General features: G+C 70.7%; 54 protein-coding genes and 1 pseudogene (1 of these 55 only partly in view). 22 read left to right on the forward strand and 33 right to left on the reverse strand.

Annotation, left to right across the window (positions count from 1 at the left end; translation table 11 throughout):
• Positions 1-107: 107 nt before the first annotated feature.
• The 4 genes and pseudogenes from ACFY1H_RS18770 to ACFY1H_RS18785 form a co-directional block, all read right to left on the reverse strand.
• Entirely contained in the window at positions 108-2,714 is a 2,607-nt protein-coding gene (locus ACFY1H_RS18770; RefSeq protein ID WP_386947784.1) for a hypothetical protein, read from the reverse strand.
• Positions 2,715-2,913: 199 nt separating this feature from the next.
• Positions 2,914-3,048 carry a hypothetical protein gene (locus ACFY1H_RS18775; protein WP_386947786.1) on the reverse strand — a complete coding sequence of 45 codons (135 nt, stop codon included), beginning with the start codon at positions 3,046-3,048 and terminating at the stop codon, positions 2,914-2,916.
• Between the two features lie 597 nt (positions 3,049-3,645).
• A complete protein-coding gene (locus ACFY1H_RS18780; RefSeq protein WP_386947787.1) occupies positions 3,646-4,962 on the reverse strand; it encodes a hypothetical protein in 1,317 nt (438 codons plus the stop codon).
• A gap of 272 nt (positions 4,963-5,234) precedes the next feature.
• Positions 5,235-5,384: pseudogene (locus ACFY1H_RS18785) on the reverse strand (dienelactone hydrolase family protein); the annotation flags it as partial.
• Positions 5,385-5,486: 102 nt separating this feature from the next.
• Between ACFY1H_RS18785 and ACFY1H_RS18790 the strand changes: the two are divergent.
• Entirely contained in the window at positions 5,487-6,614 is a 1,128-nt protein-coding gene (locus ACFY1H_RS18790; RefSeq protein WP_386947789.1) for a DUF6461 domain-containing protein, read from the forward strand.
• Between the two features lie 112 nt (positions 6,615-6,726).
• Here the strand turns inward: ACFY1H_RS18790 and ACFY1H_RS18795 are convergent, their stop codons facing one another.
• On the reverse strand, positions 6,727-7,419 hold the full coding sequence (locus ACFY1H_RS18795; protein ID WP_386947791.1) for a dienelactone hydrolase family protein: 693 nt from the start codon (positions 7,417-7,419) through the stop codon (positions 6,727-6,729).
• 93 nt (positions 7,420-7,512) lie between these two features.
• Between ACFY1H_RS18795 and ACFY1H_RS18800 the strand changes: the two genes are divergently transcribed.
• The gene (locus ACFY1H_RS18800) at positions 7,513-8,865 is read left to right on the forward strand and encodes a TrpB-like pyridoxal phosphate-dependent enzyme (RefSeq protein WP_386947792.1); all 1,353 of its coding nucleotides are present in this window, start codon (positions 7,513-7,515) and stop codon (positions 8,863-8,865) included.
• Between the two features lie 33 nt (positions 8,866-8,898).
• On the opposite strand, the gene ACFY1H_RS18805 is transcribed toward ACFY1H_RS18800, so the two are convergent.
• Together ACFY1H_RS18805 and ACFY1H_RS18810 are read right to left on the reverse strand one after the other, a co-directional pair.
• Positions 8,899-10,491: a hypothetical protein gene (locus tag ACFY1H_RS18805; protein ID WP_386947794.1), complete on the reverse strand. Its 1,593-nt coding sequence runs from the start codon at positions 10,489-10,491 to the stop codon at positions 8,899-8,901.
• Positions 10,467-11,219, reverse strand: coding sequence for an ABC transporter ATP-binding protein (locus ACFY1H_RS18810; RefSeq protein WP_366587305.1), 753 nt, complete (start codon positions 11,217-11,219; stop codon positions 10,467-10,469). Before ACFY1H_RS18810 ends, ACFY1H_RS18805 begins: the two co-directional genes overlap by 25 nt.
• A gap of 242 nt (positions 11,220-11,461) precedes the next feature.
• Here ACFY1H_RS18810 and ACFY1H_RS18815 point away from each other — a divergent pair, with 242 nt between their 5' ends.
• On the forward strand, positions 11,462-11,923 hold the full coding sequence (locus ACFY1H_RS18815) for a hypothetical protein (RefSeq protein WP_386947796.1): 462 nt from the start codon (positions 11,462-11,464) through the stop codon (positions 11,921-11,923).
• Between the two features lie 23 nt (positions 11,924-11,946).
• Here the strand turns inward: ACFY1H_RS18815 and ACFY1H_RS18820 are convergent, their stop codons facing one another.
• The 4 genes from ACFY1H_RS18820 to araD form a co-directional block, all read right to left on the reverse strand.
• Positions 11,947-12,768: a DJ-1/PfpI family protein gene (locus ACFY1H_RS18820; RefSeq protein ID WP_386947947.1), complete on the reverse strand. Its 822-nt coding sequence runs from the start codon at positions 12,766-12,768 to the stop codon at positions 11,947-11,949.
• Positions 12,769-12,837: 69 nt separating this feature from the next.
• Positions 12,838-13,062, reverse strand: coding sequence for a hypothetical protein (locus ACFY1H_RS18825; protein WP_366587145.1), 225 nt, complete (start codon positions 13,060-13,062; stop codon positions 12,838-12,840).
• A gap of 15 nt (positions 13,063-13,077) precedes the next feature.
• The gene (locus tag ACFY1H_RS18830; RefSeq protein WP_386947798.1) at positions 13,078-14,850 is read right to left on the reverse strand and encodes a VanW family protein; all 1,773 of its coding nucleotides are present in this window, start codon (positions 14,848-14,850) and stop codon (positions 13,078-13,080) included.
• Between the two features lie 90 nt (positions 14,851-14,940).
• Complete coding sequence (araD, locus tag ACFY1H_RS18835) at positions 14,941-16,659, reverse strand: L-arabinonate dehydratase (RefSeq protein WP_366587150.1); 1,719 nt, start codon at positions 16,657-16,659, stop codon at positions 14,941-14,943.
• A gap of 146 nt (positions 16,660-16,805) precedes the next feature.
• Between araD and ACFY1H_RS18840 the strand changes: the two genes are divergently transcribed.
• Genes ACFY1H_RS18840 through ACFY1H_RS18850 form a run of 3 tightly spaced genes read left to right on the forward strand, consistent with a single transcriptional unit; the run spans position 16,806 to position 18,974 of the window.
• The gene (locus tag ACFY1H_RS18840) at positions 16,806-17,465 is read left to right on the forward strand and encodes a GntR family transcriptional regulator (RefSeq protein ID WP_366587152.1); all 660 of its coding nucleotides are present in this window, start codon (positions 16,806-16,808) and stop codon (positions 17,463-17,465) included.
• Between the two features lie 4 nt (positions 17,466-17,469).
• Positions 17,470-17,973: a metallophosphoesterase family protein gene (locus tag ACFY1H_RS18845; protein ID WP_386947800.1), complete on the forward strand. Its 504-nt coding sequence runs from the start codon at positions 17,470-17,472 to the stop codon at positions 17,971-17,973.
• Between the two features lie 17 nt (positions 17,974-17,990).
• Positions 17,991-18,974 (forward strand): PHP domain-containing protein, encoded by a 984-nt coding sequence (locus ACFY1H_RS18850; protein WP_366587157.1) that lies wholly within the window; start codon positions 17,991-17,993, stop codon positions 18,972-18,974.
• Position 18,975: 1 nt separating this feature from the next.
• Here ACFY1H_RS18850 and ACFY1H_RS18855 read toward each other — a convergent pair whose 3' ends face one another.
• From ACFY1H_RS18855 to ACFY1H_RS18865, 3 genes are all read right to left on the reverse strand, one after another.
• The gene (locus ACFY1H_RS18855) at positions 18,976-19,659 is read right to left on the reverse strand and encodes a L,D-transpeptidase (protein WP_386947802.1); all 684 of its coding nucleotides are present in this window, start codon (positions 19,657-19,659) and stop codon (positions 18,976-18,978) included.
• Between the two features lie 63 nt (positions 19,660-19,722).
• Positions 19,723-20,574, reverse strand: a complete 852-nt coding sequence (locus ACFY1H_RS18860) for a chitosanase (RefSeq protein WP_366587162.1) — start codon at positions 20,572-20,574, stop codon at positions 19,723-19,725.
• A gap of 311 nt (positions 20,575-20,885) precedes the next feature.
• Entirely contained in the window at positions 20,886-22,046 is a 1,161-nt protein-coding gene (locus ACFY1H_RS18865; protein ID WP_386947803.1) for a saccharopine dehydrogenase family protein, read from the reverse strand.
• Positions 22,047-22,136: 90 nt separating this feature from the next.
• Between ACFY1H_RS18865 and ACFY1H_RS18870 the strand changes: the two genes are divergently transcribed.
• Entirely contained in the window at positions 22,137-22,973 is an 837-nt protein-coding gene (locus tag ACFY1H_RS18870) for an LLM class flavin-dependent oxidoreductase (RefSeq protein WP_386947805.1), read from the forward strand.
• A gap of 7 nt (positions 22,974-22,980) precedes the next feature.
• Here ACFY1H_RS18870 and ACFY1H_RS18875 read toward each other — a convergent pair whose 3' ends face one another.
• The gene (locus tag ACFY1H_RS18875) at positions 22,981-23,304 is read right to left on the reverse strand and encodes a DUF4262 domain-containing protein (RefSeq protein WP_386947807.1); all 324 of its coding nucleotides are present in this window, start codon (positions 23,302-23,304) and stop codon (positions 22,981-22,983) included.
• Complete coding sequence (locus ACFY1H_RS18880) at positions 23,286-23,528, reverse strand: DUF4262 domain-containing protein (RefSeq protein ID WP_386947809.1); 243 nt, start codon at positions 23,526-23,528, stop codon at positions 23,286-23,288. Before ACFY1H_RS18880 ends, ACFY1H_RS18875 begins: the two co-directional genes overlap by 19 nt.
• Positions 23,529-23,616: 88 nt before the next feature.
• Here ACFY1H_RS18880 and ACFY1H_RS18885 point away from each other — a divergent pair, with 88 nt between their 5' ends.
• From ACFY1H_RS18885 to hrpA, 3 genes are all read left to right on the forward strand, one after another.
• Positions 23,617-23,928, forward strand: coding sequence for a hypothetical protein (locus tag ACFY1H_RS18885; RefSeq protein ID WP_386947811.1), 312 nt, complete (start codon positions 23,617-23,619; stop codon positions 23,926-23,928).
• Positions 23,929-23,970: 42 nt separating this feature from the next.
• Entirely contained in the window at positions 23,971-25,152 is a 1,182-nt protein-coding gene (locus tag ACFY1H_RS18890) for a cation:proton antiporter (protein WP_366587172.1), read from the forward strand.
• Between the two features lie 62 nt (positions 25,153-25,214).
• Positions 25,215-29,096, forward strand: coding sequence for an ATP-dependent RNA helicase HrpA (gene hrpA / locus ACFY1H_RS18895; protein ID WP_366587174.1), 3,882 nt, complete (start codon positions 25,215-25,217; stop codon positions 29,094-29,096).
• On the opposite strand, the gene ACFY1H_RS18900 is transcribed toward hrpA, so the two are convergent.
• Both ACFY1H_RS18900 and ACFY1H_RS18905 read right to left on the reverse strand, forming a co-directional pair.
• Positions 29,059-29,298, reverse strand: a complete 240-nt coding sequence (locus tag ACFY1H_RS18900; protein WP_386947813.1) for a hypothetical protein — start codon at positions 29,296-29,298, stop codon at positions 29,059-29,061. The genes hrpA and ACFY1H_RS18900 overlap by 38 nt on opposite strands.
• A 196-nt stretch (positions 29,299-29,494) precedes the next feature.
• A complete protein-coding gene (locus tag ACFY1H_RS18905) occupies positions 29,495-30,367 on the reverse strand; it encodes an AraC family transcriptional regulator N-terminal domain-containing protein (RefSeq protein WP_386947815.1) in 873 nt (290 codons plus the stop codon).
• Between the two features lie 152 nt (positions 30,368-30,519).
• Here ACFY1H_RS18905 and ACFY1H_RS18910 point away from each other — a divergent pair, with 152 nt between their 5' ends.
• Complete coding sequence (locus ACFY1H_RS18910; RefSeq protein ID WP_386947817.1) at positions 30,520-31,602, forward strand: aldo/keto reductase; 1,083 nt, start codon at positions 30,520-30,522, stop codon at positions 31,600-31,602.
• A 3-nt stretch (positions 31,603-31,605) separates the two neighbouring features.
• Here ACFY1H_RS18910 and ACFY1H_RS18915 read toward each other — a convergent pair whose 3' ends face one another.
• The 3 genes from ACFY1H_RS18915 to ACFY1H_RS18925 form a co-directional block, all read right to left on the reverse strand.
• Positions 31,606-32,037 (reverse strand): hypothetical protein, encoded by a 432-nt coding sequence (locus ACFY1H_RS18915; protein WP_366587182.1) that lies wholly within the window; start codon positions 32,035-32,037, stop codon positions 31,606-31,608.
• Between the two features lie 70 nt (positions 32,038-32,107).
• On the reverse strand, positions 32,108-32,575 hold the full coding sequence (locus ACFY1H_RS18920; RefSeq protein ID WP_386947819.1) for a hypothetical protein: 468 nt from the start codon (positions 32,573-32,575) through the stop codon (positions 32,108-32,110).
• An 18-nt stretch (positions 32,576-32,593) separates the two neighbouring features.
• Positions 32,594-34,285 carry a bifunctional 3'-5' exonuclease/DNA polymerase gene (locus tag ACFY1H_RS18925; protein WP_386947821.1) on the reverse strand — a complete coding sequence of 564 codons (1,692 nt, stop codon included), beginning with the start codon at positions 34,283-34,285 and terminating at the stop codon, positions 32,594-32,596.
• Between the two features lie 154 nt (positions 34,286-34,439).
• Here ACFY1H_RS18925 and ACFY1H_RS18930 point away from each other — a divergent pair, with 154 nt between their 5' ends.
• Positions 34,440-36,077: an acyl-CoA synthetase gene (locus ACFY1H_RS18930; protein ID WP_386947823.1), complete on the forward strand. Its 1,638-nt coding sequence runs from the start codon at positions 34,440-34,442 to the stop codon at positions 36,075-36,077.
• A gap of 170 nt (positions 36,078-36,247) precedes the next feature.
• Here ACFY1H_RS18930 and ACFY1H_RS18935 read toward each other — a convergent pair whose 3' ends face one another.
• Entirely contained in the window at positions 36,248-36,514 is a 267-nt protein-coding gene (locus tag ACFY1H_RS18935; protein ID WP_366587191.1) for a hypothetical protein, read from the reverse strand.
• An 85-nt stretch (positions 36,515-36,599) separates the two neighbouring features.
• Complete coding sequence (locus ACFY1H_RS18940; protein WP_366587193.1) at positions 36,600-37,523, reverse strand: hypothetical protein; 924 nt, start codon at positions 37,521-37,523, stop codon at positions 36,600-36,602.
• Positions 37,524-37,952: 429 nt separating this feature from the next.
• Between ACFY1H_RS18940 and ACFY1H_RS18945 the strand changes: the two genes are divergently transcribed.
• Genes ACFY1H_RS18945 through ACFY1H_RS18960 form a run of 4 tightly spaced genes read left to right on the forward strand, consistent with a single transcriptional unit; the run spans position 37,953 to position 41,109 of the window.
• Positions 37,953-38,705: an SDR family oxidoreductase gene (locus tag ACFY1H_RS18945; protein ID WP_386947826.1), complete on the forward strand. Its 753-nt coding sequence runs from the start codon at positions 37,953-37,955 to the stop codon at positions 38,703-38,705.
• A 21-nt stretch (positions 38,706-38,726) separates the two neighbouring features.
• A complete protein-coding gene (locus ACFY1H_RS18950; protein ID WP_366587197.1) occupies positions 38,727-39,383 on the forward strand; it encodes a histidine phosphatase family protein in 657 nt (218 codons plus the stop codon).
• A 10-nt stretch (positions 39,384-39,393) separates the two neighbouring features.
• Positions 39,394-40,311, forward strand: a complete 918-nt coding sequence (locus ACFY1H_RS18955) for an SMP-30/gluconolactonase/LRE family protein (protein WP_386947828.1) — start codon at positions 39,394-39,396, stop codon at positions 40,309-40,311.
• A 42-nt stretch (positions 40,312-40,353) separates the two neighbouring features.
• Entirely contained in the window at positions 40,354-41,109 is a 756-nt protein-coding gene (locus ACFY1H_RS18960; protein WP_386947830.1) for a 2-keto-4-pentenoate hydratase, read from the forward strand.
• Positions 41,110-41,169: 60 nt separating this feature from the next.
• On the opposite strand, the gene ACFY1H_RS18965 is transcribed toward ACFY1H_RS18960, so the two are convergent.
• Complete coding sequence (locus tag ACFY1H_RS18965) at positions 41,170-41,997, reverse strand: enoyl-CoA hydratase family protein (RefSeq protein ID WP_386947832.1); 828 nt, start codon at positions 41,995-41,997, stop codon at positions 41,170-41,172.
• A complete protein-coding gene (locus ACFY1H_RS18970; protein WP_386947834.1) occupies positions 41,994-42,686 on the reverse strand; it encodes an SDR family NAD(P)-dependent oxidoreductase in 693 nt (230 codons plus the stop codon). The genes ACFY1H_RS18965 and ACFY1H_RS18970 overlap by 4 nt, the downstream gene beginning before the upstream one ends.
• A 68-nt stretch (positions 42,687-42,754) precedes the next feature.
• On the opposite strand from ACFY1H_RS18970, the gene ACFY1H_RS18975 reads away from it, so the two are divergent.
• The 4 genes from ACFY1H_RS18975 to ACFY1H_RS18990 all read left to right on the forward strand — a co-directional run bounded on the left by ACFY1H_RS18975 (position 42,755) and on the right by ACFY1H_RS18990 (position 46,789).
• Entirely contained in the window at positions 42,755-43,600 is an 846-nt protein-coding gene (locus tag ACFY1H_RS18975) for a PaaX family transcriptional regulator C-terminal domain-containing protein (RefSeq protein WP_386947835.1), read from the forward strand.
• Positions 43,597-44,388, forward strand: coding sequence for a tryptophan 2,3-dioxygenase family protein (locus ACFY1H_RS18980; RefSeq protein WP_366587209.1), 792 nt, complete (start codon positions 43,597-43,599; stop codon positions 44,386-44,388). The genes ACFY1H_RS18975 and ACFY1H_RS18980 overlap by 4 nt, the downstream gene beginning before the upstream one ends.
• On the forward strand, positions 44,385-45,578 hold the full coding sequence (locus tag ACFY1H_RS18985) for a kynureninase (RefSeq protein WP_386947837.1): 1,194 nt from the start codon (positions 44,385-44,387) through the stop codon (positions 45,576-45,578). The genes ACFY1H_RS18980 and ACFY1H_RS18985 overlap by 4 nt, the downstream gene beginning before the upstream one ends.
• Positions 45,579-45,715: 137 nt before the next feature.
• Positions 45,716-46,789, forward strand: coding sequence for a Glu/Leu/Phe/Val dehydrogenase dimerization domain-containing protein (locus ACFY1H_RS18990; protein WP_366587215.1), 1,074 nt, complete (start codon positions 45,716-45,718; stop codon positions 46,787-46,789).
• 66 nt (positions 46,790-46,855) lie between these two features.
• Here ACFY1H_RS18990 and ACFY1H_RS18995 read toward each other — a convergent pair whose 3' ends face one another.
• Positions 46,856-47,383: a DUF6790 family protein gene (locus tag ACFY1H_RS18995; protein ID WP_386947839.1), complete on the reverse strand. Its 528-nt coding sequence runs from the start codon at positions 47,381-47,383 to the stop codon at positions 46,856-46,858.
• A 57-nt stretch (positions 47,384-47,440) separates the two neighbouring features.
• On the opposite strand from ACFY1H_RS18995, the gene ACFY1H_RS19000 reads away from it, so the two are divergent.
• Positions 47,441-47,866 carry a MarR family transcriptional regulator gene (locus ACFY1H_RS19000; protein ID WP_366587219.1) on the forward strand — a complete coding sequence of 142 codons (426 nt, stop codon included), beginning with the start codon at positions 47,441-47,443 and terminating at the stop codon, positions 47,864-47,866.
• 70 nt (positions 47,867-47,936) lie between these two features.
• Here the strand turns inward: ACFY1H_RS19000 and ACFY1H_RS19005 are convergent, their stop codons facing one another.
• The 3 genes from ACFY1H_RS19005 to ACFY1H_RS19015 form a co-directional block, all read right to left on the reverse strand.
• Positions 47,937-48,122: a DUF5302 domain-containing protein gene (locus tag ACFY1H_RS19005; RefSeq protein ID WP_285973648.1), complete on the reverse strand. Its 186-nt coding sequence runs from the start codon at positions 48,120-48,122 to the stop codon at positions 47,937-47,939.
• Between the two features lie 203 nt (positions 48,123-48,325).
• Positions 48,326-48,754 carry a hypothetical protein gene (locus ACFY1H_RS19010; RefSeq protein ID WP_386947841.1) on the reverse strand — a complete coding sequence of 143 codons (429 nt, stop codon included), beginning with the start codon at positions 48,752-48,754 and terminating at the stop codon, positions 48,326-48,328.
• Positions 48,755-48,924: 170 nt separating this feature from the next.
• Positions 48,925-49,809: an alpha/beta fold hydrolase gene (locus ACFY1H_RS19015; RefSeq protein WP_386947843.1), complete on the reverse strand. Its 885-nt coding sequence runs from the start codon at positions 49,807-49,809 to the stop codon at positions 48,925-48,927.
• Positions 49,810-49,876: 67 nt separating this feature from the next.
• Here ACFY1H_RS19015 and ACFY1H_RS19020 point away from each other — a divergent pair, with 67 nt between their 5' ends.
• Entirely contained in the window at positions 49,877-50,605 is a 729-nt protein-coding gene (locus ACFY1H_RS19020; protein ID WP_366587226.1) for a TetR family transcriptional regulator, read from the forward strand.
• A gap of 178 nt (positions 50,606-50,783) precedes the next feature.
• Here ACFY1H_RS19020 and ACFY1H_RS19025 read toward each other — a convergent pair whose 3' ends face one another.
• From ACFY1H_RS19025 to ACFY1H_RS19040, 4 genes are all read right to left on the reverse strand, one after another.
• Positions 50,784-51,416 carry a TetR/AcrR family transcriptional regulator gene (locus tag ACFY1H_RS19025; protein ID WP_366587228.1) on the reverse strand — a complete coding sequence of 211 codons (633 nt, stop codon included), beginning with the start codon at positions 51,414-51,416 and terminating at the stop codon, positions 50,784-50,786.
• 113 nt (positions 51,417-51,529) lie between these two features.
• The gene (locus tag ACFY1H_RS19030) at positions 51,530-53,224 is read right to left on the reverse strand and encodes a flavin monoamine oxidase family protein (protein WP_386947846.1); all 1,695 of its coding nucleotides are present in this window, start codon (positions 53,222-53,224) and stop codon (positions 51,530-51,532) included.
• A complete protein-coding gene (locus ACFY1H_RS19035; protein WP_386947848.1) occupies positions 53,221-53,994 on the reverse strand; it encodes a carbon-nitrogen hydrolase family protein in 774 nt (257 codons plus the stop codon). The genes ACFY1H_RS19030 and ACFY1H_RS19035 overlap by 4 nt, the downstream gene beginning before the upstream one ends.
• Positions 53,991-55,378 carry the 3' portion of an amino acid permease gene (locus ACFY1H_RS19040; RefSeq protein ID WP_366587235.1) on the reverse strand. 34 nt of this gene lie beyond the right edge of the window, so only the last 1,388 of its 1,422 coding nucleotides appear in the window; its start codon lies beyond the right edge, outside the window; the stop codon is at positions 53,991-53,993. Before ACFY1H_RS19040 ends, ACFY1H_RS19035 begins: the two co-directional genes overlap by 4 nt.

Genomic DNA, 55,378 nt, shown 5'->3' on the forward strand with positions numbered 1-55,378 from the left:
CGCCCCGCCCCCCCCCCCACCCCCCCCCCCCCCCCCCCCCCCCCCCCCGCCCCCCGCGCCGCGGGGGCCCCCCCCCCCCCCCGGGGGGGGGGCCCCCCCCACGGCGGTTAGTCGACGTACACCGAGTAGCCGATGTCACCCGACCTGGTGCCGTCGGCCGTGTTGCCCCACACGGTGACCGAGTAGATGCCTCGGTCCGCTGGGGTCCACGTCATCGTCCCCGCACCCGAACTGTCCGCCGGCACGGTGAACTCCTCTGTCACGGCACCCCGGTCGTTCCGGACGGAGTAGGTGTACGAGACGATGCCCGGCATACCCGGCGTGAAGGTGAACGTCCCCGGCACACCAGGACCGCCCGACCACTCGTTTTCCGGGTATTCCTTGGACGACACGTACGGCGCGCTCGAGATGCTGAACCCGTACATGTTCTCCTGCGAGGAGACCTTGTCGGCCGTCACCGTACGCACCCGCAGGTTGTGGGAGGCCCAGCCTTCCGGTGGCAGCGGGGGAGTCCATGCCAGCACAGCGCGGCCGTTCTGAGCGGCCACCTGCTGGAACGGACCCCAGTCGAACGAGTACTCGAACGCCACCGCGCCCGGCTGGCGGGCTTCCAACGTGAAGGTGCCGGGGAACGCCCGCCCGTTCGCCTGGAACTCCTTCGAGGTCACCGTTGGATCGTTCGTCACTGTCCACGTGATGTTGTCCGTTGACGACCACACGCCCGCCGTGTTCCTCGCGCGCACCACCATCTCGTAGTCGCCGATCCTTGGTGGGGTGTAGCTCACCGTCGCGGTGTTCCCGCTGACGGGCACGGTCCACCTGGTCGCCGGGTCCGCCGTCAGCCAGTACTCGAACTCCACGGCGTTCGGCATCGGGGTGGTGAACGTGAACGTGGCGGCTCTGCCCTCCGTCGCGATGTCGCCCTCGTAGCCGATCGTCGGTCGCCAGGTGTTGAGCGACAACCGTTTCTCCGTTACCGGGGACAGCCCGCCGGACGCGTCGCGGGCCTGGACCCGCAGCAGGCTCTGGTCAGCCGAGGTGAACTCGATCGGCAGCGTGGCGGTTCCGTCGGCGTTCGCCTTGACCGTCCACTTCGTACTCTCGGCACTCGCGAACCAGTAGTCGTACTCGACGACGTCCGGCATTCTCGGGGTTGCCGTGTACGTGGCCGAGGTGCCCAGGTCGACGTTCGCGGGCCCGCTTACCACCGGTGACGCATCGACGAGGAATCGGTACTCCCGTTCCGGCGTCGTTACGCCCGAGGTGTCGGTGCTGCGCACGAACAGCACGTGATCACCACCGGTGGCCGGCGTGATCGTCACCTCGGCGACGCCGTCCTGGCCGGCCGTGACCGTGGCCGACGCGCCGTCGTCCAGCCGGTAGTCATACGTCACGACGTTCGGCATCCCCGGCGCGAACCGGAACACGCCCGGCACGCCGATGCCGCCGTCCGGGCCGCCTTGCGGCGGGTAGCGGTCGGACGTGACCGTCGGCCGCGTCTCCTTGACGAGGAATGAGTAGTAGGTGCTGCCCGAGAGGTTGCCCGCCCGGTCCCACGCCCGCACGATCACCGACTGCCAGCCGTTGGCCGTTGGCGTGAAGCTGACGGTGGCCGTGCCGTCGGGGCCTGCGGCGATCTCACGCGTGTTCGCGCCGAAGCTGTAGTCGTACCGCACGACGTCGGTGGAACCGTTGGGGGAGAAGGTGAACTCGCCGGCCACACCGACCCCGCCGCCCTCGACGCCCGCCGGGTACGTCGCGGAGACGACGGCAGGCGCGTTCGGATCCGTGCGGTCGACGGTGAACCGGCACGGGCCCACCGTGGACGACTTCGCACCCCAGCTGTCCTGTGCGTACACCTCCCACGCGTAGGTGCCGTCGGCGAGGTCCGAGGTGTCCGGGTACGCCGCGGCGGGGTTGCCCGACCCGGCACCCGTGTGCCGTTGCGACGGGTCCGCCACCGGCCACCACGTGAACTGCCCGGACGTGAAGTCGCCGTCCGGGTCGGATACCTGTGCGCTCAGCTCCAGCTGGCCGCTCACCAGTGCCCCGGTGCCGTCCTTGGCACAGGGTTCGTCGTTGGTGCGGAGGTCGGTCGGCGCCGCGGGCGGCGCGTTGTTGACCACCCGCAGCGTTGCCGGGGCCTCGATCAGCCGATAGAACGCCGGGTCCGCCTCGTGGGCTTCGGCGACGCGGAAGCCCAGCGTGAGGTGACGGTCCTTGTGGTCGACCGCGTCCCGCACCGCAGAGGTGACGTCGAACGTGGCGTCGTTGTCGATGCAGGTGCCGTCGGCGCCCCTGGCGGCTACCCGTGTCCGCTCCGCCGGGCGGTTCTGCCAGGTCGACTGCTTGGTGTAGGCGGAGGTCCGCCACACCTCGGTGGCGCGGCTGTCGCAGTCGACGTAGTGCGTCTCGCCGGCCGAAAGCAGCACTGTCGTGAACGGAACACCTCGCAACGAACTCAGGTCGAAATTCACGTACGAGCGTTGAAGGTGCGGTGTGGCGTCCCAGGTGCCGATCGGCAAGTTGCCGGACGGCTTGAAATTGGCGGTGGTCGGTGTCGCTGAGTCGACGTAACCCCAGGACGTCGCGGACAGCGTCACCTCGGAACGCTGTTGACCAGTGGTTTCCGCTGCCGCCATCGCGCCATCGGTGACGGTGAGCCCGATCGTGAGCGCGACGGCGAGCAACGTCAGTGATCTTCGTAAGGTCATGCTGGCCCTTCCCCTGTTGCAGGCATGCACGACCTACACGCCTGAAGGGGAGGATTGGTTGCACCACGCGAAGCCGAGTCGCGGTACGGGATCCGGTACGCGGCGCCGTTCTGCACCTGCCTGGACTCCGGCGTGTACATCCACGAGTGCCAGGACGGGAACAACAACCAGAAGTGGGACAACTACACCCGCGGCAAGGTCAGGAACCAGGCGATCGGCTGTGCCTGGCCGCCGGGACGTCGTCGGTGTTCACAACTTCCTGTTCCTGCGCGGTCAACGCCACCGACTGGACCATCTCGTCCGCGACCAACAAATACATCCAGAACGTGTCCACCGGACTCTGCCTGAACAACGGGGAGGCCGTCGGACTGCGGATCTGCCGGGCGGGGCCCGCGCGGTGGACCGTGATAAGCCGATGCGCTGAACGGGCGGTGAGCCCGCGCAGGTCGCCGCGGCGGCCGGTCCTGCCGGCATAGGCGCATTTGGCGGCGGAGTGACGATTCGACGCGCGCCACGCTCGTTGACGTGACGCTTTGGCCCCGGCTCGCCCCAAGGGGAATCTTGCGGTCCTGGCTGCGCAGGCGGACGTATACCCGAGCTTCGCCTTCCGGGTCCGCGACACCCCGCTCGAGCTCGAGCCGGTGCTGCTGTCCGGACGCCTGATCCCGCCGCGTTCACCGCGCGGCAGCGGCACAACCGCGCCGTGCTGGCCGAGGCGAAGTGAGTTTTGTTTACATATCGTGACTCGTCAGACTGCAAGGCTGATCCGCGGCCGGTGAAAGCCGCGAGCTTTCACGACGTGGTCCACACGGGCGACTGCGGGTAACTCGCTGACACGCGGCGTACGTCAGGGCTGGTGAGCGGGCCGAGTCCTTGCTCACCCGATACACAGCCTGCCACTCGGACGCCCTGTGCCGGGAACTGCCATCACTCAGCTTGAGGTGCCGGCGCCGCGGTCTCTGCTCTTGGTTTCGTCGATCGTGCCGCTGTTGGCTTGTCTTATCTCCTCACCGCGCGCGCGGGACTCGGCTTCCTCGATCGCCAGGTAGCGGTCGTGCATGTCGGAATCCCCAACGTGTGTGATGGCGGTGATGGCGGCGTCGAGGACGCCGTCCATCCATAGTCGCGTGACGCCGCGCATCTGCCGGTCTCCCTCGTCCAAGAGCGTTCGGGCGGTTGCCTGATCGCGCGCCAGGGGGACGAGCAGGAAGTGCTCTTTGACGAAGTAGCGCCAGAGTCCTGCGTTCTTCCAGGACAGATCGGAAGGCATGGCGCCGGCGCATTCACGCAGCGTCGCCCAGGCGCCTTCGAAGTCGCCCGACGTCCGCTGGAGCTTGATGAGGGCGAGTAGCTTGCTGGCCTTGGTCCAGCCTGGTTCTGACGCGGCGACAGCTTCTTTCTGGATCTCGACGGCTTCGGCGAGAAACCCGAGTCGGGCGAGGTGGAACTGGAGGGTGTTGAGCGTGTCTCCGGTGCGGGGTTGCTGGTCAGCCCAGGCCAGGAGGAACCGGCGGGACATTTCCCGTTCGCCGAGGCGGGCGGCGTGGTCGGCCCAGGTACGCAAGCTCTCGGCTGCGGGGTCTGCCGGGAATCGCTTTCGCCGGTCGTCCAGCCATTCCTGGACGACGGCATCGGTGAAATGGGGTGTGCCGTCCGGGTTGCGGGCATCGGTGATCCTGTGGAGGACGCGTGCACGATCAGGGTGGGAGCTGGACCGCACGGCCTGCAGCGTCACCTCGACGCCGGCGGTCAGTAGATGGTGGGTGCGATAGCCGAGCGCGGTGTCGAAATTGATCTCTTTGGCCTGCCAGTGCAGCCAGACGTCCTCGAGTTGGCCGTGCTCGGCGACGAGGAAACCGGCCAGCTCCAGGTCAGGGGCCAGTCCCCACGACACGGTCTCCCGATAGCGGGTGATCTCCTGGCGGAGCAAGAACCTCAGCAACGGCAGGTCCTGCGGCCTTCGGTCGTATTGCAGTGCCCACAGAACGCCGAACCGCTCCGCACGGTTGCTGTCGTATGCCCGTCCCTGCTCGTCTCGCGCCGGCGCGAATGCCAGCCCTGCCCAGGTCGAGTCATCCTGCCGGACGTGAGCGAGGTTGCGGCGTTGAGCCTCCAGCAGCCGTTGTTGATCACCATGGGGGGACAACGGTGGTCCTCTCTCCGGTGGTCGCGATCGCCGGGTCGCGGCCGAGGACGCGAGCGAGTTGATCGCCGCCATGCCGATTCTCTTCGGCATGGCGGCGGGCATGCAGGTTAGCGGCCTCCAGTCGTTGTCGGAGGGAGGCGTGGACCTCCGCCGGGCGGCCGCCGGCGTCGCGGGTGCCCGTCCTCAGCGGTGCGAAGGCGGTCAATCTCTGCACCACCAGGCAGTGCCGACCAGGGAGGCGCCCGCCCGCCGGCCCGCGACGTGACGCACGCGGCCCCGGGCACGGTCTTCGTGTGTTCCGCGCCTGGCACAGAGCGCGTAGATCCAGGTCATGGCTGCATCGTAGGGATTCCCCATGTCGTCGACGAGTGATTTCAGCGGCCGGCCGGCAGAGTCCGGCGCAGGAATCCCACCGTCAGGTCCCACGCTCGAGCCGCCGCCTCAGGTCGGTAGAACATCGGCGCCACCCGGTTGTGGAAGGCGTGCCCAGCGTCGTCCTGCACGTGGATCTCCGCGCCCTGATGCTGCCATTCGTTTACGTAAGAGAGACCCTCGTGACGCGCTTGCCCAGAACACGGCGACAGACCAGTCCCTCGCCGGCCGCAACAATGTGGAAGTGTGGTGTCGTGCAATTCCCGTTCCCCACCGTCCGCCCCGACGCGGTGGAGTATTACGTGGCTCTGTTGGGCGCTCAGGCATTGCCGGCCGAGGCATTGTGTCTCACCGCAGTGCGCGGGTTGTCCGTCGACGAGGCATTGCACCGCTTCGACGCGTTCCCGGCGAGCCGGGAAGTCACTCTCGCGGTCGCCGGCCAGACCAGTGTCAATGCCTTCCCGGACCAACTCCCCCTCGTCGTTGCCGGCCAGCGGGACGGCTGGACACTGCTGGTCGAAGACAACGGTGTGCACGGCTCTAGGCCCGGTGTCCTGGCGCGGTTGTCATCCGGCACGGTGGCCGCGAGCGTGTACTGGAACGTCAACCTCGTCAGCCGAATCAGCCTCGCGCAAGACGTCAGAGTCTTGGCTGTGTTCGACTTCGTCACCGGCGGTACTCCAACGGGGGAAGAGCCGGAGGCGATCGGCCCCTTCCTCGGCGATCTCGACTTCGACGACCCGTATCGGAAATGCGCCTCGGCGCTCGCCTTTCTGGAGCGGGTGACTGGCATACGCGTGACTGCGGACTGGTCCGGCCAGAGCCATGCTGCCTCGGTGATCGTCGATCCCACCAGATTCGAACAGCCCAGCTCCTGGCTCAAGATCAACGCGCCTGATGTCGTTGCGGCCATACCCGAGACGAACCGGCGGGAACTGCGGACGCTGGCCACCTTGGCGGCGACCCGCGCCTGCGAAGCGACCGGCGTCGACGATCCCGCCGTACTGGCCAGTCTGGCCGACAACGCAGACGCCCTGCCCGAGCTCGAGCGCACCCGGCGCCGTGATCAGATCGCCGTTCGGGCGCACCAGGACTACCGCGACGGCCTCGAGCTGCGCTGGAACCGCTGTCAACCGCCGGACCCGAGGCTCGACGCCCGTGCAAGACTCCGCGCCGCCGCCAGATGCCGAAACGCCGACACCAGTGTCGAGCGCGCCTTGTGTGCCCGCGCTCATGCACTCGCCGCCGTATACACACACCTGTCAGCCGATCCCGTCGACGCACTGGCTACGGCCATGTTCAACGCCTGCCAGGCCAACCGGGACAACTGGCCGGCCCTGCTCGGCGAGCTCACAACCCGCCTGCGCGCTGACGGAGCCTGAGCTCACGCACCGTGACCGGCCAGAAGGGATCGTCAACGACGATTCCCCGCTCTGAACGACTTTCAGCAGCACGGGCTCGCTCATCGGCCCGAGCGAGGGCGTTCTGCCGTCCTCATACGGGCAGAGTCCGGTGCAGAAATCCCACCGTCAGCTCCCAAGCCCGAGCGGCCGCTTCCGGCCGGTAGAACATCGGCGCCACCCGGTTGTGGAAGGCGTGCCCGGCGTCTTCCTGCACGTGGATCTCCGCTCCCGGGTGCGAAGCCACCGCTTCCTCGACCACAGCGACATCCGACCGCGGAATGAACGGATCCTGCCCCCCGAAATGGAACTGGATCGGGCAAGTCACCTCACCCAGCGAGGCAATCTCGCCCGCCACCGTCGAGCCGTAGAACGACACCGCCGTGTCCGGGGTGCCCGCGGCTGCGGCGGCGAACGCGAGGGACCCGCCCAGGCAGAAGCCGAGCACTCCGGCCCGAGAGGTCAAGCCGCGCAGGTGCGCGAGGGCCGCCAACACGTCCGACAGAGCCAGCGCCGGATCCAGCTGGCCCGCGACCTCCATCGACCGGGCTACCCCGGCTTCGTCGTGCGTGGACGACCAACCCGGCGCGAAGCGGTGGAACAGCTCGGGCACGGCGACCACGTAACCCAGCGAGGCGAGGTCCGCGGCCACGCCCGACAGGTAGTCGTCCAGGCCGAAGATCTCCTGGATCAGCACGAGACCGGGGCCGTGGCCGTCGGCGGGAAGCCACACGGGCAGGTCGACGGGACCGTCGGTGAGCTGCAGGTGATCGACGCGAGTGGGCAAGTTTCCTCCCAAGTAGATCCACTGTGGACAATCAGGCTGGCCCACCGGGCCTCCGGCGATCTATGTTGAGTTTTCCAGACCGGAGGAGTCGTGATGGCGGAGCGCACCAAGTACATCCTGGACGAAGCCGATCTCCCGACGCAGTGGTACAACGTGGTGCCCGATCTGCCGGAGCCGCCGCCCCCGCCGTTGCACCCGGGGACGCGTGAGCCGGTGGGGCCGGAGGATCTCGCGCCGCTGTTTCCGCAGGCGTTGATCGCGCAGGAGGTGTCCACCGAGCGGTACGTGGACATTCCCGAGGAGGTCCGCGAGGTCTACCGCCTGTGGCGCCCCTCGCCGCTGTACCGCGCGAGAAGGCTGGAAAAAGCGCTGGGCACCCCGGCCCGCCTCTACTACAAGTATGAGGGCGTGAGCCCGGTCGGGTCGCACAAGCCGAACACTGCGGTGCCTCAGGCGTTCTACAACGCCGCGGAGGGCGTCACGCGCCTGACGACCGAGACGGGCGCCGGGCAGTGGGGCAGTGCGCTGGCGTTCGCGTGTGCGCAGTACGGGCTCGAGTGCGAGGTGTGGCAGGTCCGCGCCTCCTACGACCAGAAGCCCTACCGCAAGCTGATGATGGAGACGTTCGGCGCGACCGTGCACCCGAGCCCGTCGGCGCTGACCGAGTCCGGGCGGAAGATCCTCGCCGACGACCCGGATTCCCCGGGCAGCCTCGGCATCGCGATCAGCGAGGCCGTGGAGCAGGCCGCGGCCGACCCGAACGCCCGCTACGCGCTCGGCAGCGTGCTCAACCACGTGCTGATGCATCAGACGGTGATCGGCGAGGAAGCGCTCAAGCAGTTCGAGCTCGCGGGCGACACGCCGGACCTCCTTGTCGGCTGCACCGGCGGCGGCTCCAACTTCGGCGGGCTCGCGTTCCCGTTCCTGCGCGAGAAGCTGGCGGGCCGGATGAACCCGGTGATCCGCGCCGTCGAGCCGGCGGCGTGCCCGACCCTCACGCGCGGCACGTACGCGTACGACTTCGGCGACACGGCCGGTCTCACCCCGCTGCTGAAGATGCACACGCTCGGCCACGGCTTCATCCCCGACCCGATCCACGCGGGCGGCCTGCGCTACCACGGGATGTCGCCGCTCATCTCGCACATCTACGAGCTGGGCCTCATCGAGGCGCTCGCCGTCGGGCAGCAGGAGTGCTTCGCCGCGGGTGTGCGCTTCGCCCGGGCGGAGGGCATCATCCCGGCGCCCGAGCCGACGCACGCGCTGGCCGCGTGCATCCAGGAAGCGTTGCGCTGCAAGGAAACCGGGGAAGAGAAGGTGATCCTCACGGCGCTGTGCGGGCACGCGCACCTCGACCTGCCCGCGTACGGCGCGTACCTCTCCGGCGAGATGGTGGACAACGAGCTGTCCGACGACGTGCTCGCCGCTTCCCTGGCCGAGTTGCCGTGAAACGGCGGGCCGCCCGGACCCGCGGCCCGTCGTTCACCGCTCCTTGGACACGGTCGCCAGCAACTCGGGACCTTGCGCGGCGAGCCGTCGCTGCGCAAGGCCGCCCCACCACCGCGCCAGCACGGCGCCGACCACGATCCCGACCGGCACGCCGAGCCACTGCAGCACCGGCGAGCCGAGCACCGCGCCCGCGACGCACAGCGCGAGCACCGGCAGCGCCCCGGCGGCGACCAGCAGCATCGTCGCGAACATCTGCAGCAGCCGCGCACAGCCCGGGCGGCCGCCGGACGACCACGGGCTCGAGCTCTTGCGCTGGTCGGGCAGCGGGTAGGCGAGGAACACCGACTGCAGCATCAGCACGCCCGCCCCGCCACCCAGCAGCGCCGGCACCAGGCCGAACACCCACGGATACGCGCCGGTCTCGCCGACCGCACCCGGCAGGACGGCGGCCAGCAGCAACGCCACCGGCGCCACGATCAACGCCCACGCCAGCTGCCGGCCCCGGACGTCGGCGCGTTCGGCACCGGGCACGGTGAGCGTGTGCCACAGCGCGCTGCCGTCGAAGCCGTAGAGGTTGCCCGACTGCATGCACGCGAAGAACACCACCGCGACGCCGAGATAGGGCACGATCGCCGGCCGCCCGCCGCCGGACAGCGCCGGCAGGACCGTGACCACGACCCCGACGATCAGCGTCGACAGCAGGGCGACGCGCCGGCGGGCGTCGCGCCACCACGTGAACAGCTCCTTGCGCGCCACGGCACCCACAGGAGTCGCGGGCAGCAGGCTGCGGCGCACGCGCGCACCCTCGGCCCGCACCTTCGTGCGCGACGCGCCGCGGAACGACGGGCTGGTCACCTGCCGCGAGAGCAGTGCACCCCACGCCGCGAGCAGCACGGCGATCAGCGCGAGCATCGCGACCAGCAGCCCGAGCGCCGTGCCCCACTCGCCGGTGCCGGCCGCCTGCACGGCGACCGTGCCCCAGCCGGACGGAAGCACGTGCATCACGTTCACGAAGCCCGGCACGCGGCCGTTGATGATCGCGGGGCCGAGGCTGTTGATCGCCAGGTTCACGCCGACCCCGGAAAGACCGGTCAGCGCGACCAGGATGATGCCCAGCTCCTTGCCCTTGCGCGACGTCAGCAGCGCGCCGAGCGCCGCCATCACCACGCGGTAGAGCAGCACCACGAACGCCAGCTGCAGCACCGTGAACACGAGCCCGACCAGCGCCGCGCCCGCGCCGAGGCGCAGGCCGTAGAAGAACAGGCCGAGGAACGCGACCAGGCTGACCAGCGTCGTCACGCCGACGAAGCTCGCGGCCAGCAGCCCGACGGCGAGCTTGCGCCGGCCGATCGGCAGCAGTGCGAAGTGCTCGGGGCGCAGCGTGTCGTCCCCGCCGCCGGTGGCGATGGGCGCGAGCACCCAGCCGGCTGCCCACCCCGCGTAGATCGTGGTCAGCAGGTCGACGGTGATGCCACCGCCGCCGCGGATCGGCACGAGGGCCAGCACGATCGTCAGCACGGCGGCCGTCAGCCCGATCACCCCGCCGACGACCATGCCCGCGACGCGGCTGCCGCGCAGGGAATTGCGCAGGACGCGCAGCTTCAGTCGGACGAGGACGCCAACCACGACAGTCCTTCCGCTCCGCCGGTGCGCCCGCCCACGATGTGCACGAACGCGTCTTCCAGGCTCCCGCCGCCCCGCACGTCGTCGACGGCGCCCGCCGCGACCACCCGCCCTCGCGTGATCACCGCGACGTGGCTGCACAGCTGCTCGACCAGCGCCATCACGTGGCTCGAGAGCACCACCGCGCCACCCGAGCCGACGAACCGCTGCAGGATCGTCCGGATCGTCGACGCCGACACCGGGTCCACCGCCTCGAACGGCTCGTCCAGCACCAGCAGCCGCGGCCCGTGCAGCAGCGCCATCGCGAGCCCGATCTTCTTGCGCATGCCCGCGGAGTAGTCGATCACGAGCGTGCGCTCGGCCTCCAGCAGCTCCAGCACGCCCAGCAGCTCCTGCGCCCGCGCCGCCACCGTGTCGGGCGGCAGGCCCCGCAGAAGTCCCATGTACGTCAACAGCTCGCGGCCCGTGAGGCGCTCCGGAATGGACAGTCCGTCCGGAAGCACCCCGATGAGGCTTTTCGCCCGCTCCGGCTCCCGCCACACGTCCACGCCGAACACGTTCGCCTGCCCCTGGTCCGGCCGCAGCAACCCCACCGCCATCGACAGCGACGTCGTCTTGCCCGCACCGTTCGGCCCCACGAGCCCGAAGAACGAGCCCCGCGGAACCTCCAGGGTGACGCTGTCGACGGCGAGCGTGGTGCCGAACCGTTTGGTGAGCCCGTACAGGCCCATTGCGGCGTCCGCGCCGTTCTCGGCCACGAGTGCCCCCTTCCGTGGTCTGGAAGGGGAGATTACGCGGATTGGGGGAGGTGTGCGCGGTGTTTGCGGGGTGTTGGTGAGTTGCGGAAGGCGCGGGGTTGGGGTGGGTTGCGGGGTGGTTACGGTCGGTGACGTTCGGGGTGTTCCGCGTTCATCCCGCGCCCGGTGGGCGATACGTTGACCTTGTCATCAGGCGGCACGACTCGGAGGTTCGCTTGCCGGACAAGCGCCCCGTCGGCGACGCGCTCGCCATCGCTCACGGTCTGGTTGCCGGTGCCGGGCCGGCCGGCCCGCCGGTGCCGGCTCTTGTCGAGCTGGCCCGCAGGTTCTTCGCGACGCAGTTCGATGTCCCCGCCGGCCAGGACGCGGACGGACTTCTCTTCCAGTACGGGAAAGCCGGCTGGCTGTCATCGCCCACGCTGGTCGTCGGCATGGTGCGGCAGTTGGAGGTTCTCGACGCGGCCGGGGCGCACGAGGCTTGTTCGCAGGTGCAGTTCGAGTACAGATATGACCTGGATCGCGACCTCGAGTCCGCTGGGGGATTTTCGGAATGGTGGTTTCCCGATGATGGGACGCCCCTCGAAAGCTGGCTGGACACCGTCTCGAGGTCACCCATCGGTGATCTTCTCGCGAGCAGGGAGCCAAGAGAATTCGTGGTCTGGCTCGATCGCGTGTGATGAGTGATCTTCGGCCGCCTGAGTCAGAGCCGTGTGGCGAACGTCTTCGCGAACGTGTGCACATCACCGGGCCAGCGAGCGGACACGTAGTTCCCGTCCTCGACCACGAACGCCGGGCGTGAGTCCTCCATCGAGTCGCGGGCGCGGCCGCTCGCCTGGACCCGGTCCGTCGTGTCGCGGAAGTGCTCCGGGCGCGCGAGGGCGCGGGTGACCTCCTGCTGCACCGACATGTACCCCGCGGGCTGCCCGGGCTCCTCGCGGTAGGTGCGGTAGTAGTCCGGGTCCCAGAACCGGGTCCGGCGTGCCAGCTGCCAGGCCGTGCGTTCCAGTTGCCAGGTCAGGGCGGTGGTCGTGCGGCCGTGCAGGACCGAGCGGCCGGTGGCCGGGTCGACGCTGCGGGCGGCGAGCAGCACGCCGTGGCAGATGGCGCCGACCGGGAGGTCGCGCTGGAACGCGGAGACGACCACGTCCTGAAGCACGCGGCTTTCGAGATAGGAACGCATCCCGCGCGCGCGGTGCCCGCCCGGGAGCAGGAGGCCGTCGAAGTCGTCGAGGTTGATGTCGGCCCAGCGGATCGGGGTGCGCCACGCCGGGTCGGCGAGCAACGCGGCGTGCGCCGAGCGCGCGGCCGAATCGGCGCGCAGCACGCGGCCGACGGCGGTGAGCTTCCGCAGGCCCCGCACGCGGCTCCACAGGTCGAGGCCCTCGCCGGTGACCATGAGCTCGTCGCAGGTCGCCTGCGCGCCCTCGGGAGTCGCGAAGACCACCGTGTGCCCGTCGAGCATCGCCCGGCTGACGGCCACTTCGGACGGGTCCGAGTCCTGCGCCGGGACGGGGATCAGCACTGTCGCCAAGTCATCCTCCTGAAGCTCAGTCAGAAGGATGCCAGCCTGCGATCTTCAGGTCGAAACGCGTCAGTCGACCTGCGCCGAGCTGACGTACCAGGAGCCCGACTCGACGTCGATGGGCTCGTCGACCCAAGGCTGCACGATGTCGGCGATCTCCGCCGTCATCCGCCACATGTGCATGATCCAGCCGTCGGGCGTCATGTCGACCTGTCCGCGCAACGGCTCGACGACCTCCGCCGGCAGATCCCACTCCCGTTCGAGGAGTTCGTCCGCGCCGAACTTCTCCACCATGTTGACCACAAGCACCTAAGCCCCGCAGGTGATCTTCGGCTGCGGGTTGTACCGCACCGTCCGCGTGTGGCGCGAGACTTCCCGCCCCGTGGCCGCGTCCTTCAGCACGCGCGTATCCGTAGTCGTGAACCCAGGGGCCCCATTGGACGCGTGGCAGTTCTCCGCCGGACCCGGCTTGGTCGGCTGCGGAGTCGGATTGGTCCGCTCCCCGGGGATCGACTCCACCGAGTACCGCTTCGTGCCCCACAGCTTCACCGTCAACGACGAAGGCGACCAAATCGTCTGAACGGCGATCCCCGTCGACGAGTCGTTGGTGAACTTCAGATCGATCACGCTCGACCCGTTGGGGTTCTGGAACACCGTCGCCTCACGAGCCGCCGGGTAGCGGCTGATGTAGTAGCTGTGCTCCTTGTGCCCCGCGTCCTTCATGCCCGCGAAGTACGCCGCGTTGTACAGGGTCGTCGCGAACTGCGAGATGCCACCGCCGACCTCGCGGGCCGGGGCGCCGTTTTCGATGACGCCGGCCTCGACGTAACCCTGGGGTTTGCCGCGGGGGCCGGTGAAGCCGTTGAGGCTGAAGGTCTCGCCGGGCTTCACGATGGCGCCGTTCACTTTCTGGGCGACGACGCGGATGTTGACGCCCGAGTCGGGCGCGAAGCCGCCGGTGGTGAACTCGCCGACGACCTCTTTCACGCCCAGCGCGTTGGCCTGCTCGGTCGTCACCTTGGCCGGGCTGTTCTTGTACACGGCCTTCAGCGAACGACCGTCGGCGCGCTTCAGCACGTCCGGTAGCGGCTTCAGGCTCGGCTCCCAGTCGACGGTCTTCCCGTCCACCGAAGGCTCGACGGTCGGCTTCCCGCCGCTGAACCCGATGGTCGCCTCCTTGCCCTCCTTCTCGGTGGACTTCAGCTGCGGGCCGGCGACCGAGACGAGCTTCTTCTGGTCCACCACCGGCACCAGCCCGCCGCCGTCGGCGGGCGCGAAAGTCAGCGCCGCGGCGATGTCACGCGGCTCCAGCACAGCCGAGGCGCCCTCACCCTCGATCGTCACCGGCGCAGCCACCGCGGGACGTGCGAACTGCTCCAGCGCCGCCTGCACCCCGGCGGCAGTGGTCCGCACCGGCGCCGGCACCACAGGCAAAGCCAGTTCGGACCCGGACGCCCACTGGCTCAGCACCGCGGCCTTCGCCGCGGCGACATCGAGCTTCTGCCCCGGCTGCGGCGCCACGGCGACCGGTGTGGTGCCGTCGAACCGCACCGTGCCCTCCACCGCGGCCCGATCCACCCGCCCGCGCAGGTCCTCCAGCGCCGGGTCCAGCCGGTCGCCCTCGGCGTGCGAGACGACGCCGATCTCGTGCGTCGAGAAGAACGACGCCAGCCGCGTGAACGGGTTCAGCGGCTGGTCACCGGCCTGGTCCAGCGTTGCGGACCAGTCGAGGCGCAGGCCCGCCAGCGTCGGCGACAAGGTGGTCCGGGCCGCACCCGCGGTCACCGTCAGCGGCCGCGTCAGCCGCGGCTCGATGAGGCCCCGCAGCTCCCGCTCGGCCACCGGCCGGTCGAGGCCGCCGACGTCGACGCCCGCGACCGTGGTCCCGCGTGGCACGCTGCCCTGGCTGGTGAGCAGGTCGATCAGGTACACGACCAGCAGCGCGGCGAGCACGCCGCCGGAGATCCACAGGGTCCTGCGCAGCCGAGGGCGCGATTCGGGCTCGGCATCCGACGAGCCGACCGCCGGCAGCACGACCGTCTGCTCGTCCTCGGACTCCGGCCAGCGCGGTTCGTACGGCACCTGTTCGACCCTCCGTTTGCTGCGTCCCGCGCCACAGCGTACGGCCTGAGCCGGACATGCCGGACTAGTGCCCCTTGCGGAACAAACCGGTCAGCGTGCGTCGGGCTCCGGGTTGGCGCCGGCACGCGCGAGGAAGTCGAAGTCGCAGCCTTCGTCGGCCTGGGTGATGTGCTCGGCGTACAGGGCACCGTAACCGCGTTCGAAGCGCGGCGCAGGCTCGAGCCAATCCGCCCGCCGGCGCGCCAGCTCGTCGTCGGGCACCTCCAGCCGCAACGCGCGGGCGGGCACGTCGAGCGTGATCAGGTCGCCGTCGCGGACCAGGGCGAGCGGGCCGCCGACGTGCGATTCCGGGGCGACGTGCAGCACGCAGGCGCCGTAGGAGGTGCCGCTCATGCGCGCGTCGGAGATCCGCACCATATCGCGCACGCCCTGAGCGAGCAGGTGGTCGGGGATCGGCAGCATGCCGTACTCGGGCATGCCCGGGCCGCCGAGCGGGCCGGAGCCGCGCAGCACCAGCACGGAGTCGGCCGTGATGCCGAGCGCCGGGTCGTTGATGCGCTTCTTGAGGTCGGCGTAGTCGTCGAACACGACGGCGGGGCCGGTGTGGGTGAGCAGCTCCGGAGTGGCGGCGATGTGCTTGATCACCGCGCCCGACGGCGCCAGGTTGCCGTGCAGCACGGCGACGCCGCCTTCGGCCGCCAGCGGGTTGTCGCGCGGGCGGATCACGTCGTCGTTGTGCACGCGCGCGGTCGTCAGCGTCTCGCCCAGGGTGCGGCCGGACACGGTGAGCCGGTCGGTGTGCAGCAGGTCCGTCAGCCGCGACAGCAGCCCGGGCAGGCCGCCCGCGTAGTAGAAGTCCTCCATCAGCCACGCGCCGCCCGGGCGGATGTTGGCCAGCACGGGCACGCGGCGCGCGATCTCGTCGAAGTCGGCCAGGCTCAGCGACAGGCCGCTGCGCCCGGCCATCGCGATCAGGTGGATCACGGCGTTGGTCGAGCCGCCGAGCGCCAGCACGGTGGTGATGGCGTCGGCGTACGCGCGCTCGTCGAGGACCTTCGTGATCGTGAGGTCCTCCCACACCATGTCCACGATCCGCGCGCCGCTGGCCGCCGCCATCCGGTGGTGCGCCGAGTCCACGGCCGGGATCGACGCCGCCCCCGGCAGCGTCACGCCGAGGACCTCCGCGGCCGAGGTCATGGTCGAGGCCGTGCCCATCGTCATGCAGTGGCCGGGGGAGCGGGCCAGACCGCGTTCCAGCTCTGACAGCTCCTCGTCACCGATGGTGCCGGCGCGGCGCTCGTCCCAGTACTTCCACATGTCCGTGCCGCTGCCCAGCACCTCGTTGCGCCAGTGGCCCCGCAGCATCGGGCCGGCCGGCACGAAGATCGCCGGCAACCCGGCGCTCGCCGCGCCCATCAGCAACGCGGGCGTGGTCTTGTCGCAGCCGCCCATCAGCACCGCGCCGTCGACGGGGTAGGAGCGCAGGATCTCCTCGGTCTCCATCGCCAGCAGGTTGCGGTACAGCATGGGCGTGGGCTTCTGGTACGTCTCCGACAGCGTCGCCACCGGGAACTCCAGCGGGAATCCGCCCGCCTGCCACACGCCGCGCTTCACCTGTTCGGCGCGTTCGCGCAGGTGCATGTGGCACGGGTTGATGTCGCTCCACGTGTTGAGCACGGCGATCACCGGCTTGCCCTGGTGTTCCCCGGGCTCGTAACCGAGCTGGCGGGCCCGCGCACGGTGGCTGAAGTTGCGCAGCTCGTCGCCCCCGAACCAGCGGTGGCTGCGCAGGTCCTCCGGTGTTTTCATGGCCGGGCCGCCTTTCGTCGCTACGGGCAGTATGGCATCTGATATATGATCACAGTCCGCCACGCGGGTCGCGGGCACCGTCCGCGCCCGCCTGGTTGAATGTCGGTCTGTTCACCGCGGCAGACCGCGCGAGCCTGGAGTGTCCGATGCCACCGACGTTCAGCCTGCCCGCCTCCCGGACCGAAGTGGTCCTGGAGGAGATCCGGCGCGGCATCCTGACCCGCGAGCTGCTCCCGGGCCAGCCGCTGGTGGAGGCGGAGCTGGCACAGCGGCTCGGGGTGTCGAAGACGCCGGTGCGCGAGGCGCTGAAGGTGCTGTCGAACTCCGGGCTGGTCACGTTCAGCCCGTACCGCGGCGCTTCGGTGTGTGTGGTCGACGCGGAGCTCGCGCGTTCGGTGTACGACGTGCGCATGGTGCTCGAACCCGAGGCGCTGCGCCGTTCGGTGGCGGCCGGGGCGTCGTTCGACGACGCCGCCGAAGCGCTGAAGGAGGCGCAGGCGGCGCTCGCGGACAAGGACCACACCGCGCTCAGCCTGCTCAACCGCCGGTTCCACGGCGCGCTCTACGCCGGGTGCGGCAACCCGCTGATGGTCTCGATGCTCGACGACCTCAAGGACCGCGCCGCGCTCATCACCGTGGTCGGCTGGGACACGAACCCCAGCTGGCGCAAGGAGTGGAGCGAGCACAAGGCCGTGCTCGCCGCCGCGAAGAAGGGCGACGCCGAGGGTGCGGCCGAGTTGCTGCGCAAGCACATCGGCGCGTTCCTCGATCGGGTGCTGGCCGCGATCCCCGAAGAGGGGGCGTAACACCGTGCGGCTGCTGCTCGTCGCGGACACCCACCTGCCCAAGCGCGCCAAGGAGCTGCCCGACGAGGTCTGGGCCGAGGTGGAGCGGGCCGACGTCGTGGTGCACGCCGGTGACTGGGTGGATCTCGACGCGTTCGACGAGCTCGCCGTGGCCAGCAAACGGCTCATCGCGGTCTACGGCAACAACGACGGCCCCGAGCTGCGCGAGTGGCTGCCGGAGGTCGCCCGCGTCACGCTCGGTGGCGTGCGCCTGGCCGTGATCCACGAAACGGGCGACGCGAAGGGCCGCGAAGCGCGTTGCGACGCGCAGTTCCCCGACACCGACGTGCTCGTGTTCGGCCACAGCCACATCCCGTGGGACACCGTGACGCCCGGCGGCCTGCGCCTGCTCAACCCCGGCTCGCCCACCGACCGGCGCCGGCAGGAGTTCTGCACCTACACCACCGCCGAGATCCACGCCGGGAAACTCACCGACGTCGAGCTCCACGAGCTGCCCCGGCGCTCCTGAGCGGGTAAACAGGACGCATGGACCCGGCACGCGCACTGCGCGACATCGCGTTCCAGCTCGAACGCGCGGCTGAGCCGACCTACCGCGTCCGCGCCTTCCGGCAGGCCGCGGCGGTCGTCGACCACCTGTCGCAGGAAGAGCTCGAGAGCCGCGTGCGCTCGGGCACGCTGCAGGCGCTCAAGGGCATCGGCAAGGCGACGGCCGGGGTCATCGAGGACGCGTGGCTCGGCCGCGTGCCTGCGTACGCCGCGAAGGTCGCCGAAGCCGATCTGCCCGACGGCGGCGAACTGCGCGCCGCGCTGCGCGGCGACTGCCACACGCACTCCGACTGGTCCGACGGCGGCAGCCCCATCCAGGAGATGGCCGAGGCCGCGCGCGACCTCGGCCACGAGTGGATCGTGCTCACCGACCACTCGCCGCGCCTGACCGTGGCCAACGGCCTTTCGCCCGAGCGGCTGCGCAAGCAGATGGACGAGGTCGCGCGCGTCAACGAAGAGCTCGCCCCGTTCCGGCTGCTGCACGGCATCGAGGTCGACATCCTCGACGACGGCGCGCTCGACCAGCGTCCGGACTTGCTGGAGCGGCTGGATTTCGTGGTCGCCAGCGTGCACTCCAAGCTGCGCATGCCCTCGCGGGAGCTGACGCCGCGGCTGCTGGCGGCCGTCGCGAACCCGCACGTGCGCGTGCTGGGCCACTGCACCGGCCGGCTCGTGCGCGGACCGCGGGCGCGGCCGCCGTCGACGTTCGACGCCGAGAAGGTGTTCACCGCCTGCCGGGAAAACGGCGTGGCGGTGGAGATCAACTCGCGCCCGGAGCGGCTCGACCCGCCCATGCCGTTGCTGCGGATGGCCGTGGAGCTGGGCTGCGAGTTCGCCATCGACAGCGACGCGCACGCCCCCGGCCAGCTCGACTGGCAGGTCTACGGGTGCGCGCGCGCCGAAAAGGTCGGTCTCACGGCGGACCGCGTGATCAACACCCGGCCCGCCGACGAGCTCGTCTAGTCTACTGTGGACTGATCCCGATGTTGATCACCGGGTGGCCGGCCGGGTCGAGCCAGCGCATCACGGCGTCGAGGTCAGCGCCCGGGATGGACACGCAGCCCGCCGTCGGTTTGCCCGCCGAGACGTGCAGGAAGAACGCCGAACCCTTGCCCGGCACCGCGGGCGAGCGGTTGTAGTCGATCACGGTGGCGTGGTCGTAGACGGGGCCGGCCTTGCCGAGGTCCTCGCCGGCCGCCTCGTCGAACGGGCAGGTGCCGGGCGCGCACGAGTAGTGCGTGTTGTAGTAGGGCGACTTGACGTCGGAGACCCACCAGTCGTGGTCGGTGACCTGGCGGTAGGGCAGCCGGGTGCCGTTGGTGGGCTGGATGCCGAACGCTTGGGTGAGGGTCCAGACGCCGGCAGGAGTGTGCGACGTCGTTTCGCTCGCTTCGCCGATGCCTTGCGTGCCGACGAACGCCGGGAACGGCCCGAGGGCCCGGACCCAGTGGGAACCCTTGCGCTGCCACGCGATCAGCGTCGCGGTGGTCGACGACGGGTCCGGCGCGGTGACCGTGACCATCTGTCCGGCGGAACCGTGGTAGGCCAGCGGGGGATCCTGCGCCGGATTCTGCTCGGGTGAAGCCGGTGCGACGGTGGCGAGCGTACCCAGCGCGACGCAGACGAGCGTCCCCAGAACGGTTCTCATGGGGCGCGAGCTTACGGCAAGAACCCGGGCCGCCGCAGGGAAATCGGCGACCCGGGTTCTTGCTCAGTTGATCTGGTAGGAGTCGCCGTAGACCTTCCACTTCAGGGGCGTGTGGAGGTCGAGGTTGCCCGCGTTGAGGAACACGAGCTGTTCGGTGTCCACGCGCGAGGTGTCGGCGTGGGCTTCTTCCTGCTTCATGATCACCTTGCGGGCGTCGAGGAACGCCTTGAGGTAGGTGGTCTCGTTGCCGCCCTGGGACGGCGGCTTGGCCTTCTTGATGGCGGAGTTGCGGATGCCGCCGAAGCTGTCGGAGCTGTTGCCCGGGCCGTGCATCACGATGGCGTCGTAGTAGATGAACTGGCCCAGTGCGCCGAGACCGTCGGACTTCGCCTGGTTCACCGACGGGTTGAAGTACACGCGGTCACGCTCGCTGTTCTGCGCGGCCTGGAACTGCGACGTCTTCGCCGCGGCCTTCCACGCGTCCACGAACGCCTGGCCGAGGCCGGAGTGGGAGTCGGAGCCGTTGACGTTCCGCAGCGCCGGCAGGTACTTCGCGAGCGGGTTGTTCGGTACGGAGTTGGTGTAGGCCTGCACGAGCTCGAGCATGTCGCCGGTGCCCGAGCAGAAGCCGATGATGCCGGCGGTGTAGCCGCGGCCGTCGCCGATGTCCTCGATGTAGCTGTACTGAGCCTTCCAGTCGAGGCTCGAGTTCTCCGCACTGGACACCAGCTGCATCGCGATGTCCTTCTTCTCCGGTGAGGCGAGGTCGCCGCCGGAGGCGAGGATGGAGGCTGCACTGCTGAGGGACGCGGGGTTCGCGGCGGCCGTGGAGAGGGCGGGGGTGGCCAGGACGACGGTGAGGGCCGACGCCACGGTGAGACCGGCAACCAGGGCAGGCCGCATCGTCTTGCGCATGGGGGGAATTCCCTTTCCGCAGAATTGCCAGGGCACGGCCCTGGCAGGTGGGCAAGGCGGACGAAGCCGCGTTTTCCCTGACACGCCAGGGAAAACCCGACTCCGGTGCTGCTGCGGCGTAGCGCAACGATAACCGCGCGTGACCCCAGCGGCAAGGGGTAGATCGAGTTTTCGCCGACGGCGGGAGTTGTTGCCCGGAGGGCGGTACAGGGTTCCGGTGACCGGGAAACCGTTGTGCCCGGCGTAAAATAGGTGTCGGCGCGCTGTGGTGAATCCTTTGTCGACCCCAGTGAGTCCACAAAGGACTTAGGCTACAAAGTCTTGAACGACATCCCTGCCCGCATCAGGCGTTCGATCAAAGCATCACCCATCGCCGTCGCCGTGGTGACCTGGCCAGCGGTCGCGGGAAGGTCGTCGAAAGCCAGGCACAGGGCGGATTCCGCGAGCATCTTCGCGGTCTCGTCATAGCCGGGGTCGCCGCCCGAGACTTCGGTGGTCACGTGCCGGCCGCCGCCTGAGCCGGTGAAGCGGACGGAGAACCAGGACTTCGCGCGGCGCGCCGGGCTCGGTCCCTGGCCCGGGGTGAGGAGCTTCGACAGCGCGTCGCGCGCGGGGGCGAGCTGGGCGGCGGCGAACAGTGCGCCGGCGCCCGCTGTCGCGGCCGCCACCGAAGGCAGGCCGGCGAAGGCCGCGAAGTGGCGGTAGCGGAAGTCCGGGCCGTAGCGGGCGGAGGCCCGCGCCGAGTGGGCCACGACCTGCGGGTCGATCGTCGGCAGCGGGACGGCCCACTGGCCGGTGCCGGGCACGCGGTGCGGGCTGCCGATCGGAACCCGGACCCGCCGGCCGGGCGGCTGCGGCTCAGCCGCGGCGCGCACCTTGGCCACGCGGTTGGCGGCGGCCTGGCGGGAGAACGCCGTCATCGCCGTGAGGAAGGTGCCACCCGAGGGCAGGGCGCCGACGCGGACGTAGCCGTCGACCTGCAGCGGGACGTCCTCCGGCAGCTGCCGGACGGTGTACCAGGCGCCGAGGTCGTGGGGGATCGAGTCGAAGCCGCAGCTGTGCACGAGCCGGGCGCCCGTCTCGGCGGCCTTCGCGTGGTGGGCGAGGTACATGCGGTCGACGAACTCCGGCTCGCCGGTGAGGTCGACGTAGTCCGTACCCTCGGCGGCGCACGCGGCGACCAGCGGCTCGCCGTAGTGCAGGTACGGGCCGACGGTCGTGGCGACGACCTTGGCCGACACGGCGACCGCCCGCAGCGAGTCGGGGTCCGCGATGTCGGCGCTGAGCAGCGGCAACGTGCCCAGCCGCTCGTCGACGGCCGTCAGCCGGGTGCGCAGGTCCTCGAGCTTGGCGCGGTTGCGGCCCGCGAGCGCCCAGCGGCAGCCGGGCGGGGCGGAGCGCGCGAGGTACTCCGCCGTGAGCGTGCCGGTGAAGCCGGTGGCGCCGAACAGCACCAGGTCGTAGTCGGCCATGCGCGTGCCTCCCGAAGGTCCGGGTCCGAGGTTACCGCCGGGTCACTTCGGGGCCGGAATCTCCGCCCGTCCGGCGTGGTTGAGCCCGGTGTGACGGACTTCGGGCGGGACATCTCGACGGGTTACTTCCTGGTGCCGAACGCGGCCGACCCCCTGGTCGAGCGCGCGCGCGAGCTGGAGCGGATGGGGTTCGAGCACCTCGCCGTGCAGGACCACCCGTACCAGCGCCGGTACGTGGAGACGTTCTCCCTCATGGGCGTGCTGCTCGGCGCGACGACGAAGATCCGGGTGTTCCCCGACGTCGCCAACCTGCCGCTGCGCAACCCCGCTGTGCTCGCGAAGGCCGCCGCCAGCCTCGACCTGCTCTCGGGCGGCCGCTTCGACCTCGCCGTGGGCGCCGGCGCGTTCTGGGACGCGATCGTCGCCTACGGCGGCCCGCGCCGCACCCCGGGTGACGCGCTCGCCGCCGAGGAGGAAGCGATCACCGTCATCCGCAAGATCTGGAGCGGCGACCACAACCTCCGCTTCGACGGCCGCTTCCACTCCCTGGCCGGCGCGCACTCCGGCCCCGTGCCGGCGCGTCCGATCGGCCTGTGGCTCGGCTCGTACGGCCCCCGCGCGCTGCGCCTCACCGGCCGCCTGGCCGACGGCTGGGTCGTCAGCCTCCGCGACGACCCCGCCGAAGCCCTCCGCATGGCCGCGGCCGTCGACGCGGCCGCCGTCGACGCCGGCCGCGAGCCGGCCTCGATCCGCCGTGTCCTCAACGTCGGCGCCACCCCGACCGCCCCGGAACTCGCCGACTTCGCCCTCGCCGGCGGCTTCGACACCTTCGTCCTCTCCGGCGCCGACGACCGGGCGTCACGCGTGTTCATCGCCGAGACCATCCCAGCCGTCCGCGAACAGGTGGCGGCCGAACGCTCGGCGTGACGGCGGCTCAGAGCTCGGCGGTCCAGGGCCCCTTCGGATGTCGGTGCGGGTCGAGCCACAGCTGAGGTTGCCGCAGGCCCAGGTCCGGAGCGAACTCGTCCTGCTCCGGGAAACGGCCCTCGCGATCGGGCCAGAGCACCTGCAGGAAGGGTACGACGGGACGGGTGGCGCGGTAGAAGCCTTGTGCCGTCCCGAAGAACACGCCGTGCCAGCCCTCGTCGACCGGCCGCAGCGCCAGACGGCCGGACTCGAGGACGTCGTCCAGCTCGGCACCGGCGGCCGGTCGGCGGCCCGCGGCCACCTGCTCGCCGATCAGGTTGAGCAGCCGCATCCCGGGCCCGGCTCGAGCCCGAACACGGCGAGCTCCGGCACGCGGAACGAGTGCCACAGCCCGACCGTGAACGTCCAGCCCGCGCTGACCTCGTCCTCCGGGATCGCCAGCAGACCCCAGCCGGGGTCGGCGACGTGCTCGAACAGGCCGGCGTCGACGGAGTCGAGGCGGTCCCGGTCGCCGTAGTCGAGGCAGACCATGCACTTGCAGGAGTCGGTGGACACGACGGGAAGGGTATCCGGCCACACCCGTGCCGAGCGTCCACTGTGGATCGCCGGCACTACATTAAAGAGCTGGTAAACTGACCCCACGATGACTGCTGCCGCCACCACCGCGCCACGGCACCGGTCCATCCTCGGGGTCCTGCTCGCTGCCTTGCTGCTCCTCGGGGTCGCCGCGCCCGGGCCGGTGCCCGCCGGCGCGGAGCACCACGAACCCAAGCCGGCACTGGTCGCCCACCAGTCACCGCACTTCGTTGCCGTGCAACCGATCCCGGACGCCACGCCGCCGGAACAGGCGAAACAGCGCCCGGCTGCGACAAACACCGCCACCGCCGACAAAAGCACCACCACAGGACACCGATCCGACCCGAAAGTCCCCGCCCGCGCACCGCCCTTCACCTGAGTACGTCACCCCTCACCCGTACTCAGCTGTTGGAGGTTTCCCATGACCAACGGTCATGCCTTGCTGGCCGTCGGCGGTGCGTTCCTGGCGGCCGGGGTCGTCGCGCGCCTGGGCAGTAAGATCGGGCTGCCGACGATCCCGTTGTTCATGCTGGCCGGCTTCGTGTTCGGTCCGCACACACCCGGGTTGTCGCTTGTGGACGACCCCGCCGAGCTCGGCGTGCTGGCCGGGCTCGGCCTCGTGTTCCTGCTGTTCTACCTCGGCCTCGAGTTCTCGCTCGACGACCTCGCGCGCGGCGGCAGACGCCTGGCCGCGGCCGGGCTGGGCTACCTGCTGCTCAACGTGGGCGGCGGGCTCGCGTTCGGGTTCACGCTGGGCTGGGGCACGCGCGAAGCGCTGGTGATCGCGGGGGCGATCGGCATCTCGTCGTCGGCCATCGTGACCAAGCTGCTGCTCGAAACCCGCCGTGCCGCCAACCCCGAATCGCGCCTGATCATGGGCGTGATCGTGCTCGAAGACCTGTTTCTCGCGCTCTACCTGGCCCTGCTGCAGCCCGTGCTCAGCGGCGCCGACGGCTTCGGCGCGGCGTTCGCCGACTTCGGCAAGGCGCTCGGCTTCCTGCTCGTGCTCGCGGCGCTGGCGCGCTGGGGTGGCCGGCTCGTGTCGCGGCTGTTCGGTTCGGCCGACGACGAGCTGCTCACCGTGTGCTTCGTCGGCGTCGCGGTGCTGGGCGCGGCCGTCGCCGAGGAGGTGGGTGTGTCCGACGCGATCGGCGCGTTCATGGTCGGCATGATGCTCGGCGGCTCGAAGGTCGCGCCGCGCGTGCACAAGCTGGTGCTGCCGCTGCGCGATGCGTTCGGGGCGCTGTTCTTCTTCATCTTCGGCCTCTCGATCGACCCGGGCGCCGTCGGGACGGTCGTGGTCCCCGTGCTGGCGGCCGTCGCGCTGACGCTGGTGCTCAACCTCGCCGCGGGCGCGTTCGCCGCGAAGTTGCACGGCTTCGACCGCCAGGCCGGGGTGAACATCGGGCTGACCGTGCTCACCCGGGGCGAGTTCTCGCTGGTCCTCGCCACGCTCGCGGCGGCGGCCGGGCTCGACCCTCGCGTGGCCCCGTTCGTCGCCGGATACGTGCTGCTCCTGGCCGTGATCGGGCCGCTCGCGGTGGTGCGTTCGGAGCGGCTGACCTGGCTTTTGCCGGCTCGGCTGACCCGGCAGCGGGGGTGACGGGAGACCCCGGGCATATTCAGGAGCCACGCCCGTCACGCACCGCTATCCTCGAAACAAGTATGTCCACTCAATCCCCCCTCGAGGCGTTGCGCGCGCGGCTGCCCGAGCTGATGTCGCGCGACGAGCACCGCCTGCGCCGTCGGCTCGACGGCGCGCGCCGGTCGCGCGACAAGCAAGCCGTGGCCGAGCGCATCGCCGCCGACGTGACCGCCGCCGAGCTGCGCGTGCAGCGGCGGCGCGAGAGCGTGCCCAAGATCGAGTACCCCGAAGAACTGCCGGTCAGCAGGCTCAAGGACGAGATCGGCAAGGCGATCGCCGAGAACCAGGTGGTGATCGTCGCGGGCGAGACCGGCTCGGGCAAGACGACCCAGCTGCCGAAGATCTGCCTCGAGCTCGGCCGCGGCATCCGGGGACAGATCGGGCACACGCAGCCGCGCCGGCTGGCCGCGCGCACCGTGGCCGACCGCATCGCGAGCGAGCTGAAGACCGAGCTGGGCGACGCCGTCGGCTACAAGGTCCGCTTCACCGACCAGTCCGGCCAGGACACGCTGGTCAAGCTGATGACCGACGGCATCCTGCTCGCCGAGATCCAGACCGACCGGATGCTGCGCCAGTACGACACCCTCATCATCGACGAGGCCCACGAGCGCAGCCTCAACATCGACTTCATCCTCGGCTACGTCAAGCAGCTGCTGCCGCGCCGTCCCGACCTCAAGGTGATCATCACCTCGGCCACGATCGACCCGGAGCGCTTCTCGAAGCACTTCGACAACGCGCCGATCGTCGAGGTCTCCGGCCGCACCTACCCCGTCGAGGTCCGCTACCGGCCGATCATCGACCCGGAAGACCCCGAGGCCGACCCGGACCGCGACCAGACGCAGGGGATCCTCGACGCCGTCGCCGAGCTGAGTGCCGAAGGGCCCGGCGACATCCTCGTGTTCCTCTCCGGCGAACGCGAGATCCGCGATACGGCAGACGCGCTCAACCGCCTCGACCTGCGCAACACCGAGGTGCTGCCGCTGTACGCGCGGTTGTCGTCGGCCGACCAGCACCGCGTGTTCCAGCGTCACACCGGCCGCCGGATCGTGCTCGCGACGAACGTGGCCGAGACGTCGCTGACCGTGCCGGGCATCAAGTACGTGGTGGACCCGGGCACGGCGCGCATTTCGCGCTACAGCCACCGCACGAAGGTGCAGCGGCTGCCCATCGAGGCGATCTCGCAGGCGTCGGCCAACCAGCGCAAGGGCCGCAGCGGCCGCACGTCCGACGGCATCTGCATCCGCCTGTACTCCGAAGAGGACTTCGAGTCGCGGCCGGAGTTCACCGACCCGGAGATCCTGCGCACGAACCTGGCGTCCGTGATCCTGCAGATGACGTCGCTCGGGCTGGGCGACATGGCCGCGTTCCCGTTCGTGGAGCCGCCGGACCGCCGCCAGGTCACCGACGGCGTGCAGCTGCTGCAGGAGCTCGGCGCGTTCGAGGTGGACGACGCGTCGAAGCTGACGGACATCGGCCGCAAGCTCGCGCAGCTGCCGGTGGACCCGCGGATGGGCCGCATGGTGCTGGAGGCCGCGCGCAACGGGTGCGTGCGCGAGGTGATGATCATCGCCGCGGCACTGTCCATCCAGGACCCGCGGGAGCGTCCGGCGGAGAAGCAGCAGGCGGCCGACCAGCAGCACGCGCGCTTCGCCGACCCGACGTCCGATTTCCTCGCGTACCTCAACCTGTGGGAGTACGTCAGCGAGCAGCAGAAAGCGTTGACGGGCAACCAGTTCCGCCGCCTGTGCCGCAACGAGTACCTCAACTACCTGCGCATCCGCGAGTGGCAGGACATCTTCAGCCAGCTGCGCCAGCTGGCCAAGCCCCTGGACATTTCCCTCAGCACCACCCCGGCCGACCCGCAGCACGTGCACACGGCGCTGATCGCCGGTCTGCTCTCGCACATCGGCCTCAAGGACCCGGCCAAGGGCGACTACCTCGGCGCGCGCGGGGCGCGGTTCTCGGTGTTCCCGGGCTCGGCGCTGTTCAAGAAGCAGCCGCGCTGGGTGATGTCGGCGGAGCTCGTGGAGACCTCGCGGCTGTGGGGCCGCGTGAACGCGCGCATCGAGCCGGAGTGGGTCGAGCCGCTGGCCGCGCACGTGGTGAAGCGGTCGTATTCGGAGCCGCACTGGGAGCGCAAGCAGGGCGCCGTGATGGCGGTGGAGAAGGTGACGCTCTACGGCGTGCCGCTCGTCGCCGACCGCCGCGTGAACTACGGGCGCATCGATCCCGAGCTGTCGCGCGAGCTGTTCATCCGCCACGCGCTGGTGGAGGGCGACTGGCACACCAACCACAAGTTCTTCTCGGAGAACCGCGCGCTGCTCGACGAGGTCGAGGACCTGGAGAACCGCGCCCGCCGCCGCGACATCCTCGTGGACGACGAGACGCTGTTCGAGTTCTACGACCAGCGCGTGCCGGCCGACGTGGTGTCGGTGCGCCACTTCGACAGCTGGTGGAAGAAGGCCCGCCGCGGCGACCCGGACCTGCTTTCGTTCGAGAAGTCCATGCTCATCAACGAGACCGCGGGCGGCGTGCGCGAGTCGGACTACCCCGACTCGTGGACGCAGGGCTCGCAGGTCTTCGGCCTCACCTACCAGTTCGAGCCCGGCGCGGACGCCGACGGCGTCACCGTGCACATCCCGCTGCCCGTGCTGAACCAGGTGACGCCGGACGGTTTCGACTGGCAGGTGCCGGGCCTGCGTGCGGAGCTCGTGACCGCGCTGATCAAGTCCCTGCCGAAAGCCTTGCGGCGCAACTTCGTCCCGGCTCCCGACACGGCCGCGTATGTCCTTTCGCGAGTGTCGCCTTCGGACGGTCCGCTGATCGAGGTGCTGTCCGACGAGCTGTTCGCGCTGCGCCGCGTCGACGTGCCGCTGTCGGCCTACGACCTGTCCTCCGTGCCGGACCACCTGCGGGTGACGTTCCGCGTGGTCGACGACCGCGGCCGCAAGGTGGCCGAGGGCAAGGACCTGGAGGCGTTGAAGCTCAGCCTCGCCCCGAAGGTGCGCGAGACGATTTCGAAGGCCGCCAACAGCATCGAGAAGGCGGGGCTGGTCAAGCCGGATTTCGGCTCCCTGCCTCAGGTTTTCGCCTCCACACAGCGCGGCCACGACGTCAAGGCGTACCCGGCGCTGGTCGACGAGGGCTCGTCGGTCGCCGTCCGCCTGCTCGACACCCCGGCCCAGCAGCGGCACGCGATGTGGGCCGGCACCCGGCGCATGCTGCGGCTGAACCTGAACTCGCCGATGAAGTTCATCACGCGGTCGCTGTCCAACTCTTCCAAGCTCGTGCTGAACCGCAACCCGCACGGCAGCGTCGCCGCCCTGCTGGAGGACTGCGTCGACTGTGCCGTCGATTCGCTCATGGCCGCGGCCGGCGGCCCGGTCTGGGACGAGGCCGGCTTCGCGGTGCTGCTGGAGCACGTTCGGGCCGGCTTGAACCCGGCCGTGCTGGCGGTCCTCACCGACGTCGAGCGCATCCTGCGCGCGGCCATCGAGGTGGAGACGGTCCTGCCGGACACACGCGGCCCCGCGGAATCACTGGCCGACATGCGCGCGCAGCTCACCGGCCTCGTCCACGCGGGCTTCGTGACCGAAACGGGCGCTTCCCGCCTGCGCGACGTCGAGCGCTACCTGCGCGGCATCTCGCGCCGGCTCGACAAACTCGTCTCCGAGCCCACCCGGGACCTGCAACGGACGGCCGACATCGCGTGGATCACGGAGGAGTACCGCTCCGCCCTGGCCACCCTGCCGGCGGGCACCTCGTCGCCCGCCCTGTCGGAGGTGCGGTGGATGATCGAGGAACTGCGGGTCTCGTTCTTCGCCCAGACCTTGGGGACCGCGTATCCGGTGTCGCTGAAACGCATCACCAAGGCTCTGGACGACGCGGTGGCGGCTGTTTGACAGCGAGCGTCACGGCCGCCGCACCTGCCGACACGATCCCGGCGAACGCCGAAAAGGCAGCGGCCTGACCGCCGACACCCTTGAAGACCACCGCGGCGGCCTTGCTCCACGCGCGCTGCCGCACGGCGAGCTTCTCGAACTTGTGCTGCCGGAGGTGGCAGCCGAGCAGGATGCCGTTGGCGTTGTTGCGGCAGAACCCCACAGCCTTCGCAGGATCTTCTCCGTGCCTTTCTGACCATGCGAACCGAAGCTACTGATCTTCGTCATCCGCCCGATAGCTGCCCACGAGGGAATTCGCTGCTGTTGGCGAAACGTGAACTGCACGCTGAGCGATCCTCGTTGCCCCGAAGGGATTTCTTCGAGTTGGGCCGTATGGTGCCTGGTGCGCACGAACTCAGTTAGCTGATCCCCGCCCGCAGGCGGGTCGAGTCCTGGCCCGGGGGGACGCCGAACTGGCGGCGGTATTCGCGGCTGAACTGCGACGCGCTGTCGTAGCCCACGGCGTAGCCGATGGAGGCGACGTCGTCGTCGGTGCGGGAGAGCAGGAGCAGGCGGGCCTCCTGCAGGCGGATGTGTTTCTGGTACTGGATGGGCGTCATGGCCGTCACGGCGCGGAAGTGGCGGTGGAAGGACGACTCGCTCATCGCCGCGAGGCGGGCGAGGTCGGCGACGCGCAGGGACTCCGCGTGGTGGTCGCGGATCCAGCGGATGGCGCGCCCCACGTGGGACAGGCTGCTGTCGGCGAGGCCGATCTGGCGGATGGTCGCGCCCTGGTCGCCGGTGACGAGGCGCCAGAGGATCTCCTTCTCGATGAGCGGCGCGAGCACGCGGCGGTCGGCCGGGTGGTCGGTCAGGCGCAGCAGGCGGACGAACGCGTCGAGCAGCTCGGCGGGCGCGTCGCTCACCGTGATGGCCGACGGGGTGGCCGGGGTCGAGTTCGTGGTGCCCGTTTCGAGCAGGAGGGCGGCGACGGCTTCCGGCTTGAGGACGAGGCCGGCGCCCAGGAACGGTTCCGTGGGGCTGGCCTCCACGAAGTGCCCGGTCACGGGCATGTCGACGGTCACCACGAGGTACTGGCCGGCGCCGTACTCGTAGGTGCGCTCGCCCGTGCCGATGCGTTTGCGGCCCTGCGCGACGACGGCGAGCACCGGGCCGGTCAGCGACGCCGCCGGGTCGGTGGGCGCGCGTTCGCACGACAGCATCAGGCCGCCCGGCAGGTCGGTGCGGCCGGCGTGACGGGTGATCAGCGTGCGCAGCTCGGCGAGGGACACCCGTCGATTCGACCACGGCCGGCCACGACCGGGCAACTGGCGATCGTGACAGGATCAGGCAAGAGGCTACGACTTTCGGGCTCACGGCGGCGGCCTCGGCGCTGGTGTCATAAACGGGCAACGAAATCCCGTGATGAGCCAGGAGAATCCCCGTGAGCCTTGATTCCTACGTCCACCTCGGCCGGTCCGGCCTCGTCGTGAGCCCGTTCTGCCTCGGCGCCATGAACTTCGGCGAGGACACCGGCACCGGCTGCAGCGTCGAAGAGTCCGAGAGGATCCTGCAGACCTACCTCGACCGCGGCGGCAATTTCATCGACACCGCCAACTTCTACACGAACACCCATTCGGAGAAGATCGTCGGCGACTTCCTCGCCGCGACGCCGGGGCTACGCGACCGCGTGGTGCTGGCCACGAAGTTCTTCGTCAACCTGCACCCCGGCGACCCCAACGGCGGCGGCGCCGGCCGGAAGGCGATCCTGCACCAGCTGGACGACTCCCTGCGGCGTCTCGGCACCGACTACCTCGACCTCTACTACCTGCACAACTACGACCGCCACACACCTGTCGAGGAAACGCTGCGGACGCTCGACGATCTGGTCGCGGCCGGCAAGATCCGCTACGTCGGGTTCTCCGACACTCCGGCGTGGTTCACCGCGAAGGCCCAGACGATCGCCGAGTTCCGCGGGTGGGCGCCGGTCGCCGGGCTGCAGATGGAGTACTCCCTGCTGGAGCGCACGATCGAGAGTGAGCTGCTGCCGCTGGCGGAGGATGCGGGGATGGCGATGCTGCCGTGGAGCCCCTTGAAGAGCGGCTTCCTGTCCGGCAAGTACACCCGCGACGGCGCGGCCGCGGACACCCGGCGCGGCGCGGCGTTCGGGGTGGGGCCGACAGAGGAGCAGTTCCGGGTGATCGACGTGGTGGCCGGGATCGCGAAGGAGCTGGGCGTGAGCCCGGCCGCGGTGGCTCTGGCGTGGGTGCGGGGCCGGCCGGGGATCACGTCGACGTTGATCGGGCCCCGGCGGGTGGAGCACCTGACGGAGAACCTGGCCGCGCTCGACCTTCGGCTGAGCGCCGAGCAGGTCGCCGCGCTGGACGAGGTTTCCGCGCCTCGGCTCAACTTCCCGGCCGAGCTGAACCGCGGCATGGCCCCGCTGCTGCGCTACGCGGGCGCGACCGTGAACGGGCAGGAGCACGGGGTGTACCCGCCGCTGCTGCAGAACCCCACGCGGTACTGACCGTCAGCCGGCGATGTGGCAGTACAGCCGGCCGCCCGAGGGCTTCGCCTGCTTCGCGAGGGCGGCGAGCTCGTCCACGACGGGCAGCAGGTCCGCGGCGCTGCCCTCGAGCTTCTCGTCGCTCGACCAGAACCCCGCCAGCTCCCGGCGGCGCGCCTCGTCGGTGGCCGCGATGGCGTCGCGGAACTCGTCGGTGAGCGTGACGACCACGATGTCGCCTTCCCCGACCTCCGCGAGCAGCTTCATCGCCCGCGGCCGGTCGGCGGCCGCTTCCTCGCCGATCCCCGTGAGGAACGCCTCGGCCCGCGGCACCTGCAGGTACGGGTCGAGGTGCTTGAAGGAGGCCGTGGGGAACAGCGCGGCCGGGCCTTCGGGCGCTTCGAGGGACGTTACGGCTGCTTCGTCCGAATTCGCCGTGAAGTAGCTGTAGAGCATGGTGTGACTCAACCACAGGGCGACCCCGCGCAAAAGCGGAGCGCCCCGTGGGCCGAGGAGTGGGCGGACGTCAGTCGCCGGAGAAGCCCCAGAAGAAGACCTCCGTGGGGGTGCCGTTGTGGTACAGCACCAGGCTTCGGCCGGTCCAGCGCTCGCCCATCAGGTCGGCGAGGGGGCCGGAGGGGCCGGGCTGGAAGACGCGGTCGAAGTCGGCCGCCGACGGTTGGTGGGTGCCGAACACCTCGGTCAGTTCGGTGGCGCTCAACGGGCGGATGGTGCCCACGCTGCCGGCTTCGGAGATCTCGTGGGTGTCGAGGATCGAGTGGGTGCCCGCGTCCCAGAAGTTTTCGGAGTCCTTGGCGGCTTCGAGGTCGGGCAGGGATCTGGGCCGGGGCACGGGCGCGACGTACTCGGGATCGAAGGTCTCCCACGGCCAGAGGTAGTCACCGGTGGACAGGAGTTGTGCCTGGACGAACCGGTGCGTTGCTTTGACGCTGCCGACAAAGGGCGCGCGGTAGTGCCAGCCTGAGGCTCCCATTGACGAATCTCCTCGGGGTTATTTCGCGTCGGCGTAGGTGTCGACGGCGAGGGCCTGCATGGGGAAGTGCACCGGGCACGCTTCGCCGAACAGCATCTGCGCGGACTCGGTCACGGTGGACTCGATGAGGGCCGACACGGTGGGCGCCAGGTCGGCCGGGGTGTGGACGATCACCTCGTCGTGCTGGAAGAACACGAGGTGGGCGGGGGCGGGGAGGCGGCCGCGGAGAGTGGCGAGGAGGACGGCGGTCAGGTCGGCCGCGCTGGCCTGCACGACGAAGTTGCGGGTGAAACGGCCCCAGCCGCGGGAGGCGCGGCGGGCGCGGGTTTCCGTGGCCTCGTCGTCGGCGAGGCCGCCGGTGAGGGCGCGCCACGCGGCGGAGGGGGCGGGGGAGGTGCGGCCCAGCCGGGACCGCACGCGTTCGCCGCGCTCGCCGGCGGCCGCGGCTTGCTCCACATAGGACACGGCGTCGGGGAAACGCTGGCGCAGCAGGGCGAGCAGCGGGCCCGCCTCGCCGGAGGTGCCGCCGTACATGGCCGACAGCATCGCGATCTTGGCTCGCGAGCGGTCGTCCGCGGAGCCGGACGGCGGGGGAACGTAGCGGGCGCCCGAAAAAAGCGCCTCGCCCAGCCGGGCGTACAGGTCCGTGGCCGCCGAGACCTCGGCCAGCCGGCGGTCGCCCGACAGCGCCGTGAGCACTCGTGGCTCGAGCTGAGCGGCGTCGGCGACCACGAGTTTCCACCCCGGATCCGCGCGGACGCACGTGCGCAGCACCTTGGGGATCTGCAGCGCCCCGCCGCCGCGGGTGGCCCAGCGGCCGGAGACGACGCCGCCGACGACGTAGTGGGGGCGGAAGCGGCCGTCGGTGACCCATTCGTCGAGCCAGGCCCAGCCGTTGGCCGAGTGCAGGCGCGAGAGTTCCTTGTACTCCAGCAACGGCGCGACGGCCGGGTGGTCGATGTCGCGCAGCAGGTACTTGCGCGCGGCCGGCACCTCGATGCCCTCACGGGCGAGCGCGCGGATGACGCTCGGCGACGAGTCGGGGTTCACCGGCCGCCCGCCGAACGCGTCGGTGATCTGCGCGGCCAAGGCGACCAGCGCTTTCGGCCGCTGCCCGGACGGCACGCGCGGACCGAGCCGGGACTCCAGCAGCGCCCGGTGCAGGTCCGCCCGCCACGGCAGCCCCGCCGCCGACATCTCCGCCGCGGCCAGCGCGCTCGCCGACTCGGCCGCCAGCAGCAGCCGCATCCGCCCGGGCGACGCGACGGAAGCCACGCGCTTGTCCTGCTCCGCCAGCACACCACGAACCGCGTCGACGACCGTGACGTCAGGCGGCAGGCCCGGTCCGCGCGGCGAGAACAGCGTGGGCTGCGCCGCCTCGCCGAACGCCGGCCCGTCGTCGGGCGGCTCCTCGCCCCGCGCTCGCGCCCACGCCGCGCGCAGGCTGCGCGACTCGCTTTCGCGGCCTTCGTACGCGAGCAGCAGGCCTTCCGCCAGACCCAGGTCGTAACAGCGCCCCAGCCGCACGCCCGCGTCGATGAGCTTCGGGTACAGCGCGTCGACCGAGGGCAGCACCCAGCGCGGCGCCTCGGCCTCCTCGAGCCGCCGCACCTCGGCCACCCACTCGGCCTTCGACAGCCCGCGGGAAGTGCCCGCCGGCGTCGAGATCGTGTAGCCGGAGTCCTCCTCCTGGCCGGTGATCACCTGCACGTCGTCATTGTGCTCGGGGGCACCGACAATTCCGGTCACCGAACCCGGCCGCCGTGGTCTGGTGCACGCCCGCCCGGCTTGGTCTACTGTCGAGTAGCCACCCATACCGGCGGTACGGGCGGCTTTCCCCCGCAGCAGCAACGGAGGTGCCCGGATGAGGAACCCGGCCGGGGTGTTCGGCCTCGCCAGCCAGGTCACGGACAAGGTGGCCGAGACCGTGCGCAGCATCGACGTGATGCGCCGCGCGGGACTCGTGCCGTTCCCGCGGCTCGACGAGGGCGTGCGCTCGGTCGTCGCCATCCGGAAGTACGGCCCGTTCGCCGGCGCCAACCACATCGCCGCACGCCGCGACCCCGCGGCCGTCGGGATCGTCGACGAGCTCGGCCCGCTCACGTTCAAGCAGCTCGACGACCGGTCCAACGCGCTGGCCAGGGCCTGGTCCGAGCGCGGGCTCGGCGAGGGCACCGTGATCGCCGCGCTGTGCCGCGACCACCGCGGCCTCGTGCTCACCATGGCCGCCGCCGGCAAGCTCGGCGCGCGCCTGCTGCTGATGAACACCGGCTTCGCCAAGCCGCAGCTGGCCGACGTCGCGCAGCGCGAACGCGTCACCGCGCTCGTCTACGACCAGGAGTTCACCGGTCTGCTCGACGCGATCTCCGGTGACGTCGAGCGCTACCTCGCGTGGGTCGACGAGCCGGGTGACCACTCCGTGCCGGTGCTCGACGAGATCATCGCCAGCACCGACGACCGCCCGCTGCCCGCGCCCGCCAAGCCCGGCGGGTTCGTGCTGCTCACGAGTGGCACCACCGGCACGCCGAAGGGCGCGCCGCGGCCCCACACGTCGCCGCTGGCGTCCGCGCAGTTCCTCGACCGCATCCCGCTGCGCGCGGGCGAAGCCACGTACATGGGCGCGCCGCTGTTCCACGGCACGGGGCTTTCGCAGTTCATCCTGAGCTTCGCGCTGGGCTGCAAGGTGGTGATGCGGCGCAAGTTCGACCCGGAGCAGACACTCAAGGGCGTCGCCGAGCACCGGTGCACCACGCTCGTGCTGGTGCCGACGATGCTGCAGCGCATCGTCGACCTGCCGGCTTCGGTGCGTTCGCGGTACGACACGTCGTGCCTGCGGATCATCTTCGTCGCGGGCTCCGCGCTGTCGCCGGACCTGGGCAACCGGGCCAACGAGCAGTTCGGCGACGTCGTGCACAACCTTTACGGCTCAACGGAAGTCGCCGTCGCGACCGTCGCCACGCCGGAGGACTGGCGCAAGGCGCCGGGCACCGTCGGGCGCGCGCCCGTGGGTTGCCGCGTCGCGCTGTACGACGAGCACGGCCGCCAGATCTCCGAGCCGAACGTGACGGGCCGCGTCTTCGTCGGCAGCGGCCTCAGCTTCGGCGGCTACACCGACGGGCGCCACAAGGAGATCATCGACGGCCTCCTCTCCAGCGGCGACGTCGGCCACTTCGACGACGACGGCCTCCTCTTCATCGACGGCCGCGACGACGAGATGATCGTCTCCGGCGGCGAGAACGTGTTCCCCGTCGAGGTCGAAAACCTCCTGGTCGAACGCGACGACGTGATCGAGGCCGCCGTGATCGGCGTCGTCGACGAGCAGTTCGGCCAGCGCCTCAAGGCGTTCGTGGTGCGCAGCGAGAACTCCACCCTGGACGCCGACGGCGTGCGCGACTACGTGAAGTCGAACCTCGCCCGCTACAAGGTCCCCCGCGACGTCGAGTTCCTGGCCGAGCTGCCACGCAATGCGACGGGGAAGGTGCTGCGCTCCAAGCTGAGCTGACTCGGTGCGCGTGGCCGGAAGCTGCCGAACCGGACAGGCACGGCCGGCGGCGATCTCACCTGCGAGACTTCGGCGGATCGCTCTCCTTGGTGTGTACCGGGAAATCGGGCGGCGTGGCCCGAGTCCGAGTTGAGCGCACGCGAACCCCGAACCTGACTTGTCCGGCCCGCTCACTCGGCGAGGTCTTCGGTGGGCCACTTTGTCAGGAAGGCGCCCAGCGCGTTGTCGATCAGTGCTCCTCGCGCGGTGGGCTCCTGGCCTGGTCCCAGGTGCTCCGTGAAGGCGTCGGACAAGACCTCGATGACCAGCTCTTGCTGATCTACGGTCGGCTTTTCCCGCGTCTGAAGGGCATGCAGCAGATCGGGGTTTCGTTCTCCGAGCAAGCTGGTGATGACGGTTCGGAACTCGTCAGGGAGGGTGTCGATGACGGTGTTCACTCATGCCTCCAGCCGGCTCGGGAACGCGCCCACGCGGTGACGACCGTTCCTTCTTCGTTGAGGTTTTGCCACCGGGCCCGCTGACTCACTCCCACCCGATGCCGAAGATGCCCGGCCCGAAGTCGAGGGCCACGGCGTGCACGCCGCCCGCCGAGTCGAGGCGGAGGCGGCGGCGGGTGGGGGCCGAGTCGCCGCGGGAGTATTGCCAGCAGCGTGCGGGTTCGGCTTCCGGGGCGAAGCGGATTTCCAGCAGGTATTCGCGGACGGGGCGGCGGAATTCGCGGTAGTGCGTGGCGCGGCATTGGGGGTAGGGCGGGCCCGCGTTGGTGAGGGAGTACTCGATCAGGTGTGTCTCGCCGCGGTCGAGTGGGCGGTCGAAGAGCAGTTCCGCCACCAGGATGCCGTGGGAGGCGTCCGCCTCGAAGCGGCCGACGCGGCAGTTGCGCACGGCGTGGACCTGCGGCACGGACGCGGCGTCGTCCTGCGCGTAGACGAGCAGCCAGCGGTCGAGGCCGTCGGCGCCGGCCTGGAAGACGGCGCGGGACGTGACGGCCTGCTGGCCGCCGTCGGCGGCGATCTCGCAGCGGTCGTGGAGGCCGACGAGCTTGAGGTGCTGCTGCTGGTCGAGCATGTTGGGCGCGCCGACGCGGTCCAGCAGCGGCTGCAGCGTCTCGCGGGTGAACGTCAGCGGCTCCTCGCCGACGCGGTCGCGGCGGGTGGCGCCGCGTGGGCGCGGCGGGGGCAGCAGGCCGAGCAACGAGCCGGCCGGCACGTCGAGGATCTCCTCCAGCACGCGCACCGCCGACAGCGAACTCGCGCGTTCGGGCTGGCGTTTGCCCGACTGCCAGTAGCTCAGCGCCGTGACGCTGACGGCCGCGCCGCGGGCCCGCAGCCGGGCCTGGATCCGGTCGAGCGACAGGCCGCTGGCGGTGATCGCCGCGCGCAGCGCGCTCGCGAACGCGGTCCGGGCGCCGTCGGCCCCGGACTCGTCCGCAGTTCCACCAGCCATGCCCCCGCCCGTGGTCTCGCACCGCACCGGTTCGTGGTGAAAACCCGGGTCCGAAACCCGTGGTCCGCCGATCGGGTGTCCGGACCCAGCGCCCGAGAACCCAGAGTGTCCGAAAACCCACAGTGTCCGAACCGACACGCAGACCGTATCAGCAGCCGACCAGGCACTCCGCGTCACCACTGGGGCGAACGGGCTAGTACTGGCAACTGTGAACCATTGCCCTGACCTGCGGGGCCGCGTTTGTATGGCCATCGAGCCCCGCACCGGCGATCCCGGTCGCGGCGGAGTTACTTCGGCCCCGGCCCGCGGTCCGCGCCCCGTGCACGGCCGGCGGCCGTACCCGGTACCGGTGGCCCGGCGATGCCCCCAGCGCCGGGCCACCGGTCAAGGGCCGGGGCACGGTGGTTACCAACCGGTAGGATCCGGCTCATGGTCCTGCGGAAGAACATCCTGATCACCGGCGCCAGCTCGGGGCTCGGCGAAGGCATGGCGCGCCAGTTCGCGGCCCGTGGGCGCAACCTCGCCCTCTGCGCGCGGCGCACCGACCGCCTCGACGAGCTCGCGGCCGAGCTCAAGGCCGCCTACCCCGGGATCACGGTCGTCACCCGCCCGCTCGACGTGAACGACCACGATCGCGTGTTCACCGTCTTCGAGGAGTTCCGCGGTGAGCTCGGCTCGCTCGACCGCGTGATCGTGAACGCCGGGCTCGGCAAGGGCCAGCCCGTCGGCAAGGGCCGCTTCGACGCCAACCGCCAGACGCTGGAGACCAACTTCGTCGCGGCGGCCGCCCAGATCGAAGCCGCCGTCGGCATCTTCCGCGAGCAGCGCGAAGGGCACCTGGCCGTGGTCTCGTCGTTCAGCGCGATCCGGGGCCTGCCCAGGAACCTCACCGCGTACGCCGCGTCGAAGGCCGGGATTTCCGCGTTCGTGGCGGGTACGCGCGTCGAGCTGCGCCGCACGGACATCAGCGTCACCGAGATCCGCCCCGGCTACATCGCGTCCGAGATGTCCGCGCGCAGCGGCAGCACGCCGTTGCTGACCGGCGCCGAAGCGGGGGCCCGCGCGATGGCCAAGGCGATCGAGGCGGAGCCGAAAATGGCGTACGTTCCTTCGTGGCCGTGGGTGCCGCTCAGTGCGGTCATGCGCGTGCTGCCCGCCGGCCTGCTGGCCAAGTTTTCCTGACGAGCCAAAGGAGCAAGTGCGTTGGGTGCGATCTACCTCGTCCGCCACGGTCAGGCCTCGTTCGGCGCGGCCGACTACGACGCGCTGTCCGAGCGCGGCTTCGAACAGTCCACTGTGGTCGGTCGTGAGCTCGCGCGCCGCGGCGTCGAGTTCGCGCAGGTGCGCTCCGGTTCGCTGGCCCGCCAGCGCGACACGGCGGCGACGGCGCTGAAGACGCTCGGCTCCGACGTGGCCGTGATCGAGGACCCGCGCTGGAACGAATACGACCACGTGGACATTTCGCGCCACCACGCCGGCGGCGCGCCGCAGGAGGATTCCCGCGAGTACCAGGGCGTGCTCGACGCCGCGCTCGGCGCGTGGGTGGCGGCCGGCGCCGATGGGCCGTGCGCCGAGACGTGGCCGGCGTTCCTGGAACGCTGCACGGCCGGGCTGACCGACCTCATCGCGTCGCTCGGCAAGGGCGAGCACGCGCTCGTGTTCACCTCCGGCGGCGTGATCGGCACGATCGCGGGCGCGATCCTGGGTGTGCCCGAGGTCGGCCTGCTGAAGTTCAACCGCGTCACCGTGAACACCGGCATCACCAAGCTCACCTCGGGCCGCGGCGGCGTGAACCTGCTGACGTTCAACGAACACCCGCACTTCGAAGCGGAGGCGGCGCGGCTGCTCACCTACCGGTAGGAGGTTCGTGATGGATTTCGGTGACGTCACGGTGGTCCCGGTCAACGGGCACGCACCCGAAGACGTGGTGGTCGACGCCGAGGGCCGGGTCTACACCGGCGTCGACGACGGCCGGATCCTGCGCGTGACCCCCGACGGCCGCCGCATCGACGTCCTCGGCGACACCGGCGGCCGTCCGCTGGGCCTGGAGCTCCACGGCGAGGACCTCCTGATCTGCGACGCCCGCGCCGGCCTGCTCACGATGCCGCTGACCGGGGGAGCGGTGCGCGTCCTCGCGACCTCCGCCGCCGGCCTCCCCCTGGTGTTCTGCAACAACGCCGCCGTCGCCACCGACGGCACGATCTACTTCACCGACTCCTCGCGCCGCTTCGGCATCGACCGCTGGCGCGACGACCTCATCGAGCAGACCGCCGGCGGGCGCCTCCTGCGCCGCGCCCCGGACGGCACCATCGACCTGATCGCCGACGGCCTCCAGTTCGCCAACGGCGTCGCCCTGCCGCCGGACGAGTCCTTCGTGGCCGTCGCCGAAACCGGCGAGTTCCGCGTCACGCGCTTCTGGCTCCACGGCACGCGCCAAGGCCAGCGCGACACCCTCGTGGACGATCTGCCCGGCTTCCCCGACAACATCGCCACCGGCAGCGACGGCCTGATCTGGGTCACGCAGGCCTCCGTGCGAGTGCCTGCGCTGGACGCCGTCCGCCGCCTGCCCGCCTCGTTGCGCGCCGCCGTGCGCTCGCTGCCGGCTGCCCTCCAGCCCACCCCGAAACGTCAGGTCGGCGTGCTCGGCATCGCCGCCGACGGCGCCGTGGAGCACGAGCGGTGGGGCGAGATCCCGGGCTTCCACATGCTCGTCGGCGTCCGCGAACACGCCGGCCGCCTCTGGTTCGGCTCGCTGGAGGGCAATGCCATCGCACACACCGCGGTGTGATCAGATGTCCGGGCCCATCCCGGACCCCCTGAGGAGCACACGGTGACGGACGACGACCTGGCCCGGCGCCTGCTCAAGGCCACCCACGGCGGCCCCGCCGTCGCTCCCGCACCCGTGGCCGACCTCGCGCACGCCTACCGCGTCTCCCGCGTGACCCGGGACCTGGCCCTGGCCGCCGGTGACCGCCTCGCGGGCTACAAGGTCGGGCTCACGTCCGACCCGGCCCGCGCCACCTACGGCGCCACCGAACCCGCCTTCGGCCACGTCCTGGCTTCCACGGTGCTGCAAGCCGGGCAACCGTTGCCGACCGCCGCCATGTTCGCCCCGCGCGCCGAAGTCGAAGTCGCCTTCCTCCTCGGAAGCCCCCTCTCCGGCCCCGGCACCACCCCCGAAGCCGTCCTCGCCGCGACCACCGCGATCGCCCCCGCCTTCGAAATCGTCGACTCCCGCTGGTCCGGCGGCCCGACGACGTTGCCCATGCTCGCCGCCGACAACACCAACGCCGCCTACGTCTTCCTCGGCCCCCAGGCGCCGGTGCCGCACGACCTTTCGGGCCTCAAGTGCACGCTCAAAATCGGGGACCAGGTCATCCCCGGCTCCGCCGCGGCGGTGATGAACGGCGACCCGGCCGCCGCGGTGGCGTGGCTCGCGAACCACCTCGCGGAGACGGGCGAGTCGCTTCCGGCAGGGGCCGTGGTCCTGACGGGCACGCTGTGCGCGCCGACGCCGTTCACGGGCGGGGACACCCTGTTCGCCGAGGTGACGGGGCTGGGCAGCCTGACTCTGGCGACGCAGTAGCCGGCCCCGGGACGAACCGAGTCCCCGGCACCTCGCGTGCCGGGGCCTCGTCGTGAGGTGTTACCGGCCGGTCCACTGTGGACTGCGCCCCGCCGACCACGCGGCATAGAACTCCTTGTGGTCGTGGGCCGTCATCAGCAACGCCTGCGTCATCGCCTCGAGCTCGATCGACGACCCCAGATCCATGTCCAATTCCCGCGTCAGCAGCACCTTCGTCGTCGAATAGGCCAACGCCGGCCCATCGGCAAGCCGTCGCGCGAGCGCCGCCGCGGTCGACGCCAGCTCGGCATCCTCCACCACCGACGTCGCCAACCCGATCGCCTCAGCCCGCGCCGACTCCAGCTTGTCACCCAACATCAGCAACTCCGTGGCCCGCCCGAGCCCCACCAGCCGCGGCAGCAGATAGGCCGAACCCATGTCCGCCCCGGCCAACCCGACCTTCGTGAACAGGAACGCGAACTTCGCCGACTTGGCCAGCACCCGGAAATCGGAAGCCAACGCGATCACCGACCCCGCGCCCGCCGCCACCCCGTTGACCGCGGCGATCACCGGAATCGGCGTCTCCCGCAACGCCTTCACCACCGCCCCCGTCATCCGCGTGAACTCGAGCAGCTCGGCGGTCTCCATCTTCTGCAGCTCGCCGATGATCTCCTCGACATCCCCACCCGAGCAGAACCCGCGCCCCTGTCCGGTGATCACGAGCACCTTCACATCCCCGCGATGCGGCAGTTCCAAAACCAGATTCCGCAGATCCGCATACACGTCGAACGTCAGCGCGTTCAGCTTCTCCGGCCGGTTGAACGTCAGCGTCGCCACGCCGTCGGCCACGGTGAACTCGAAGTGGTCCCACGACTTGGTGATCGGGGCCGTCGCACGGAACGGGCTCATTTCTGAATTCCTCCACCATCGAGTACGAGAGTCTGTCCATTGATCGCCGCCGCTTCCTCCGCGGCGAAGAACGCCACCGCGAACGCGACCTCCGACGGTTCGAGCAACCGCCCCAACGGCGAAGCGGCCGCCAGCGCCGCCTCGGCGTCGGCTTCGTCGCGGCCGGTGCGTTCGCGGATGCGGGCGACCGAGTCGGCCGTCATGTCCGTGCGCACGAACGCCGGGCACACCGCGTTGGCCGTCACCCCGGTGCCGGTGAGCTCCGCGGCGACCGCGCGCATCAGCCCCACGGCGGCGTGCTTCGAGGCCGTGTACCCCGTGGTGTAGCGGTACCCGACGTGGCCGGCCGTCGAGGCCACCGTGACGATCCGGCCGCGGTCACGCGAGCGCATGCCGGGCAGCACCTCGCGGGTGCACAGGAACGCGCCGGTTGCGTTGACCTCGAACTGCCCGCGCCAGTCCTCCAGCGACGTCTTGGCAGTGGGGGCGCTCGACGAGATCCCGGCGTTGTTCACGAGCACGTCGATCGGGCCGAGCTCGGCGAAGTACGAGCGCACGGCCTGCTCGTCGGTCACGTCGCACTCGCGTCTGCCGGGCGCGTGCACCGTGTCACCCGCCGCGGTGAAGTGTTCCGCGATCGCCGCGCCGATGCCGCGAGTGCCGCCGGTGACGACCACCAGCCGTTTCATCCAGCCTCCTGACAACCTGCTCGTTCGAAAGCTACACCGCAGCGGGCTGAGGTGTATAGAGTCATGGCGTGCCCGAGCCATCGCCCACCGGACCGCAGGAGCTGGTGATCACCCTCCTCGGCAGCTACGTGCAGCCGCGCGAAAGCCGGCGCGTGTGGTCGGGCGGCCTCGTGTCGCTGCTCACCGAACTGGGGTTCTCCGACGGCGCCGCCCGCATCGCGCTCACCCGGCTGGTCAACCGCGACCTGCTGGCGCGCCACCGCGAAGGCCGGCTGGTGCACTACTCGCTCACGAGCCGCACGGTCGCGGTCCTGGCCGACGGCGACCGGCGCATCTTCAGTCTCGGCCGCCGCGACCGGCCCGCCGGCGCGTGGACAGTGCTGTGGCAGAACATCCCCGAGACCCGCCGCCAGGCCCGCGAGACGCTCGTGCGGCGCCTGCGGTTCCTCGGCTTCGGCCCGGTGCAGGACGGCACGTGGATCGCCCCGCACGACCGCGAGGCCGAGGTGCTCGGCCTGCTCGCCGAGCTGGGCGTGACCGAGCACGCCGGCCTGATGCTGGGCACGCCGTCGGCGGCGCTGGACGTCCGCCGGTTCGCCGGGCGCGCCTGGGACCTCGACGAGCTGTCCGCCCGGTACGACGCCTTCGTGACCGAGTTCGGCGGCACCCCGCGCGGCCCGGACGAGCTGTCCGACGCGCAAGCGTTTACGGTGCGGACGAGACTGGTGCACGAGTTCCGCGTGTTCCCGTCGCTCGACCCCGAGCTGCCCGGCGAGCTGATCCCCGCGCCCGGCCGGCGCGCGGCGGCCGTCGAGCTCTTCCACGACCTGTACGCCGCGCTCGCGCCCGCGGCGCAGCGGCACTTCGACCGTGCCGTGCGGACCGGTGATTTCGACGAGGTGAGGACCCCATGACCCAGACCGACGACACGCAGGCTGCGCTGAGCTACACGTCGTACCTCGCGCTCGACGAGGTGCTGCAGGCCCAGCGCCCGCGTTCCGACGAGCACGACGAACTGCTGTTCATCGTGATCCACCAGGTGTACGAGCTGTGGTTCAAGCAGATCCTGCACGAGGCGGAGTTCCTGCAGGCCAACCTCGAAGCCGGCAACACCGCGCACGCGATCCGCACGCTGCGGCGCATCCTCACCGTGCTGAAGGTGATCGTCGCGCAGCTCGACGTGCTGGAGACCATGACGCCCAGCCAGTTCACGAGCTTCCGCGCGCGCCTCGACCAGTCGAGTGGCTTCCAGTCCGCGCAGTTCCGCGAACTGGAGGCGGTGCTCGGCCGCCGCGACGAGCGCGTGTTCGCGCACTACCCCGAAGGCGGCGAGCAGCGCGCCCGGATCGCCGCCGCGATGGCCCGGCCGTCCCTGTTCGACTCGTTCCTCAAGTACCTCGCGAACAGCGGTTATGCCGTGGACGGTGATCGGGATGTCACCCGGCCGGTGGCACCGTCGGCGGAACTGCAGGCGGTACTGCTGAAGGTCTACCAGGACGACGGCGGCCCCTCGGTGGTCGCGGAGTGTCTCGTCGACCTCGACGAAGGGATGCAGGAGTGGCGCTACCGGCACGTGAAGATGGTCGAGCGGACCATCGGCGACAAGACCGGGACGGGCGGGTCGTCGGGCGCGAAGTACCTGCGCAGCACTCTCTTCCAGCCGATGTTCCCGGACCTGTGGGCCGTGCGGAGCAAGCTGTGACGACGCTGGACTCCCTGCGCGCGGACGACAACGCGCTCGCGCCGCACTACTCGCGCTTCCGCGTGGCCGACCGGCTGCTGCTCTCGGCGCATTCGCACCAGGCCTGGCCCGACGTCGCGGAGAAAGGCTTACTGGAGGCGTTCGCCGACGCGGCCCGCGACGTCGACGAGAAGTGGGCGGCCGCGTTCGCCAAGGCCGCCGAGCTGCGCGCCGGCTTCCGCGCGCTGCTGTCCGACCCGCACGGCGAGTACGCGCTCGGGCAGAACACCCACGAGCTCGTGATCCGGTTCCTCTCGGCGATCGAGCTGCGCGCCCGGCCGCGCCTGGTGACCACCGACGGCGAGTTCCACACCCTGCGCCGCCAGCTCGCGCGGCTGGAGGAAGAGGGCGTCGAGGTCGTGCGCGTGCCCGTCGACCCCGTGCCGACGCTGGCCGAACGCGTGGCCGCCGAGGTCGACAGCACCACCGCCGCGGTGCTCGTGTCCGCCGTGCTGTTCGAGACCTCGCGGCTCGTGCCCGGGCTCGCGCACCTGGCCGACGTCTGCCGCGACGGCAACGTAGAGCTGGTCGTGGACGCCTACCACGCGCTGGGCGTGGTGCCGTTCTCCCTGCACGACCTGGGGCTCACCAACGCCTGGGTGGTCGGCGGCGGCTACAAGTACCTCCAGCTCGGCGAGGGCAACTGCTTCCTGCGCCTGCCCGCCCACGCGCAGGAACTGCGCCCGGTCGTCACCGGCTGGTACGCGGAGTTCGGCGCGCTCGCCGACCGGCAGCGCCCGGACCGCGTCGCCTACGCCACCGGCGGCGACCGCTTCGCCGGCGCGACCTACGACCCGTCGAGCCACTACCGCGGGGTGCGCGTGCAGCGGTTCTTCGCCGAGCACGGCCTGACGCCGGAGTTCCTGCGCACGGTGTCGCAGCACCAGGTCGGCCTGCTCGCGCAGTGCTTCGACGACCTCGGCCTGCCCGCCGACGTGGTGTCGAGGGATCGGGAGACGCCGCTCGGCATGATCGGCGGGTTCCTGTCGCTGCGCAGCCCGTCGGCCGGCGAGCTGCAGCACGCGCTGGCCGAGCACGGCGTCCGCACCGACAGCCGGGGCTCCTACCTGCGGTTCGGCCCCGCTCCCTACCTGTCCGACAGCCAGCTGGAAGCGGCGATGGCGACGCTTGGGAAGGTCGTCGCCGGCTGATCGACGACCTGCGGTGGTCGGTTCGCGCGGATGGCTCTAGGTTGGCGGTGTGCGGGGTGGACGACCTCCATCCGGCACACCACCTTCCGGAGCGCGCGGCCACGAACCGCGAGCGGTCAGACAAGGGAGTCACCACCGTGACCGAAGGAGTGTTCGGCCGGCACAGCGGCCATGAGCAAGTCGTGTACTGCCACGACGAGGCGAGCGGCCTCAAGGCCATCATCGGCATCTACTCCACCGCACTGGGCCCCGCGCTCGGCGGCACCCGCTTCTACCCCTACGCCACCGAGGACGACGCGCTCGACGACGTGCTCGCGCTCTCCAAGGGGATGGCGTACAAGAACGCGCTGGCCGGGCTCGACCTCGGCGGCGGCAAGGCTGTGATCCTCGGCGACCCGGCCACGATGAAGTCCGAAGCGCTGCTGCGTGCCTACGGCCGCTTCGTGCAGTCCCTCGGCGGCCGTTACATCACGGCCTGCGACGTGGGCACCTACGTGCACGACATGGACGTGGTGGCCCGCGAGACGAAGTTCGTCACCGGCCGCTCGCCCGAAGACGGTGGTGCGGGCGACTCCTCGGTGCTTACCGCGTACGGCGTCTACCAGGGCATGCGCGCTTCGGCCGACCACGTGTGGGGCGTGCCCGAGCTGGCCGGCCGTCGCGTCGGCGTCGCCGGCGTCGGCAAGGTCGGCCACATCCTGGTGGGCCACCTCGTGGAGGCGGGCGCGCAGGTCGTGATCACCGACGTTTCGCCGCTCGCCGTCGAGCGCACGCGCGCCGCGTACCCCGGCGTCGAGGTGGTGTCCGATGTGGACACCCTGATCGGCACGGACCTCGACGTCTTCGCTCCGTGCGCCCTCGGTGGCGTGCTGACCGACGAGACGGTGGCCGCTCTGCAGGCCCGCATCGTCTGCGGCGCCGCGAACAACCAGCTCGCCCACCCGGGCGTCGACAAGCTCCTCGACGACCGCGGCATCCTCTTCGCCCCCGATTACCTGGTCAACGCCGGCGGCGTCATCCAGGTCGACGACGAGCGCCACGGCTTCGACTTCGCCCGCGCCCAGCGCAAGACCACGGCCATCTTCGACACCACGAAGGCCGTGTACGCCCTGGCCAAGGCCGACGGCGTCCCGCCCGCCACGGCGGCCGACCGGCTCGCCGAACGCCGCATGGCCGACGTCGGCCGGCTGCGGTCGATCCTGACAGTCTGACTTCTTGCCCGACGGCGGGCGCACGGGAGTTACCGTGCGCCCGCTTTTCTTTGTTCAGGAAGGGTTTCAGACGAGGGCCGGCGTCGTCTGCTCCGATGTGGACAGTCGCTGCGCGCGGCGCGCCAGGATGATCATCACCGCCGGGATGAGCAGATCGGTGATCACCACGCCGCCCGTGTTGCCCGGTGCGTGGTCGCCGTTGGCGAACCACTGGTAGAGGTGACCGACGGCCGCGCCCCAGAGGAACATCCCGGCGCCGATGCCGATCGTGATGCGTTCCCGGGTCGACGCCGACGCCGACGCGGCGCGGAACCCCATGACCGCCAGCCCGAGATTGGCGAAGGCGATTTCGAACTCGAACGGGGTCCGGGTGAAGCCGATCGCCGTGGACATCACGTCCGGGGCGCCGAGGAACGCCAGCGTCATCCAGAGGCTGCTGCAGCCGAGGGCGCCGATGGCCCACCACCGTTGCCAGGTCTCCAGCGCGGCTCGGCGTGAGGGGCTGTGCCACGTGCGGACGAAGGCGCCGATGGCCGGCACCACGACGAAGAGCAGGGGAACGGCTGACTGGGCGAGGTAAGCGGTGGTGGTCATGGCTTGAGTGTTGCATGGTTAATATTAACCTCGCAAGACTCAAGGTAGACTGGTCCCGTGGACGACGATCTCGCTGACTTGCTGCACCGCGTGGTGTTCCTGATGGGGGAGGCCGCGCGCCGACGGGCCGACGGTGCCGGGGGCCTGAGCTACAGCCAGATGCGGCTGCTGGGCACGCTAGAGGACATCCAGCCGGTGACCCAGCACCAGCTGGCGCAGGCGCTGTCGGTGTCCGATCCGGCGATCAGCCGCGCGTTGCGCCCGCTGGAGACCGCCGGCCTCGTGCAGGTCCGCCAGGATCCCGAACACGCCCGGCGCCGGCTCGTGACGATCACCGAGGTCGGCGCGAAAGCCTTCCACGACAACGGGAAACCGCTCTACGACGAGCTGCGCGCCGCCCTGCTCGAAGCCGGCTTCCCGTACGAGCAGTACCTGCGCGACACCGCGAGGCTGGCCCGGCTCCTGGAACCCCGAGACCCGTGACCCGAGCTGCGAAAGGCAGGAAAAAGGCCCCCTCACCGCGGTGAGAGGGCCTTCGTCGGTGGGGTGACGCTCAGCCGCTCTTGCGGCGGAACGTGCGCTTGTTCGCGGCGGGCCCGTGGGCGTGCTGGTTCTTGCCGCCGCCGGTTTCGTGGGCGGAGCCCGAGCGGGCGTGGGCCTGCTTGCGCTCCAGCGCCTCGCGGAACTTGCGCTTGACGTCGTCCTCCTCGCCGCTGGGCGACGGTTGCGGATCACTCATGCTTACCTCCGAAGGTGACGACGTGTGACCGTCCCAGCCTGGCACCGCCGGGTGCCCGGCGCGAGTCGATTTCGACACACCGGGACCCGGTCACACCCGCACAGCCAACCACGCCCGACCAGCGCCGGACGCGCCGGTACCCCGTCCGGGAACGGCCAACGACGACGGGTTGGCCGCTCCGGACGGGGTACCGGCCGAGCCGATCAAGCGGAGGCTGCGTGATCGGCTCGCCGCTGTCCGGCGGATCGCGGCGAGGGGACGGACGCCACGAACCGGTGCGGCCGCGGGTGAACGCGGCGGCGGGCGCGGCCCGCCGCTGTCACCACGAGCCGAGACAGCAAGCCTGCGACGAGCACCGCGCCGAGCACGAGGGCGGCGCGGCCGCTCGCGGTGTCGAAGACGATCTGGCCTTCGCGGCCGAGGACGAAGCCGGAGTCGACGGCCCAGGCCACGACGGCGATCCCCGCCGCCGCGGCCGGGGTCGTGGCCGCAGCGGCGGCGACCACGACGAGCGCCAGCGGCACCAGCGCGTAGAGCGGGTGCGCGGTCGCCCCCGCGACGTCCGCCCCGATCGCGGCGGCCACCACGGCCGCGCAACCGAGCGGGAACCCGAAACCACCGGTGATGCGCATGGGTCCAGCTCAGCGCGCCCGCCCGCACCGCACGAGAGGCGCGGACGCTTTCCCTACAGCCCGCGCCGTCTTCTTGACATCTCCTTAACTGTGCCGAACGTTGCCGATCCGACCACAGTCACGGCCGAATGCCTTCGTGGCAACGGTTGCGTACCGCGCGGGGGGCCGGCCTACTTTTGGCCGGATCGGCGACTGCGGCTCGCGGCGCGCACGATCGCGCCCACGATCTCCGGCCACAGCGGTTCGGGCAGGTCGTGGCCCATGCCGGGGAGGACCACGAGCTCGGCGTCGGGGATCGCGGCCGCGGTGGCCTTGCCGCCGCTGAGGTCGATCATCGGGTCCGAGTCGCCGTGCACGACCACCGTCGGCAGGCGCAGCGAGCGCAGCGCTTCCGTGCGGTCGCCCGAAGCGACGATGGCGGCGGCCTGGCGCAGCGTGCCCATCGGGTGCTGCGCGCGGTCGTAGCCCCGGGCCGCCTTGAACCGCAGGTACTCGTCGGTCGCGGGGTAACCCGGCGAGCCGGTGGTGCGGTACGACGCGATGCTCTGCTCGATGGCTTCTTCGCGCGTCGCCGCGGGTGGTCGCGTCAACGTGGCCAGCGCGGCGGGCGAGGTCTGCCCGACGGTCGGGTCGCCGGTCGTGGACATGATCGAGGTGAGGCTCAGCAGCCGGTCCGGGTGGTCGATGGCGAGCTGCTGCACGACCATCCCGCCCATCGACGCGCCCACCACGTGGGCCGTCGCGAAACCGAGCGCGTCGAACAGGCCGACGGTGTCGTCGGCGAGGTCCGAGAGCAGGTACGGCGCCGAGGCCTGCCCGGCCGCGATCCCCGCCAGGTCGGGCGCGCCGAGGTCGTCGAGGTAGGCCGACAGGCCGATGTCGCGGTTGTCGAAGCGGACGACGAAGAAACCGTGGCTCGCGATCAGCTCGCAGAACCCGGTCTCCCAGGTCACCATCTGGGCACCGAGGCCCATCACGAGCACCAGCGGCGGGTTCGCGGCGTCGCCGAAAGTGTCGTACTCGAGTTCGAGGCCGTTGGCCAGGGCACGGGGCATGCCCTGATCCTGCCCTAGATCCCCGAATCCTGGCACGGGCCGTCGTTGTCCGGATACGGTACATCGCATGCCGTCTTCGTCCTCGCGGGCCGGGAACCGCCCTCGCTCGCGCGCGGCGGCGGGACTGCCGGCCGTCACCGCCGAGAAGGTGATCGACGCGGCGGTCGCGCTGACCGCCGAGCGCGGCCTCGACAACTGGACGCTGCGCCAGCTCGCGGCGGCCGTGGACGCCTACCCGGCGGTGATCTACCACCACGTCGGCGACCGGGACGCGGTCGTGGCCGCGGTGCTCGACCGCGTCGTCGGCCTGCTGAGCCTGCCCGACGAAAACCTGCCGTGGCAGGACTGGTTCGCCGAGTTGCTGGCCGAGCTGCGCACGGTGCTGCGGGCCCACCCGGGCACCGCGCGGCGGCTGGTGCTGTTCGGGCCGTCGGTGTCGGCCGCGATCCGCACCATCGACCGCGGGGTCAGCGTGCTGCTCGCCGCGGGCTTCGGCGACGAGAGCGTGCTCGCCTACAACCTGCTCGTCGCCACGGCCTGCCAGTTCGTCGCGATGGAGGACGACCGCGACAGCACGCTCGCGTTGAGCCTGGACAACACCGAGGAGTACGCGACCTACCACGACCGCGCCGATCTGCCCGGCATGGCCGCGCAGGGCCGGGCGATGCGGGAGCTGCTGGCCGACCCGGAGCTGGCGGCCGGCTGGTGCGCCCGCCTGTACGACTACGCGGTGCGCCGTTGCGTGGACGGGCTGGCGCACCGCCTGGCCGAGCTCGAGGCCGAGCCACGCGCCTGATCGGGTGGCGGCAGCCTTCCGGCGTGGGCCGAACGTGTGACCACCCCGGTGGAATCCAGGGGAAACTGACACCGAACCCACGTCGACCAGGGGTAACGTGGAAAGCAGCCGGGGGTCGTGAGGCTTCCGGCCGGGGCCCCCGGCACTTTCCTCCCCCCTCGTGGTGCCGGGGGTTCCGTCATTCCCCGGGGACTTCGCCCTGGATCAGCGGGAACACCTCACCGATGAGCGTGACGAGCGATTTGCTCAGCAGCGTGTGCACCTGGTCGCGGCTCAGCGAGCCCCGCACGAGCCACTCGCGTCCGGCCGCCTTCACCATGCCGGCGAACGCCCGCACGGCCGCGTTCAGCTCCTCGCCGTGCTCGCTGTCGCGCGAGAGCCCGACGGCCTCCAGCACGCGGTCGGCCGACTCGCGGTCGGCCTGTTCGAGGATGCGGTCGACCTCCGCGTCGCGCCCGATGCCCTCCGGGGCGATCGCGGCGAGCCACGTCTTCTCCTGCGCGCGCACCATGTCGAGGAACCAGTCGATGGCGGCGTCGGCGCGCAGCTCGAGCGGGCCCTCGGGCAGGATCTCGATCGCGAGCCGCGGCACGGTCAGCGCGCGCCGCACGATTTCCAGGTACAGCTCGCGTTTCGTGCCGAAGTAGTGGTTGATCAACCCCCGCGCGACCCCGGCGGCCGCGGCGATGTCCGAAGTGGACACCGCCGAGTAGGGCCGTTCGCCGAACAGGCGCGCCGCGCAGGCGTAGATCTGCTCTCTGCGCTCGTCCGGTTCCAGTCTCCGCCACTTCGGCGCCGGCTCCGTATTCATGAGTAATATTTTCGCATGATCGGTTCAGTGGGGCCGACCGATCTCCGGCGGTGTCGCGCCCGGGCGACACCATCGGTTGGCTACCGCCGGGTACGGGTTGACGGGCCGCGGGGTCAGTCGGGCAGCTCGATCGGGGCCAGGTCGTCGAACAGGTCACCGGGGCCGGGGTTGGCCGGCGCCGACTCGCCGCCGAAGTGGTGCTGCACGCCCCACACCGCGTTGAGCGCCGTCTGCACCGCGCCCTCGGCCCAGCCCGCGGTCCACGAGACGTCGTCTCCGGCGAGGAACAGCCCGCGGTACCGCTCGGGCAGGTTGTCCTGCTTGAAGTGCGTGAACAGGCGGTGCTGGTAGCGGTAGTGGCCGGGCAGGTTCGCCTTGAACGCACCCATGAAGTGCGGTTCGGCCTCCCACGACACGGTCACCGGGTCGCCCACGAGGTGCTTGCGCACGTCGACGCCGGGGTAGATCTCGCGCAGCGACTGCAGCATCACCTCCACGCGTTCGGACACGCTCAGCGGCAGCCACTTCAGCGAATCGTCGGCCCACGTGTAGGAAAGGCAGATCACGGCGGGTTTGTCCGGGTCGTCGCCGAGCAGGTAGGTGCCGCGAGGCATCCGGTCGGTCAGCGTCATGCTCATCGTGTCGCGCCCGGTCACGGGGTCGCGGTCGAGCCAGAATGGCCGGTCCACGGGCACGAAGACCTTCGAGGACTCCATGTAGTGCGTGCGCTCGATGGCCGTCCAGTGGTCGATCGGGAACAGCGCCTCGTCGCATTCGATCTTGGACAGCAGCATCCAGCTCTGCGCGGTGAACACCGCGGCGCGGAAGGTGCGGATGTGCCCGGACGCGTCGGTGACGGTCACGTTGTTCGGCGCCGTGCGGTGCAGCCGCGTGACACCGGGGCGCGGCCGGCCGCCCTCGTGCAGCGCTGCGAGACTGGTGCCGGCGGGCCAGTGCGCGAGCGTTTCCGGTGCGTGGTCCCACAACCGCACGGGCAGCTGCCTGCTGCCGCCGGTGATGCTGCGGTGCTCGTCGTCGGCGCCGGTGTAGACGACGCGCAGGATCTCCAGGATCGAGTTGGGGAAATCGGTGTCCCAGCCGCCCGTGCCGAAGCCGACCTGGCCGAAGATCTCGCGGTGGCGGAACGACGCGAACGCGGGCGAGTCGCACAGGAACCCGTAGAAGGTCTGGTTGTCGAGGCGGGGCACGAGCTCGTTCCAGATCCGCTTCACGGTTTTCGCGTCGCGGTCGCGGATCGCGGTCTGCATCTCGGCGAAGGACGCGTGCTCGTCGAGCGTGCGCTGCCACGCCTTCGCGACTTCGCCGAACACGGGCGGCAGGTCGTCCTGCGTGCGCGCGTAATGGCTCTGCCCCTTGAGGTCCACGACGGTGCTCGGCGTCGCGGGCGCGAGCGGGTTCGGGAACGGCGAGGTCCGCAGCCCCACCTTGTCGATGTAGTGGAACAACGCGGTCGACGCCGGTGGGAAGCGCATGGCCCCCATCTCGGCGACGACGTCGTCGGGCAGGCCGGGGAAGCGGTGCGTGCGCAGGCGTCCGCCCAGCTCGGCGATCTCGTACACGACCGGCCGCAGCCCGAGCTTCATGAGCTCGTAGGCCGTGACGACGCCCGACAGCCCGCCGCCGATCACCGCGACCTCGGTGCCGTGGTGCTCGGCCGGCACGGTCCCGAGGCCGGCGGGGTGGGTGAGGTAGTCGTCGTAGGCGAACGGGAAGTCGGGGCCGAACATGGTGATCGGGCGCCCGGCCGGCTCGTCCGTGGGGATCGCGGTCGGGACGGCGGAGGTCATGCCTGGGGTCCTTCTTCGGTCAGGGATCGGTACAACGCGGGCCGGCGGTCGGCCAGGTAAGTGTTCTCCGGACGCGCGAGCACGGCCGGGTCGACATCGGCGAAGAGCAGCTCGGGTTCTTCGCCGGCTTTCGCCACGGTCTCGTCGGGGGAGGCGACGGTCGAGTGGCCGCAGTAGGTCAGCTCGCCCTCGGTGTCACAGCGGTTCGCGTACACGACATACAGCTGGCTTTCGTGCGCCCGGATGGGGACGAGCGCGTCGGCGACCCGCTCGTACGGCCGCATCAAGGCGGTCGGCACGAGCAGCAACTGGGTGCCGGCGAGGGCGTGCGCACGTACCGGCTCGGGAAACTCCACGTCGTAGCAGATGAGCAGGCCCACGCGCAGCCCGCCGAGGTCCGCCTGCACCACCAGGTCCGCGCCCGGGGAGAACTGGCTGTGGTCGATCTCGCCGTAGAGGTGCGTCTTGCGGTAGTTCGCGAGCCGGTTCCCTTGCGCCGACAGCAGTTGCGCGGAGTTGTACACGGCGTCGCCGTCGCGTTCGGGGTAGCCGTAGACCAGTGCCACACCATGCGCACGAGCGAGCATGCCCAGCTCCTGCGCCAGCGGTCCGTCGGCGGGCTCGGCGCGCTCGGCGACCGCGGCGGCGCCGATCGCGTACCCCGTGGTGATCATCTCCGCGGTGACCACGAGCGCGGCCCCGCCTTCGGCCGCGGCGGCTAGTGCGGCCGGCAGTTCCTCGTACGGCCCCTGGTGGACGGCGACGATCATTTCGCCGCCGCCAGCCGCGAACGCCGGATGCCGTACCCGAAGTACAGCACCAGCCCGAGCAGCATCCACCCGCCGAACACGACCCACGTGGCGCCGTCGAGGCTGAACATCATGTACGCGCAGCAGAGCACACCGAGGATCGGCGTGACGGGGGAGAACGGCACGCGGAACGTGCGCGCGTCGTCCGGGCGGCGCCGGCGCAGCACGAGCACGGCGATGTTGACCAGGCCGAACGCGAAGAGCGTGCCGATGCTGGTCGCGTCGGCGAGCTTGCCCAGCGGCACGAACGCGGCGAGCACGGCGACGAACGCCGACACCACCAGGGTGTTCGTGCGCGGCACGCCGGTCCTCGGGTGCACTGTGGACAGTGCCTGGGGCACGAGCCCGTCGCGCGACATGGCGAACAGGATGCGCGTCTGTCCGTAGAGGACGGTCAGCACCACGCTGGAGATCGCCACGATGGCGCCGACGGCGAGGATACCGGCCCAGAACGGGCTGTCCAGCACCGAGGTCAGCACGTGGGACAGGGCCGCCTGCTGGTCGTCGAACTGCTGCCACGGCAAGGCGCCGACCGCCGCGACGGCCACCAGGCAGTAGAGCACCGTCACGATGCCGAGCGAGAGCAGGATCGCGCGCGGCAGGTCGCGCTGCGGGTTGCGGGCCTCCTCGCCGGCGGTCGACGCGGCGTCGAACCCGATGTAGGAGAAGAACAACTTCGCGCCGCCCGCGCTCATGCCCGCGAGGCCCATCGGCAGGAACGGCGTGAAGTTCTTGGCCTGCACCGCGGTGAACGCGATGGCGCAGAACAGGACCAGCGTCGCGATCTTCACCCCGACCATGATCGCGTTGGCCCGCGCGCTCTCCTTCGCGCCCGAGAGCAGCAGCACCATCGCCAGCAGCACGACGACGATCGCGGGCATGTTCACCAGCCCGCCGTCGCCGGGCGGGCCGCTGATCGACTCCGGCAGCGCGAACCCGAACGCCAGCTGCAGCAGCTCGTTGACGTACTGGCCCCAGCCGACGGCCACCGACGCCACGGACACGCCGTACTCCAGGATCAGGCACCAGCCGCAGACCCACGCCACCAGCTCGCCGAGCGTGGCGTACGCGTAGGAGTACGACGAGCCCGACAGCGGGATCATGCCGGCGAGCTCGGCGTAGGACAGCGCGGAGAACAGCGCCGTGACCCCGGCGAGCACGAACGAGAGCACCACGGCGGGTCCGGCCACCGGCACGGCCTCGCCGAGCACCACGAAGATGCCGCTGCCCAGCGTCGCGCCGATCGACAGCATCGTGAGCTGGCCCAGGCCGAGCGAGCGTTTCAACGGCCCGTGGCCGGCTTCGGCCACCAGGTCCGCGACCGGTTTGCGGCGCCCCAGCGCCG

The sequence above is a fragment of the Amycolatopsis sp. NPDC001319 genome (assembly GCF_042896185.1).
In the GTDB taxonomy this organism is placed as follows: domain Bacteria; phylum Actinomycetota; class Actinomycetes; order Mycobacteriales; family Pseudonocardiaceae; genus Amycolatopsis.

Excerpts from the sequence above, each read along its gene's own strand:
- ACFY1H_RS18980 (WP_366587209.1), top strand. The coding sequence starts at position 43,597 with ATGACCCAGACCGACGACACGCAGGCTGCGCTGAGCTACACGTCGTAC.
- ACFY1H_RS18945 (WP_386947826.1), top strand. The coding sequence starts at position 37,953 with ATGGTCCTGCGGAAGAACATCCTGATCACCGGCGCCAGCTCGGGGCTC.
- ACFY1H_RS19030 (WP_386947846.1), bottom strand. The coding sequence starts at position 53,224 with ATGACCTCCGCCGTCCCGACCGCGATCCCCACGGACGAGCCGGCCGGG.
- ACFY1H_RS19010 (WP_386947841.1), bottom strand. The coding sequence starts at position 48,754 with ATGCGCATCACCGGTGGTTTCGGGTTCCCGCTCGGTTGCGCGGCCGTG.
- ACFY1H_RS18800 (WP_386947792.1), top strand. The coding sequence starts at position 7,513 with ATGGCGGAGCGCACCAAGTACATCCTGGACGAAGCCGATCTCCCGACG.
- ACFY1H_RS18995 (WP_386947839.1), bottom strand. The coding sequence starts at position 47,383 with ATGACCACCACCGCTTACCTCGCCCAGTCAGCCGTTCCCCTGCTCTTC.
- ACFY1H_RS18855 (WP_386947802.1), bottom strand. The coding sequence starts at position 19,659 with ATGAGAACCGTTCTGGGGACGCTCGTCTGCGTCGCGCTGGGTACGCTC.
- ACFY1H_RS18840 (WP_366587152.1), top strand. The coding sequence starts at position 16,806 with ATGCCACCGACGTTCAGCCTGCCCGCCTCCCGGACCGAAGTGGTCCTG.
- ACFY1H_RS18915 (WP_366587182.1), bottom strand. The coding sequence starts at position 32,037 with ATGCTCTACAGCTACTTCACGGCGAATTCGGACGAAGCAGCCGTAACG.
- ACFY1H_RS18825 (WP_366587145.1), bottom strand. The coding sequence starts at position 13,062 with ATGGTGGAGAAGTTCGGCGCGGACGAACTCCTCGAACGGGAGTGGGAT.
- ACFY1H_RS19005 (WP_285973648.1), bottom strand. The coding sequence starts at position 48,122 with ATGAGTGATCCGCAACCGTCGCCCAGCGGCGAGGAGGACGACGTCAAG.
- ACFY1H_RS18955 (WP_386947828.1), top strand. The coding sequence starts at position 39,394 with ATGGATTTCGGTGACGTCACGGTGGTCCCGGTCAACGGGCACGCACCC.
- ACFY1H_RS19020 (WP_366587226.1), top strand. The coding sequence starts at position 49,877 with ATGCCGTCTTCGTCCTCGCGGGCCGGGAACCGCCCTCGCTCGCGCGCG.
- ACFY1H_RS18930 (WP_386947823.1), top strand. The coding sequence starts at position 34,440 with ATGAGGAACCCGGCCGGGGTGTTCGGCCTCGCCAGCCAGGTCACGGAC.
- ACFY1H_RS19015 (WP_386947843.1), bottom strand. The coding sequence starts at position 49,809 with ATGCCCCGTGCCCTGGCCAACGGCCTCGAACTCGAGTACGACACTTTC.
- ACFY1H_RS19035 (WP_386947848.1), bottom strand. The coding sequence starts at position 53,994 with ATGATCGTCGCCGTCCACCAGGGGCCGTACGAGGAACTGCCGGCCGCA.
- ACFY1H_RS18920 (WP_386947819.1), bottom strand. The coding sequence starts at position 32,575 with ATGGGAGCCTCAGGCTGGCACTACCGCGCGCCCTTTGTCGGCAGCGTC.
- ACFY1H_RS18850 (WP_366587157.1), top strand. The coding sequence starts at position 17,991 with ATGGACCCGGCACGCGCACTGCGCGACATCGCGTTCCAGCTCGAACGC.
- araD (WP_366587150.1), bottom strand. The coding sequence starts at position 16,659 with ATGAAAACACCGGAGGACCTGCGCAGCCACCGCTGGTTCGGGGGCGAC.
- ACFY1H_RS18940 (WP_366587193.1), bottom strand. The coding sequence starts at position 37,523 with ATGGCTGGTGGAACTGCGGACGAGTCCGGGGCCGACGGCGCCCGGACC.
- ACFY1H_RS18885 (WP_386947811.1), top strand. The coding sequence starts at position 23,617 with ATGACTGCTGCCGCCACCACCGCGCCACGGCACCGGTCCATCCTCGGG.
- ACFY1H_RS19025 (WP_366587228.1), bottom strand. The coding sequence starts at position 51,416 with ATGAATACGGAGCCGGCGCCGAAGTGGCGGAGACTGGAACCGGACGAG.
- ACFY1H_RS18865 (WP_386947803.1), bottom strand. The coding sequence starts at position 22,046 with ATGGCCGACTACGACCTGGTGCTGTTCGGCGCCACCGGCTTCACCGGC.
- hrpA (WP_366587174.1), top strand. The coding sequence starts at position 25,215 with ATGTCCACTCAATCCCCCCTCGAGGCGTTGCGCGCGCGGCTGCCCGAG.
- ACFY1H_RS18965 (WP_386947832.1), bottom strand. The coding sequence starts at position 41,997 with ATGAGCCCGTTCCGTGCGACGGCCCCGATCACCAAGTCGTGGGACCAC.
- ACFY1H_RS18770 (WP_386947784.1), bottom strand. The coding sequence starts at position 2,714 with ATGACCTTACGAAGATCACTGACGTTGCTCGCCGTCGCGCTCACGATC.
- ACFY1H_RS18875 (WP_386947807.1), bottom strand. The coding sequence starts at position 23,304 with ATGCGGCTGCTCAACCTGATCGGCGAGCAGGTGGCCGCGGGCCGCCGA.
- ACFY1H_RS18890 (WP_366587172.1), top strand. The coding sequence starts at position 23,971 with ATGACCAACGGTCATGCCTTGCTGGCCGTCGGCGGTGCGTTCCTGGCG.
- ACFY1H_RS18810 (WP_366587305.1), bottom strand. The coding sequence starts at position 11,219 with ATGGGCCTGTACGGGCTCACCAAACGGTTCGGCACCACGCTCGCCGTC.
- ACFY1H_RS18780 (WP_386947787.1), bottom strand. The coding sequence starts at position 4,962 with ATGCCCGCCGCCATGCCGAAGAGAATCGGCATGGCGGCGATCAACTCG.
- ACFY1H_RS18970 (WP_386947834.1), bottom strand. The coding sequence starts at position 42,686 with ATGAAACGGCTGGTGGTCGTCACCGGCGGCACTCGCGGCATCGGCGCG.
- ACFY1H_RS18860 (WP_366587162.1), bottom strand. The coding sequence starts at position 20,574 with ATGCGCAAGACGATGCGGCCTGCCCTGGTTGCCGGTCTCACCGTGGCG.